At 67.7% G+C, this 56,051-nt stretch carries 53 protein-coding genes, 1 tRNA gene and 1 pseudogene (1 of these 55 running past the window's edge); 14 read left to right on the top strand and 41 right to left on the bottom strand.

Annotated features, from left to right (window positions below; all coding sequences use genetic code 11):
* The 12 genes from ACFX59_RS03555 to ACFX59_RS03500 form a co-directional block, all read right to left on the bottom strand.
* On the bottom strand, positions 1-1,100 hold the 5' portion of the coding sequence (locus ACFX59_RS03555) for an FtsW/RodA/SpoVE family cell cycle protein (RefSeq protein ID WP_307104767.1). Its footprint begins 82 nt before the window's first position; only the first 1,100 of its 1,182 coding nucleotides appear in the window; its start codon is at positions 1,098-1,100; its stop codon lies beyond the left edge, outside the window.
* Positions 1,101-1,147: 47 nt separating this feature from the next.
* On the bottom strand, positions 1,148-2,434 hold the full coding sequence (gene murD, locus ACFX59_RS03550; RefSeq protein WP_387429733.1) for a UDP-N-acetylmuramoyl-L-alanine--D-glutamate ligase: 1,287 nt from the start codon (positions 2,432-2,434) through the stop codon (positions 1,148-1,150).
* The gene (gene mraY / locus ACFX59_RS03545) at positions 2,431-3,501 is read right to left on the bottom strand and encodes a phospho-N-acetylmuramoyl-pentapeptide-transferase (protein WP_307103386.1); all 1,071 of its coding nucleotides are present in this window, start codon (positions 3,499-3,501) and stop codon (positions 2,431-2,433) included. The genes murD and mraY overlap by 4 nt, the downstream gene beginning before the upstream one ends.
* Positions 3,501-4,880 carry a UDP-N-acetylmuramoyl-tripeptide--D-alanyl-D-alanine ligase gene (gene murF / locus ACFX59_RS03540; RefSeq protein WP_387429730.1) on the bottom strand — a complete coding sequence of 460 codons (1,380 nt, stop codon included), beginning with the start codon at positions 4,878-4,880 and terminating at the stop codon, positions 3,501-3,503. Before murF ends, mraY begins: the two co-directional genes overlap by 1 nt.
* Complete coding sequence (locus ACFX59_RS03535; RefSeq protein ID WP_309698828.1) at positions 4,877-5,008, bottom strand: hypothetical protein; 132 nt, start codon at positions 5,006-5,008, stop codon at positions 4,877-4,879. Before ACFX59_RS03535 ends, murF begins: the two co-directional genes overlap by 4 nt.
* Positions 5,005-6,435 (bottom strand): UDP-N-acetylmuramoyl-L-alanyl-D-glutamate--2,6-diaminopimelate ligase, encoded by a 1,431-nt coding sequence (locus ACFX59_RS03530; protein ID WP_387430264.1) that lies wholly within the window; start codon positions 6,433-6,435, stop codon positions 5,005-5,007. Before ACFX59_RS03530 ends, ACFX59_RS03535 begins: the two co-directional genes overlap by 4 nt.
* Positions 6,436-6,445: 10 nt before the next feature.
* Positions 6,446-8,164: a peptidoglycan D,D-transpeptidase FtsI family protein gene (locus ACFX59_RS03525; protein WP_387429726.1), complete on the bottom strand. Its 1,719-nt coding sequence runs from the start codon at positions 8,162-8,164 to the stop codon at positions 6,446-6,448.
* Positions 8,161-8,823 carry a hypothetical protein gene (locus ACFX59_RS03520; RefSeq protein WP_387429723.1) on the bottom strand — a complete coding sequence of 221 codons (663 nt, stop codon included), beginning with the start codon at positions 8,821-8,823 and terminating at the stop codon, positions 8,161-8,163. The genes ACFX59_RS03525 and ACFX59_RS03520 overlap by 4 nt, the downstream gene beginning before the upstream one ends.
* Positions 8,820-9,809 (bottom strand): 16S rRNA (cytosine(1402)-N(4))-methyltransferase RsmH, encoded by a 990-nt coding sequence (gene rsmH / locus ACFX59_RS03515; protein ID WP_387429721.1) that lies wholly within the window; start codon positions 9,807-9,809, stop codon positions 8,820-8,822. Before rsmH ends, ACFX59_RS03520 begins: the two co-directional genes overlap by 4 nt.
* Positions 9,806-10,321, bottom strand: a complete 516-nt coding sequence (locus ACFX59_RS03510) for a division/cell wall cluster transcriptional repressor MraZ (RefSeq protein WP_387430262.1) — start codon at positions 10,319-10,321, stop codon at positions 9,806-9,808. The genes rsmH and ACFX59_RS03510 overlap by 4 nt, the downstream gene beginning before the upstream one ends.
* Before the next feature lie 457 nt (positions 10,322-10,778).
* Complete coding sequence (locus ACFX59_RS03505) at positions 10,779-11,006, bottom strand: hypothetical protein (protein WP_387429718.1); 228 nt, start codon at positions 11,004-11,006, stop codon at positions 10,779-10,781.
* 121 nt (positions 11,007-11,127) lie between these two features.
* On the bottom strand, positions 11,128-12,093 hold the full coding sequence (locus ACFX59_RS03500) for a cysteine synthase A (protein ID WP_354295566.1): 966 nt from the start codon (positions 12,091-12,093) through the stop codon (positions 11,128-11,130).
* 185 nt (positions 12,094-12,278) lie between these two features.
* On the opposite strand from ACFX59_RS03500, the gene ACFX59_RS03495 reads away from it, so the two are divergent.
* From ACFX59_RS03495 to aat, 3 genes are all read left to right on the top strand, one after another.
* Positions 12,279-12,665 carry a hypothetical protein gene (locus tag ACFX59_RS03495; protein WP_307103371.1) on the top strand — a complete coding sequence of 129 codons (387 nt, stop codon included), beginning with the start codon at positions 12,279-12,281 and terminating at the stop codon, positions 12,663-12,665.
* Positions 12,666-12,782: 117 nt separating this feature from the next.
* The gene (locus ACFX59_RS03490; protein WP_307103369.1) at positions 12,783-13,496 is read left to right on the top strand and encodes a ParA family protein; all 714 of its coding nucleotides are present in this window, start codon (positions 12,783-12,785) and stop codon (positions 13,494-13,496) included.
* Positions 13,493-14,251 (top strand): leucyl/phenylalanyl-tRNA--protein transferase, encoded by a 759-nt coding sequence (gene aat / locus ACFX59_RS03485; protein ID WP_387429714.1) that lies wholly within the window; start codon positions 13,493-13,495, stop codon positions 14,249-14,251. The genes ACFX59_RS03490 and aat overlap by 4 nt, the downstream gene beginning before the upstream one ends.
* 35 nt (positions 14,252-14,286) lie before the next feature.
* On the opposite strand, the pseudogene ACFX59_RS03480 reads toward aat, so the two are convergent.
* From ACFX59_RS03480 to ACFX59_RS03460, 5 genes and pseudogenes are all read right to left on the bottom strand, one after another.
* Positions 14,287-14,520, bottom strand: a pseudogene (locus ACFX59_RS03480) (DUF2155 domain-containing protein); the annotation flags it as partial.
* A gap of 206 nt (positions 14,521-14,726) precedes the next feature.
* Positions 14,727-15,119, bottom strand: a complete 393-nt coding sequence (locus ACFX59_RS03475) for an NADH:ubiquinone oxidoreductase subunit NDUFA12 (RefSeq protein ID WP_307104758.1) — start codon at positions 15,117-15,119, stop codon at positions 14,727-14,729.
* A 129-nt stretch (positions 15,120-15,248) separates the two neighbouring features.
* A complete protein-coding gene (locus ACFX59_RS03470) occupies positions 15,249-15,719 on the bottom strand; it encodes a DUF192 domain-containing protein (RefSeq protein WP_387430260.1) in 471 nt (156 codons plus the stop codon).
* Positions 15,720-15,755: 36 nt separating this feature from the next.
* Positions 15,756-16,319, bottom strand: coding sequence for a cold-shock protein (locus ACFX59_RS03465; RefSeq protein WP_387430258.1), 564 nt, complete (start codon positions 16,317-16,319; stop codon positions 15,756-15,758).
* Positions 16,320-16,451: 132 nt separating this feature from the next.
* Positions 16,452-16,982, bottom strand: coding sequence for a regulatory protein RecX (locus ACFX59_RS03460; protein ID WP_387429712.1), 531 nt, complete (start codon positions 16,980-16,982; stop codon positions 16,452-16,454).
* 132 nt (positions 16,983-17,114) lie between these two features.
* Between ACFX59_RS03460 and ACFX59_RS03455 the strand changes: the two genes are divergently transcribed.
* Positions 17,115-18,869, top strand: a complete 1,755-nt coding sequence (locus tag ACFX59_RS03455) for a fatty acyl-AMP ligase (RefSeq protein WP_387429709.1) — start codon at positions 17,115-17,117, stop codon at positions 18,867-18,869.
* A gap of 305 nt (positions 18,870-19,174) precedes the next feature.
* Here the strand turns inward: ACFX59_RS03455 and ACFX59_RS03450 are convergent, their stop codons facing one another.
* On the bottom strand, positions 19,175-19,513 hold the full coding sequence (locus tag ACFX59_RS03450) for a DUF3140 domain-containing protein (RefSeq protein WP_387429707.1): 339 nt from the start codon (positions 19,511-19,513) through the stop codon (positions 19,175-19,177).
* Between the two features lie 46 nt (positions 19,514-19,559).
* Entirely contained in the window at positions 19,560-20,942 is a 1,383-nt protein-coding gene (locus ACFX59_RS03445; protein WP_387429704.1) for a hypothetical protein, read from the bottom strand.
* 165 nt (positions 20,943-21,107) lie between these two features.
* On the opposite strand from ACFX59_RS03445, the gene ACFX59_RS03440 reads away from it, so the two are divergent.
* Positions 21,108-21,653 carry an isochorismatase family protein gene (locus tag ACFX59_RS03440; protein ID WP_354295555.1) on the top strand — a complete coding sequence of 182 codons (546 nt, stop codon included), beginning with the start codon at positions 21,108-21,110 and terminating at the stop codon, positions 21,651-21,653.
* Positions 21,654-21,821: 168 nt separating this feature from the next.
* On the opposite strand, the gene lpdA is transcribed toward ACFX59_RS03440, so the two are convergent.
* The 4 genes from lpdA to ACFX59_RS03420 form a co-directional block, all read right to left on the bottom strand.
* On the bottom strand, positions 21,822-23,234 hold the full coding sequence (lpdA, locus tag ACFX59_RS03435) for a dihydrolipoyl dehydrogenase (RefSeq protein WP_387429701.1): 1,413 nt from the start codon (positions 23,232-23,234) through the stop codon (positions 21,822-21,824).
* 64 nt (positions 23,235-23,298) lie between these two features.
* Positions 23,299-23,694 carry an acyl-CoA thioesterase gene (locus tag ACFX59_RS03430; RefSeq protein WP_307103353.1) on the bottom strand — a complete coding sequence of 132 codons (396 nt, stop codon included), beginning with the start codon at positions 23,692-23,694 and terminating at the stop codon, positions 23,299-23,301.
* Positions 23,691-23,903, bottom strand: coding sequence for a hypothetical protein (locus tag ACFX59_RS03425; protein ID WP_307103351.1), 213 nt, complete (start codon positions 23,901-23,903; stop codon positions 23,691-23,693). Before ACFX59_RS03425 ends, ACFX59_RS03430 begins: the two co-directional genes overlap by 4 nt.
* A 19-nt stretch (positions 23,904-23,922) precedes the next feature.
* On the bottom strand, positions 23,923-25,263 hold the full coding sequence (locus ACFX59_RS03420) for a pyruvate dehydrogenase complex dihydrolipoamide acetyltransferase (protein WP_387429698.1): 1,341 nt from the start codon (positions 25,261-25,263) through the stop codon (positions 23,923-23,925).
* A 130-nt stretch (positions 25,264-25,393) separates the two neighbouring features.
* Between ACFX59_RS03420 and ACFX59_RS03415 the strand changes: the two genes are divergently transcribed.
* On the top strand, positions 25,394-25,849 hold the full coding sequence (locus ACFX59_RS03415; RefSeq protein WP_307103347.1) for a universal stress protein: 456 nt from the start codon (positions 25,394-25,396) through the stop codon (positions 25,847-25,849).
* Positions 25,850-25,982: 133 nt separating this feature from the next.
* Here the strand turns inward: ACFX59_RS03415 and trxB are convergent, their stop codons facing one another.
* Positions 25,983-26,951 carry a thioredoxin-disulfide reductase gene (gene trxB / locus ACFX59_RS03410; protein WP_307103346.1) on the bottom strand — a complete coding sequence of 323 codons (969 nt, stop codon included), beginning with the start codon at positions 26,949-26,951 and terminating at the stop codon, positions 25,983-25,985.
* Between the two features lie 121 nt (positions 26,952-27,072).
* On the opposite strand from trxB, the gene ACFX59_RS03405 reads away from it, so the two are divergent.
* The 3 genes from ACFX59_RS03405 to fdhD are packed head-to-tail and all read left to right on the top strand — an operon-like array spanning position 27,073 to position 30,681.
* Positions 27,073-29,361, top strand: a complete 2,289-nt coding sequence (locus ACFX59_RS03405; protein ID WP_387429694.1) for an FdhF/YdeP family oxidoreductase — start codon at positions 27,073-27,075, stop codon at positions 29,359-29,361.
* A 10-nt stretch (positions 29,362-29,371) separates the two neighbouring features.
* Positions 29,372-29,878: a molybdenum cofactor guanylyltransferase gene (locus ACFX59_RS03400; protein WP_387429692.1), complete on the top strand. Its 507-nt coding sequence runs from the start codon at positions 29,372-29,374 to the stop codon at positions 29,876-29,878.
* A complete protein-coding gene (gene fdhD / locus ACFX59_RS03395) occupies positions 29,875-30,681 on the top strand; it encodes a formate dehydrogenase accessory sulfurtransferase FdhD (protein WP_387429689.1) in 807 nt (268 codons plus the stop codon). Before ACFX59_RS03400 ends, fdhD begins: the two co-directional genes overlap by 4 nt.
* Positions 30,682-30,687: 6 nt before the next feature.
* Here the strand turns inward: fdhD and ACFX59_RS03390 are convergent, their stop codons facing one another.
* From ACFX59_RS03390 to ACFX59_RS03370, 5 genes are all read right to left on the bottom strand, one after another.
* The gene (locus tag ACFX59_RS03390) at positions 30,688-31,920 is read right to left on the bottom strand and encodes a diguanylate cyclase domain-containing protein (protein WP_387429687.1); all 1,233 of its coding nucleotides are present in this window, start codon (positions 31,918-31,920) and stop codon (positions 30,688-30,690) included.
* A gap of 395 nt (positions 31,921-32,315) precedes the next feature.
* The gene (locus tag ACFX59_RS03385; protein ID WP_387429685.1) at positions 32,316-32,711 is read right to left on the bottom strand and encodes a hypothetical protein; all 396 of its coding nucleotides are present in this window, start codon (positions 32,709-32,711) and stop codon (positions 32,316-32,318) included.
* Between the two features lie 514 nt (positions 32,712-33,225).
* Positions 33,226-33,302, bottom strand: a tRNA-Met gene (locus ACFX59_RS03380).
* A gap of 55 nt (positions 33,303-33,357) precedes the next feature.
* Positions 33,358-33,870, bottom strand: a complete 513-nt coding sequence (locus ACFX59_RS03375; protein ID WP_354295542.1) for a 2'-5' RNA ligase family protein — start codon at positions 33,868-33,870, stop codon at positions 33,358-33,360.
* Entirely contained in the window at positions 33,867-35,786 is a 1,920-nt protein-coding gene (locus ACFX59_RS03370) for a potassium transporter Kup (protein ID WP_387429682.1), read from the bottom strand. The genes ACFX59_RS03375 and ACFX59_RS03370 overlap by 4 nt, the downstream gene beginning before the upstream one ends.
* Positions 35,787-36,266: 480 nt before the next feature.
* Here ACFX59_RS03370 and ACFX59_RS03365 point away from each other — a divergent pair, with 480 nt between their 5' ends.
* Together ACFX59_RS03365 and ACFX59_RS03360 are read left to right on the top strand one after the other, a co-directional pair.
* Complete coding sequence (locus ACFX59_RS03365) at positions 36,267-37,544, top strand: threonine ammonia-lyase (RefSeq protein ID WP_387429680.1); 1,278 nt, start codon at positions 36,267-36,269, stop codon at positions 37,542-37,544.
* Between the two features lie 128 nt (positions 37,545-37,672).
* A complete protein-coding gene (locus tag ACFX59_RS03360) occupies positions 37,673-38,470 on the top strand; it encodes an arginyltransferase (RefSeq protein ID WP_387429677.1) in 798 nt (265 codons plus the stop codon).
* A gap of 52 nt (positions 38,471-38,522) precedes the next feature.
* Here ACFX59_RS03360 and ACFX59_RS03355 read toward each other — a convergent pair whose 3' ends face one another.
* The 4 genes from ACFX59_RS03355 to ACFX59_RS03340 form a co-directional block, all read right to left on the bottom strand.
* Positions 38,523-39,296 carry a transglutaminase domain-containing protein gene (locus tag ACFX59_RS03355; RefSeq protein WP_387429675.1) on the bottom strand — a complete coding sequence of 258 codons (774 nt, stop codon included), beginning with the start codon at positions 39,294-39,296 and terminating at the stop codon, positions 38,523-38,525.
* Positions 39,296-40,231 (bottom strand): alpha-E domain-containing protein, encoded by a 936-nt coding sequence (locus ACFX59_RS03350; protein ID WP_307103322.1) that lies wholly within the window; start codon positions 40,229-40,231, stop codon positions 39,296-39,298. The genes ACFX59_RS03355 and ACFX59_RS03350 overlap by 1 nt, the downstream gene beginning before the upstream one ends.
* Positions 40,231-41,724 carry a circularly permuted type 2 ATP-grasp protein gene (locus tag ACFX59_RS03345; protein ID WP_354295609.1) on the bottom strand — a complete coding sequence of 498 codons (1,494 nt, stop codon included), beginning with the start codon at positions 41,722-41,724 and terminating at the stop codon, positions 40,231-40,233. Before ACFX59_RS03345 ends, ACFX59_RS03350 begins: the two co-directional genes overlap by 1 nt.
* A 207-nt stretch (positions 41,725-41,931) precedes the next feature.
* Positions 41,932-43,959: a protein-disulfide reductase DsbD family protein gene (locus ACFX59_RS03340; RefSeq protein ID WP_387429673.1), complete on the bottom strand. Its 2,028-nt coding sequence runs from the start codon at positions 43,957-43,959 to the stop codon at positions 41,932-41,934.
* A gap of 67 nt (positions 43,960-44,026) precedes the next feature.
* Between ACFX59_RS03340 and ACFX59_RS03335 the strand changes: the two genes are divergently transcribed.
* Positions 44,027-45,718, top strand: a complete 1,692-nt coding sequence (locus ACFX59_RS03335) for an alkaline phosphatase family protein (protein ID WP_387429671.1) — start codon at positions 44,027-44,029, stop codon at positions 45,716-45,718.
* A gap of 126 nt (positions 45,719-45,844) precedes the next feature.
* Here ACFX59_RS03335 and ACFX59_RS03330 read toward each other — a convergent pair whose 3' ends face one another.
* The 6 genes from ACFX59_RS03330 to ACFX59_RS03305 form a co-directional block, all read right to left on the bottom strand.
* Complete coding sequence (locus ACFX59_RS03330) at positions 45,845-46,441, bottom strand: DUF1989 domain-containing protein (RefSeq protein ID WP_387429669.1); 597 nt, start codon at positions 46,439-46,441, stop codon at positions 45,845-45,847.
* On the bottom strand, positions 46,438-47,157 hold the full coding sequence (gene gntA, locus ACFX59_RS03325; RefSeq protein ID WP_307103313.1) for a guanitoxin biosynthesis heme-dependent pre-guanitoxin N-hydroxylase GntA: 720 nt from the start codon (positions 47,155-47,157) through the stop codon (positions 46,438-46,440). Before gntA ends, ACFX59_RS03330 begins: the two co-directional genes overlap by 4 nt.
* Before the next feature lie 130 nt (positions 47,158-47,287).
* Positions 47,288-49,885 carry a methionine synthase gene (metH, locus tag ACFX59_RS03320; protein WP_387429666.1) on the bottom strand — a complete coding sequence of 866 codons (2,598 nt, stop codon included), beginning with the start codon at positions 49,883-49,885 and terminating at the stop codon, positions 47,288-47,290.
* 133 nt (positions 49,886-50,018) lie between these two features.
* Entirely contained in the window at positions 50,019-51,065 is a 1,047-nt protein-coding gene (locus ACFX59_RS03315) for a homocysteine S-methyltransferase family protein (protein ID WP_387429664.1), read from the bottom strand.
* 257 nt (positions 51,066-51,322) lie between these two features.
* Positions 51,323-52,264: a methylenetetrahydrofolate reductase gene (metF, locus tag ACFX59_RS03310; RefSeq protein ID WP_387429661.1), complete on the bottom strand. Its 942-nt coding sequence runs from the start codon at positions 52,262-52,264 to the stop codon at positions 51,323-51,325.
* On the bottom strand, positions 52,261-53,223 hold the full coding sequence (locus ACFX59_RS03305; RefSeq protein ID WP_387429658.1) for an ArsR/SmtB family transcription factor: 963 nt from the start codon (positions 53,221-53,223) through the stop codon (positions 52,261-52,263). The genes metF and ACFX59_RS03305 overlap by 4 nt, the downstream gene beginning before the upstream one ends.
* A gap of 125 nt (positions 53,224-53,348) precedes the next feature.
* Between ACFX59_RS03305 and ACFX59_RS03300 the strand changes: the two genes are divergently transcribed.
* A complete protein-coding gene (locus tag ACFX59_RS03300; RefSeq protein ID WP_309693246.1) occupies positions 53,349-53,726 on the top strand; it encodes a hypothetical protein in 378 nt (125 codons plus the stop codon).
* A gap of 176 nt (positions 53,727-53,902) precedes the next feature.
* Here ACFX59_RS03300 and arfB read toward each other — a convergent pair whose 3' ends face one another.
* Positions 53,903-54,328 carry an alternative ribosome rescue aminoacyl-tRNA hydrolase ArfB gene (gene arfB, locus ACFX59_RS03295; protein WP_219020560.1) on the bottom strand — a complete coding sequence of 142 codons (426 nt, stop codon included), beginning with the start codon at positions 54,326-54,328 and terminating at the stop codon, positions 53,903-53,905.
* A gap of 12 nt (positions 54,329-54,340) precedes the next feature.
* Positions 54,341-54,985, bottom strand: a complete 645-nt coding sequence (locus ACFX59_RS03290) for an RluA family pseudouridine synthase (RefSeq protein ID WP_387429654.1) — start codon at positions 54,983-54,985, stop codon at positions 54,341-54,343.
* A 49-nt stretch (positions 54,986-55,034) separates the two neighbouring features.
* Between ACFX59_RS03290 and ACFX59_RS03285 the strand changes: the two genes are divergently transcribed.
* Positions 55,035-55,808, top strand: coding sequence for a M15 family metallopeptidase (locus tag ACFX59_RS03285; protein WP_387429651.1), 774 nt, complete (start codon positions 55,035-55,037; stop codon positions 55,806-55,808).
* Positions 55,809-56,051 lie beyond the last annotated feature (243 nt).

Raw genomic sequence — 56,051 nt, 5'->3', positions numbered from 1 at the left:
CCGATCGACAGCGCGATCATCGACGAGCCGCCATAGCTGATGAACGGCAGGGTCATCCCCTTGGACGGGGCCAGCCCCGTATTCACCGCCATCGAGATCAGCGCCTGCGCGCCGAACTGCACGGCAAGACCCGATGCGGCGTAGAGCTTGAACTCGTCCTGTTCGTCAAGCAGCTTCACGAACACCCGCACCACGATCGCCAGGAAGACCAGCGCGATGATCGAACAGGCGATCAACCCGAACTCTTCGCCGATCACCGAGAAGATATAGTCGGTATGCGCCTCCGGCAGCCCGAACTTGGCCGTGCCGCCGCCGGGGCCGGTGCCGGTCCAGCCGCCCGCAGTCAGCGTATTGTGCGCGGCATTGACCTGGAAATGGTCCGCCGCGCCCTCGCCGTCGACATCGGGGAACAGGAAGGCGTTGATGCGGTTCCGCGCCACGCTGTAGAACATATAGGCGGTGACCAGCCCGACCGGCGCCATCGCCCCGATCGCCAGCATCACCTTGAGCGGCGTGCCCGAAATCATCAGCAGCGCGACCCAGACCAGGCAGAAGACGATGGTCTGCCCGAAATCGGGTTGCAGCATCAGCAAGCCCGCGACCAGTCCCGTCATCCCCATGGTGATGAGCGTGGCGGGCAGGTCGCGCTCCTTGGCCTTCAGCGACAACAGCCAGGCGGTCGTCACGATGAACATCGGCTTCAGGAATTCGGACGGCTGGAACTGCGCGATGCCGAAGCCGATCCAGCGCCGCGCGCCGTTGATCTCCACCCCGATAAAGGGCGTCACCGCCAGGATCGCGATCAGGATCCCCGTCCCCAGCACCGCCATGCGCCGCGCGGTGACGACCGGCAGCATCGAGACGCCGAACAGCACGGGCAGCGAGACGCCGACCCACATCACCTGTCGCCAGAAATAATAGAGCGGGGCGAATTTGCGGTGCTCGCCCGAATAGCGCATCGCGGTCGCCGGGCTGGCGGCCGCGACCGCGACCAGACCGATGGCGATCAGGAACAGGGTGAGCAGCAGCAGCACCCGGTCGATATCCCAGAACCAGGTGCCCAGCGGCGAACGGTCGCCGCGCCCGCCCCGGCCCTTCATCGATCCGATCAGGCCGGGACGCGGGCCTGGCTTGGGAGCGCGGTCGGTCACGCCAGAGCCTCCACCGCCGCGCGGAAGGCGTCGCCCCGCGCTTCATAATCGCGAAACTGGTCGAAACTGGCGCAGGCGGGCGACAGCAGCACCGTGTCACCGGGCCGCGCCGCCGCCGCCGCATGGGCGACCGCCGCCTCCAGCGTGCCCGACTGCTCGACCACGGGCACCTTGTCCTTCAGCAGATCGAAGAACAGCGGCGCGGCCTCGCCGATGGTATAGGCGGCGACGACATGATCCAGATGCTGGGCGCAGGCGTCGAGATCGTCGCCCTTGCGCTTGCCGCCGACGATCCAGTGCACGCGCGGGAAAGCCCCGAGTGCGGGCGCGGTGGATTCGGGATTGGTCGCCTTGGAGTCGTTGACGAAGGCCACGCCGTTGCGAATCGCGACCTGCTGCATCCGGTGCGGCAGGCTGGCATAGCTCGCCAGCCCTGCCTCGATCGCATCCTCGGCGATACCCAGGGCGCGCGCGACCGCGATGGCGGCGAGGGCGTTCTGGGCATTGTGCGGCCCCTGCAAGGCGGGCCAGCGACTCTGGTCGATCGGGTCCGACGCGATGGTGACGAGATCGTCGGTCCGCCCGGCAAGGCCCTGCGCGATATTGGCCGACGCCTCGTCGCCCGTGCCGACCACCGCGACATGCCCCGCCGATTGCATCGCGAACAGCCGGGCCTTCGACGCGGCATAGCCCGCGAAGCCGTCATAGCGGTCGAGATGATCGGGCGTGATGTTGAGCAGCACGGCCACGTCGCAATCGAGTCCGGTCGTCAGGTCGATCTGATAGCTGGACAGCTCCAGCACATAGACCCCGCCCTCGGGCAGCGGTTCCTGCCCCAGGATCGGCAGGCCGATATTGCCGCCCATCAGGGTCGGCACGCCCGCCGTCTTCAGGATGTGATGGACGAGCGCGGTGGTGGTCGACTTGCCGTTGGTGCCGGTGATGCCGACGACCCTGTGCGACGGCAGGTCGCGGCGCGTCTGGGCGAAGAGTTCGATGTCGCCGATGATCGGCACGCCCGCTGCGCGCGCGGCGGCGGCCAGCGGATGTGTGTTGAGCGGCACCCCCGGCGATACGACCAGCGCATCGAAACCCGAAAGGTCATCAAGCGGCGCGATGCTCAACTGGTCGTCCAATGCAAAGGTCGCGCGCTTGGCCGGATCGCTGTCCCACGCCACGACCCTCGCCCCGCCCGCCAGCAGCGCCGAAACGGTCGCGGCGCCGGAGCGTGCAAGCCCCAGCACCGCGTAACGTTTTCCCGCCCAGTCCCGCGAAACGATCATCGCAGCTTCAACGTCGACAGGCCCGCCAGCGCCAGCACGAAGGCGATGATCCAGAAGCGGATCACGACCGTCGGCTCCGACCAGCCGAGCTGTTCGAAATGATGGTGGATCGGCGCCATGCGGAACACCCGCTTGCCGGTCCGCTTGTAGAAGAAGACCTGGATGATGACCGACATCGCCTCGACCACGAACAGGCCGCCGATGATGCCCAGCACGATCTCGTGATGCGCGACGACCGCGATGGTGCCCAGCGCCCCGCCCAGCGCCAAGCTGCCGGTGTCGCCCATGAACACCGCCGCCGGGGGCGCATTGAACCACAGAAAGGCCAGCCCCGCGCCGACCACCGCGCCGCAGAAGATCGCCAGCTCGCCCGCGCCTGGCACATGCGGAATGCCCAGATAGTCGGCGAACTTCGCGTTGCCCGCCAGATATACGATGACCATGAACGCGACGCTGGCGATGATGACCGGCATGGTGGCGAGGCCGTCGAGCCCGTCGGTCAGGTTCACCGCATTGCCGAACGCCACGATCGTGAAGGCGGCGAACAACGGATAGAAATAGCCGAGGTCGATATACATGCGCGAGGTGAAGGGCAGATAGAGGTGCGGCCCGTTCTGCCCCATGATGATCCACGCCGCGATGCCCGCGATCGCGAATTCCAGCAGCAGCCGGGTCCGCCCCGACACGCCCGCCGTCGAGGCCTTGCGCACCTTGTCATAGTCGTCGAGGAACCCGATCGCCCCGAAGCCCAGCGTGACGAACAGGCATGCCCAGACATAGGGGTTGAAGACGTTCATCCAGATGATGATCGCCAGCGCCATGCTGGTCAGGATCATCAGCCCGCCCATGGTCGGCGTGCCTCGCTTGGCGAGATGGGTCTGCGGCCCGTCGGCGCGGATCGGCTGTCCCTTGCCCTGGCGGACGCGCAGCCAGCCGATGAAGCGCGGGCCGATGATCAGGCCGATGAACAGCGCGGTCGCCACCGTCGCGCCGGTGCGAAAGGACTGATAGCGGATAAGGTTGAAAAGCCCCGGAAAACCCAGATGCTCCGCGATCCAGTACAACATTAACCCTGCGCCCCGCCCAGTCGAGATTCGCGTCCCAGAGCGGCGACGACCCGCGACAGCCCGACCCCGTTGGAACCCTTGATCAGCACCACGTCGTCGGGCGCGATGATCGAGGCCAGCGCGGCTTGCGCGGCCTTAGCATCGGCCACATGGACGAAATCGACCCGCCCCTCAAGCGCGGCGGCCAGCGGCGCCATCGATTCACCGACCAGCAGCGCCCGTTCGACGCGCGCGGCCAGGATCGGCTCGGCCAAGCCCGCATGATAGGCGTCCGAATCCTCGCCCAGCTCGCGCATCTCGCCCAGCACCGCGACGTGGCGTCCAGGCTCCTCGGCCAGCACCGCCAGCGTGGCGCGCATCGAGGCGGGGTTGGCGTTGTAGCTTTCGTCGATCACCAGCGCGCCGTTCGCCATGCGGAACCGCGCGCCGCGCCCGGCCAGCCCGCCCATCTCGGCCAGCGCAAGCCCCGCCAGCCCCAGATCGCCGCCCGCCGCATCGACCGCCGCCAGCACCGCCAGCGCGTTGGACACCCAATGCTGGCCCGGCTGCGACAGGGTGAAGTTCAGTTCCTTGTCGCCCAGCCGGGCGGTCACGAAGCTGCCGCCATTGGGCCCGCGCATCGCCTCGACCGCGCGGACATCGGCGGCGGGATCGAAACCGAAGGTCACGATCCGGTCGGCATGGGGCTTGGCCGCCGCAATCAGGCGGTCGCGGTGCGGGCTGTCATAGGGCACGATCGCGGTGCCGCCGGGCTGGAGCCCCTGGAAAATCTCGCCCTTGGCATCCGCGATGGCGGATTCGTCGGGGAAGAATTCGGTATGCGCGGGCGCGATGGCGGTGACGATGGCGATGTGCGGGCGGACCATCGCGGTCAGCGCGGACAATTCGCCCGCATGGTTCATCCCCATCTCGAACACGCCCGCGCGGACGCCCCGCGGCATGCGGGCCAGGCTCAGCGGAACGCCAGTATGGTTGTTGTAGCTCTTGACCGAACGGTGCACCGCCCCGCGCCAGCCCCGGTCCAGCGCGGCATAGAGCGCCTCCTTGGCGCTGGTCTTGCCGACGGATCCGGTGACGCCGATGATCGTCGCCTGGGTCCGGGCCCGGCTGGCGCGTGCGAGGTCCTCCAGCGCGTGGAAGCTGTCGGCGACGTGGACATGCGGATGATCGGTCGGCTGGCTGACCAGCGCGCCCGCCGCGCCCTGCGCAAAGGCCTGGTCCAGGAAGCGATGGCCATCGGTTGCCTCGCCCGCCATCGCGACGAACAGGTCGCCCGGCCCGACCTCGCGACTGTCGAAGGCGACGCCCGACACGGCGAAATCGCCCGATGCCTGCCCGCCGGTCGCCGCCGCGATCTCCTGCGCGGTCCACAGGGTCATTTGCGCTCCTCGGGCGTCTTGGCACCATAATGCAGCGACAGCTTGGGGCGCACGCGTGCGGGCGCGTCCGGCTGCGCGGAATCGGCCTTGTCGACCGGCGGCGTCTTGGTGGGGGCCTGGGACGTCATGCCGCGCACTCCCGCGCCACCGACACATCGTCGAAGGGCAGGACGAGGTCGCCAACGATCTGGCCCTGTTCATGCCCCTTGCCGGCGATCAGCACGATGTCCTGCTCGCCTGCCTCCGCGATGGCGGCGGCGATGGCCTCGCGCCGGTCGCCGATCTCGATCGCGCCGGTCGCACCGCGCATCACCTGCGCGCGGATCGCGGCGGGGTCCTCGGTCCGGGGATTGTCGTCGGTCACGATCACCCGGTCGGCATGCAGCGAGGCGACCTGTCCCATCACCTCGCGCTTGCCCGGATCGCGGTCGCCGCCTGCGCCGAACACCACGATCAGGCGCCCGCCCGCATGCGGCTTGAGCGCGGCGATCGCCGCCTCCAGCGCATCGGGGGTATGGGCATAGTCGACATAGACCGGCGCGCCGCTGCGCGCGATGGCGGCGCGTTCCAGCCGCCCGCGCACCGGCTGCAACCGGGCCAGATCGGCGACCGTCCGCGCGACGTCGCCGCCAGTCGCGATGACGAGGCCAGCCGAAACCAGCGCATTGGCCGCCTGATAGGCCCCGATCAGCGGCAACTGCACCTTGTGCACCGCGCCCTGTTCGTCCTCGATCACCAGCCCCTGGCCCAGCAGGGTCGGATGCCGCTCGACCAGCTTCAGCGTCGATCCGCGCGTGCCGACCGTCACCAGCCTGTTGCCGCGTGCACGCGCCAGGTCGATCACCCGGCCGCTTTCCACGTCGTCGGCCCACACGACCGCCGTGCCCTCGGGCGACAGCACCTCGGAGAACAGCCGCATCTTGGCCGCCAGATAGGCCCCCATGTCGCCATGATAGTCGAGATGGTCGCGCGACAAATTGGTGAAGGCCGCCGCCGACACCTCCAGCCCCTCGGTCCGATACTGGGTCAGGCCATGGCTCGACGCCTCGAACGCCAGATGGGTTACGCCCTCGCGCGCCAGCCCCGCGACATTGGACAGGAAGGTCACGACGTCAGGCGTGGTGAGGCCGGTATAGGTCCGCTCGTCGGCGGTGGTCACGCCCAGCGTGCCGATCGAGGCGGCATGATGCCCCGCCATCCGCCAGAGCTGGCGCGTCATCTCGACGGTCGAGGTCTTGCCGTTGGTGCCGGTCACCGCCACCGCGGTCGCCGGGAAGGGTGCGAAGAACGCCGCCGCCAGCCGGGCAAAGGCCGCGCGCGGTTCGTCGGAGGCGATGTGCACCGCCCCCTCCACCCGCACGCCCGGCCGGGCGACGACCGCCACCGCGCCGCTGCGCACCGCATCGGCGATGAAATCCTCGCCATTCACCCGCGCTCCCTGGAACGCGCCGAAGATCGTGCCCGGCGCGACCTTGCGATGGTCGATCGCGAAACCGGAGACGAGGGCGTCGCCGCCCTCGCCCGTGATGTCATGGTCCAGTTGGTTCAGCTTCATGCCGCGCGCCTCATCGTCCATCCACGGGCGGCGCCTTGGGGTCCTGCCACAGGGTCGGCAGAATGTCCGACACGTCCACATCCTTGTTGGCGTCCGGCACGACGCCCAGCATCGCACCGACCCGCGTGATCGTCCGCCCGACCACCGGCGCGGCGTTCCAGGCTGCGGTCTTCCACCCGAACGTCTCCTTCGTCCCCTTTGGCGAGTCGAGCATCGCCAGCACGACATAGCGCGGCGCATCCATCGGAAAGGCCGCCGCAAACGTCGCCACGTTGCGCGATCGGTCATAGCCGCCCGCCACCGCCGCCTCGGCCGTACCAGTCTTGCCCCCGACGCGATAGCCCGGCGCATCGCCCTTGCGCCCCGTGCCGCGCATCACGACCAGCCGCAGCATCTGGCGCATCCGCGCGCTCGTCGCCTCGCTCAGCACGCGGCGTCCCTCGGGCGCATGGCCGGGCGCCACCTTCAACAGCGTCGCGGGCCGCCAGATGCCGCCATTGACCAGCGCGGCATAGGCCGAGGCGAGGTGCAGCGGCGTCACCGCGATGCCATGGCCATAGGCGGTCGTCATCGTCGTCGTGCGCGCCCAATAGGTGGGCAGCAGCGGACGGCCCTTTTCGCGCAGTTCGATATCGGGCTTGGTATCGAAGCCCAGCTTCTTGAACATCGCCTGCATCCGCTGCGGCCCGATCTCGTCGGCGACGCGCGCGGTGGCGATGTTGGACGAATAGATCAGCGTCTCGGCCATGTTCAGCCAGCGCTTCGGATCGCCCGCCTCGTCATGGATGGTATAGCCGCCGACCTTGAGCGGATGGGTCGCGTCGAAGCGCCGCGCCATTGAGGTGACGACGCCATTCTCCATCGCGGTCGCCATGGTGATCGGCTTGAAGGTCGAACCCAGCTCGAACACGCTCTGCGTCGTGATGTTGCGCAGCTGTTCGGCCCCCGCCATGCCGACCCGATTGGGGTTGAAGGTAGGCAGCGAGACCATCGCGATCACCTCGCCGGTCGCCACGTCGAGCACGATGCCGCCGCCGCCGCGCGCCGAGAAGGTCGTCATGGCGCGGCCGAGTTCACTCTCCATCGCCGCCTGGACGCGCGTGTCGATCGACAGCGCGACCGGCTTGCCCGCCTGGGCCGGGTCGAGCAGCCGCTGGTCGAGGACGCGTTCCATGCCGCTCATGCCGTGCCCGTCGGTCGACAGGAAGCCCAGCGCGTGCGCCGCCAGGTTGGATTGCGGATAGAGGCGCTGCGTCTCGCGGTCGAAGACCAGCCCCGGCTCGCCGATCGCGTTCACCTGCTCGACCAGCGCGGGGCTGGCGCGGCGTTGCAGATAGACGAAATTGGCCTTGCGGGTCAGCTGGTTGTAGAACCAGGCCTGATCGCCGCGATCGGGCATCAGCGCGGCGAGGCGCGCGGCGATCTCCATCGGGTCGCCAATCAGCTTCTTGGGATGGACCGCGATCGTCCAGCTGTCGATCGTGCGCGCGAGCGGCGCGCCGTTGCGGTCGACGATGTCACCGCGCCCGGCCAGCGTCGCGGTGCGCGCCGCCGCGTCGGCCGGACCGGCGAAGATCGCCAGCATCATCAGCCGCCCGATCACGACGAGCACCGCCGCGCCGAACAGCATCATCAGCATCATCAGCCGCATATGCGTCGTCGCGACCAGCGCATGGCGCTGGCCGGCGGTACGCTGCGTGCCGGTGGGACGTGCGACGAGTACGCTCAACGCGGCCGCCGCGATTCGGACTTGGCCCCCTTCAGAATGTCGCCCAGCGTCGTGTCGGACAGCAGCTGGCGGTCGAGCATCGCCACCGCCTGCGGCCGGACCTTGGCGACGGCGGCGGCGGTGCGCACGGTCGCAATCGGCGCGGGCTTGGCACCCTTGGTCGCGACGACACGCTCGGACACGGCCTTGACGATCTGGGCCTTGGGCAGCTCGACCTTGGCGAGCCGGACGACGGGAGCGGGCGCGATGGGCTTGGCGGCGGCGGGGACGGCGACCGGCGCGTCCGGCTGGGCGACCGGGGCGGGCTGGGGCTGTGAGGGGACGAGGAGCGCGGCGGTCTGGATCGCACCGGCGGCGGGCCCCTGCGTCACGTCGAGCGAGGCGAGCTGCGACTCGTCACCCACGAACTGCCCGGCGACCGGCGCGGTCAGCGCCAGCGTGTCACCATTCCACTTTTCCAGCTGGACCAGGTTGGCACGGGTGTCGAACTCGGTCTCCAGCGCGCGGATGTCGCGCTGCGCGGCGGCGATGCGGGCGTTGACGTCGTCCAGCTTCTTGCGCTCCGACGCGACCTGGAGCGAGACCAGGTAGAAGCCCAGGACCACCGCGACGCAGCTCCCGAACCACCCGATCCCCTTCAACCGATACGCCGCCGTCATACGCCCAACTCCTGACTCAACTCGCCCCCCGGCAATCCATTCGATCCCGCCGACCAGGCGGGGGACTCGGTCCGCGTCGCAAAGCGCAGCGTCGCCGAACGCGCGCGCGGATTGCGGGCCAGCTCCGCCTCGCCCGCGCGCACCGCCTTGCCGACCTGGGCAAAGCTGGGCGCGGCGGCGGCGGCCTGTTGCGGCAGGTGACGCGACCCGCCCGGCATCTGCCCGGCGCGCTCGCGGAAGAAGCGCTTGACCATGCGGTCTTCCAGGCTGTGGAAGGTGACGACCACCAGCCGCCCGCCCGGCTTCAGCGCGCGCTCCGCCGCCGCCAGCCCCTCGGCCAGTTCGTCCAGTTCGCGGTTCACATGGATGCGGATCGCCTGGAAGGTCCGGGTCGCCGGGTCCTTCTTGTCATGCGGGCGATGGCCGAGCGCGCGGCGAACCACGGCGGCCAGTTCGCCGGTGCGGGTCAGCGGGCGGGCGGCGACGATCGCCTGCGCGACGCGGCGCGAACGCGGTTCCTCGCCATAATGATAGAGGACGTCGGCGATCGCGGCCTCGTCGGCGGTGTTGAGGAAATCGCCAGCCGACTCCCCCTCCTGCGCCATCCGCATGTCGAGCGGCCCGTCCCCCTGGAACGAAAAGCCGCGGTCCGCCTGGTCGAGTTGCATCGAGGACACCCCGATATCGAGCACCACGCCATCAACGCGGGTATCGAGTTCCTGATCCAGGCTAGAAAATTCCCGGTGGATCAGGGTCAGCCCCGGCGCGGCCGCGACCAGCGCCTGGCCATTGGCGATCGCGTCGGGATCGCGGTCGAAGGCGACGACCTTCGCCCCCCGGCCCAGCATCGCACGCGTATAGCCGCCCGCGCCGAACGTGCCGTCGACATGCGTCTCGCCCGGCTGGATGGCGAGCGCGTCCAGCACCTCGTCGAGCAGGACGGGGATGTGCGGGGCGTCGGCGGGTAGGGTCACGGGATCGCTCACAGCGCGATCCCCTTTTCCTGACAGTGATAGCGCGCGGCCGAGATCATCTTGGACGGCAGGCCCGGCGTCTCGACCAGCGTCCTGGGGTCCCAGATTTCGATATAGTCGAACGTGCCCCAGAAAAAGGCATGGCCGGTGATCCCGGCATGGAAACGGGGAAAGCCCGGCATGATAAAACGGCCCGACCCGTCAAAGGGCACGGCCTCGCCATTCGCCAGATCGCGCTTGATGTTATAGTCGATGCGGCCGTCGGGCCCGCGCGACATCTCGGTGCGCGCGTCCAGTTCCTTCTTCAGCACCGCGACATAACCCGGGTCATAGGCGATCAGACAACGTTCGGTTTCGTGTACGGCGATGATGATGGTCCCGCCGTCCTTTCCATCGGGGCGCGGCGCGTTCTGAGCCAGGGTGGAACGAAGGGCGTTGGGGATGGCCACGCGGCCCTTGTCGTCGACAAGGCCAATGCCACTTCCCTGATACAAACCCCTTTCGGACACGCCAACCTCGCACATGGCGCGCACGGCCTCACATCTTCGAAACCCGGCCGATGCCGCGCTCCGACCCATTGCTGGACAATGATGAGCCTGCCCCTCTGTTGGGAATGGGTTTACCTATAGCGTCAACGGGTGGCAACGGGATTTTTGGGGATGATCGGGGAAACCGCTCCTAAATCGCTGTATATGCGACGAACGGCTGGGCGCGGCGCGGGAGGGAGCGCATCGGCGAACTGGCGGAAAAGTGCCGAAAAACGGGTGCGCGAAGCACCGATCCCCGGATTTCCCCGAGGGATTCCCATCATCGCCGGACGGCGTCGGGATGTGGCAAGAAAGGCGGCGGAGCGCGGCGGCCGAGCCGGGTTACCGGCCGAAGCACGCCCGAATCGGTCTTGATTCGAATCAATCGACGCGATCAGGCGTCGGACCGCACCGCCCCGCTATGACGGGACCGGATTCAGGCAGGTGTGGTGGATCAGCGGGCGGGTTCGGCGGGCGACTGGGCGTTGACGGGGGCGGGCGCGACGCCGAGTTCGGCCAGCGGTTCGCTGCTGGGGGCGGTCGCGTTCGCCACGGCCATGTCGGCCACCATGTTGCTCTGCGCCGCGCCGGCCGTCTCGACCGGCGGATTGTCGCGATTCAGCGATCCCAGGATGGTGCTGGCGACAGCGATCAACAGGATGACCGCAGCCAGGCCGATCATACCGACCTTCACACGTTGCATGATATGATGGTGGTCGGGTGACTTCATGAAGTGGGTGTAACTATCCTGCGCCTGCACCGATGTCGACCTCTACCACCGGAACGGCCCCACCGTCCCGGATTTAAAGACCCTTTTCCGCCCGCCACGCCGGATTATGGAGCGTGGAGAGGTAGCGAAACCCCGTATCGCACAAAATGGTTGCGATACGCTTGCCCGGCCCCAATGCCTTGGCCAGCGCCACCGCGCCGCCGACATTGATGCCCGACGACAGGCCCAGGCACAGCCCTTCCTCGCTCAGGAGTCGCTGCACCCAGTACCAGCCTTCCGCGTCGGAAATGCGAAATTGCGTGTCGATCGGCGCGCCGTCAAGATTGGCGGTGATCCGCCCCTGCCCGATCCCCTCGGCGACCGACGAGCCTTCGGACTTCAGCTCGCCATGCGCATAATAGTCGTAGAGCGCCGCGCCGTGCGGGTCGCTGAGCGCGATGACGACCGACTCGTCATGCGCCTTCAACCCCATGCCGACGCCCGCCAGCGTACCACCCGTGCCCGCCGCGCAGGTGAAGCCGTCGATCCGCCCGTCCAGCTGGGTCCAGATCTCCTCGGCGGTGCCGATGATATGCGCGCGGCGATTGGCGATATTGTCGAACTGGTTGGCCCAGATGGCATTGTCCGTCTCCTCGGCGATCCGGCGCGAGGTGTGGACGAAGTGACAGGGGCTGGAATAGGGCGCGGCGGGCACCAGGACCAGTTCGGCCCCCAGCGCGCGCAGCGTGTCCATCTTCTCGCGGCTCTGCGTCTCGGGCATCACGATGATCGTGCGATAGCCCTTGGCATTGGCGACCAGCGCCAGGCCGATGCCGGTATTGCCCGCCGTCCCCTCGACGATCGTGCCGCCGGGGCGCAGCGCCCCGCGCGCCTCGGCATCCTCGACGATGAACAGCGCGGCGCGGTCCTTCACGCTGGCGCCCGGATTGGCGAATTCGCATTTGCCGTAAATGTCGCAGCCGGTGGCCTCGCTCGGCCCCTTCAGACGGACGAGCGGGGTGTTGCCGATCAGGGCCAGCGTGTCGGGTGTCGCATCCATGCCCGCTAGATGGCCCCTGCCCCGCCGCTCGGCAAGCAAAGCCTTGCTTGGGAAGCCCCAAGCGCGAGGCCGGGTCGCGGGGCGCGGAGGACGCGGCGGCGCGTGCGGAGGCCCGACATTTCGACCCCGACGGCCATCTGCGCGCTTGACGGGGCATTGCTGCATTTGCGAAGCAACGCCTCGCTATGAAGAGCCTTCTCCCCCTCATCGTCGCCGCACCGCTGCTCGCCCTGGCAGCGTGCAATTCCAAGCCCAGCCAGCCCGAGGTGGTCGACACCAACCCCGATCCCATGGCCAATGTCCTGGCCAACCGCGCGCCGGTCGAACTGCCGCCCGCGATCAAGGCCGAAAAGACCTTCCGTTGCAAGGACCAGAGCCTGGCCTACGTCACCTTCTTCCAGGGTGACAAGCAGGCCAATGTCCGCCTGAAGGAAGGCGAGACGCCGGTCGTGCTGAAGGCTCCGGCCGCCGGAGAGCCGCTGACCGCCGAGGGTGGCTGGCGCCTGACGGGTGACGAGAAGACCATCACCCTGACCACCCCGAAAAAGGCCGCGCAGAGCTGCCACGTCTAAGACGTCTTTTTCCATCGTTCGGCAATCGGACGATAGGGACTTGATCGAAATCGGGCCGGCGGGGATACCTCGTCGGCCTTTTTCTTGGGGCAGGCTCGGGAGGTCGGGGGACGAATCGTGGCGGCGATCGCGATCTACAGCATGAAGGGCGGCGTGGGTAAGACCAGCATGGCGGTCAACCTGGCGTGGTGCGCGGCGACCCAGTGCGCGCGCCGCACCCTGTTATGGGATCTCGATCCGCAGGCCGCGTCGACCTGGCTGCTGGGCGGCCCGGCCCCCGGCGACCAGGCGCAGGCGATCTTTTCACGCGACGTCGCGGTCGAACGGCTGGTGCGCCGGACCGACACGCCCAACCTGTCGCTGATCGGCGCCGACACCTCGCTGCGCGGGCTCGACCTGCTGTTCCACCAGCTCGACAAGAAGAAGCGGCTGGGCAAGCTGATCGACGGGCTGGACGGCTATGACCGGGTGCTGCTCGACTGCCCGCCGGGGCTGACCGAAACGACCGACCAGGTGCTGCGCGCGGTCGACCTTATCGTGGTGCCGGTGGTCCCCTCCGCGCTGTCGACCCGCGCGCTGGAGGTGGTGGACAGCCATGTCCGGGGCCGCGTACCGATCCTGCCGGTCCATGTCATGGTCGACCGCCGCCGCCGCCTTCATGCAGAGGCCGTCACCGCCCAGCCCGACTGGCCCGCCATCCCCATGGCCAGCCTGGTCGAGGCGATGGGCGAGCACCGCGCCCCCATCGGCGCCTTCGCCCCGCGCAGTGCGGCGGCGCAGGCCTATGCGACGCTGTGGCGGGCGGTCGAACGGCGGCTGTCGGGGAAATGAGCCGGCGGGATCAGCCGGGCCCGGTCGAGCGGCTGACTCCCCATCTCGTGCTGGGCGCCTATGCCGTGGGGGTCTTTCCCATGGCCGACACGCGCGAAGCCGACCATGTCTATTGGGTCGAGCCCCGCAAGCGCGCGATCCTGCCGCTCGACGGCTTTCATTTGTCGCGCTCGCTGCGCAAGACGGTCGCCGCCGACCGGTTTCGCGTGACCGCCGACACCGCGTTCGAATCGATCATCCGGATGTGCGCCGAAAGCGTGCCCGACCGGCCCGAGACCTGGATCAATTACGCGATCGAGCGGGTCTTCATCGACCTGTTCGACATGGGCTTTGCTCATTCGATCGAATGCTGGGACGGCGAAGAGCTGGTTGGCGGGCTGTACGGCCTGGGGCTGGGGCGCGCCTTTTTCGGTGAATCGATGGTCAGCCGCCGGACCGACGCGTCCAAGGTCGCGATGGTCTGGCTGGTCGCGCGGCTGCGCGCCGGGGGGTACAGCCTGCTCGACTGCCAGTTCCAGACCCCGCATCTGTCGACCATGGGCGCGGTCGAGATCGGGCGCGACGATTATGTCGCGCTGCTGTCCGATGCGTTGGCCGGGGTGGTCGCGCCGGGGGCTTCGTCTGCGGGCGTGTCGGCGGCGGGCGACTTCGCCGCGCTCGACCGCTTGGGCGCCGCGCCGGGCGAGGCGGCGGGCACCGTCTCCGGGCCGGTTTCGGGCCAGGACATCGTGCAGCTCTTGGCCCAGACGTCATAGACCGGGTGCTGGACGACGTTCAGCGCCGGGCGTTCCTTGTACAGCCATCCCGAAAAGACGCGCTGCCACCGCTGATTGGCTCCGCGCACGTCCAGCTGGACGAAGGCGCCGGTCAGCTGTTCGGGTTCCCAGGATGCGGTCTTTTCGCAGGCGCGCAGGCGCACGACCGCGTCGCCGACGCGAATCGCCTGGCCCGGCTTCAGCGTCAGCTCGCGCGAAACGCCGTTGCGCTTGTTGAGCAGGCCGACCACCGCGACGCGCTCGGCCATCGGCGTGCCGCCGCTGGGCAGGTTCGCTTGGCCCGCATCGACCGATTCGATCCCCGACCCGCCGCCGGGGCGGTCGGGCAGGATCTGGCTGACCGCCGCATCCTCGGCGGTCGCCCCGTCCTTATGGGTCAGGGCGTGATAGCCGAACCAGCCCCCCACGCCCAGCGCGGCCGCCAGCGCAGCGCCGGCCAGCCAGCGAGCCGTCTTCACCCCTCGGGCGTCCAGGCTTCGTAATCGCCCGTCGCGGCGGCGCGCTGGCCGCCCTTTTCGAGCGCACCGGCCGGGCGATAGGCCATGGCGGTGCCGGTCTGGTTGGGCAGGGTCGGCTTCTGCCACGCGCGACGCAGCGGCAGCGAGCGGTCGGGCACATCCTCGATCTGATGATGCAGCCAGCTGAACCATTCCGCCGGAACCCGGCTGGCATCGTTCGAGCCCTTGTAGATCACCCAGCGGCGCGGGCGTCCGGCGGTGTCGCTGCCGCCTTCATAATAGACATTGCCGTGGGCATCCTCGCCCACCTGCGCCTTGCCGCGCAGACCGAACCAGGTGCCGATGGTGGCGCCGTTCCACCAGGTGAAGGGATTGAGGTTGATGCCCATGACGCGCCGTGTAGCCCGGCTGTCGCCGCCCTTCAACCGCGTTCCGCATGCATGGGGCACATGAAGCCCCTCCTCCCGGCAGCGGGGAGGGGTTTGGCGTGGTTCAGAGGTTACCCGCCCCGAACGGCCTCATTTCGCCCAGGACACCGAATCGCCCTCCGACAGGCCCAGTTCGGCCGCGCGGCCGCCGACCAGTTCCAGCACCGCCGCGACCGGCTCGCCCGAAGGGATGGGGGTTTCCGAGAAGGGCGTGGTATCCTCGGCGATGCGCGCGATGGTGCCGTCGGCGCGAATGAAGATGATGTCGAGCGAGGTCGGCGTGTTCTTCATCCAGAAACTCGCCTCGCGCGGGCCGCCTCCTTCGGGCGGATAGGGCGCGAACAACATGCCGTCATCGCGCTTCAGGTCGGTGCGGTACATCAGCCCCTGCTGCTGCTCGGCGGCAGTGCGCGCCTGTTCGACGTGCAGTTGCTGCTTGCCTGACGCGGCGACGATGGTCACCGGCACTTTCGGCGCCTGCTGGGCGTCCGCCGTCTTGGCCTGCTCTGCGCCCGAACAGCCGGTCAGCTGGATCGCGGCCAGCCCCAACGCGAGCGCCATGCCGCGCCCCGCCCCCATAGCCCGCTGTCGCACGCCTTACATCCTTTCCGTCACCACCACCGCCAACGGCCCCTTGGGCCCATCGACGATCCGCGCGGCCAGCGGCTGCCCCGGCTCGACCGTGATCAGGCCGCCGCGCCGCAGCGTCTCCATATGCACGAAGATATCCGCCCCGTCGCGGTCGCGCAGCAGAAAGCCATAGCCTTTCAGCCGGTTGAACCATTTGACCGCGACCAGTTCGGGATCGCCCGCGGCATCGACCAGCGTCTCGGGATCGATCCTGTCGGGCGAGCGGGGCCGCTTGGGCATTTCGGGCACGGCATGTGTCAGGTCGATGCTCAGCACCTCGCGCGCCTGATAGCCGCGCCCCCGCTCCACCGCGAGCATCTCCACCCGTGCGCCTTCGGGCAGGCTGCGCCGGGCATGCGCCTGAAGCACGGTGAAGTGCAGCAGCACATCCCCGTACGCCCGATCGTCCGCGACCGCGAAGCCGAAGCCGCGCGTCACATCGAACCACTTGACGACCCCCGTCAGCCTTACGGCCGCATCCGCCGCTTCGCCGTCGATGCCGCCCCCTGTATTTGGCGTTTCATCCAGCATCATCGCACCCTTGGATGCATTGCTAGCATCTTTGTTCGCACCCGCAATGCGAGGCGGATCACTTTTTGCTGGTCCGGAGTGGGACGAAACGGCCAAGATTCTTTGCTTGAAGGAAAATTTGCCGCATTTGGATCAATATTCCCGGTCGTCGATCATCTCGCCGGGCGCCGCCGACACGATCTGCCGGGCCAGCGCCATGTCATGACCGGCGCGCAGCATCGCCGCGAACTGCTTCTCGCGAAGCGCGCGATCCGCCTCGCCGTCGCCGAAAGGCCCGATTCGCCGCCGCCGGGCAAAGGCCAGCGCGGCGTCGCGCGCCGCCTCCGCCACCTGCCCTGCAATCGCCTCGTGATCCTCGGGCCCGACCCGCGCCGCCTGCAACGCCTGTCGCACCCGCCGCGCGCCCAGCCCCCGGCGAGCGAGCGACGCCGCCTTCATCTCGGCATAGGCGCGGTCGTCGATATAGCGCAGCTCGACCATCCTGACCGCCAGTCCTCGCGGATCGGGCGCATCCTCCCCCGCCCAGCCGCGTTCGCGCAGCTTGCGAGCCAGATACTCGACCAGCTTGCCCTCGGTCGTCGCGAAACGCTCGACATAGCGCAGCGCGATCTGCTCCAGCAATTTGGGATCAAGGGGCTTTGGCGGGCGACGATCGGCAGACACGCCTTGTTTGTGCCACACTGACACTGGAATTAGAACGCGGGAAGCCGCCGTCCATCCGGCGAAAGAATCATACTCGTCTCCGCGGCCCCGCGGCCCGGACGACGCAAGAGCATAAGGAACGAAGGCAAGGCCATGACGATCGAGCACCATCAGGACGACGCGCGCGCCATCATCGCGACGCCGACCGAAGATGCGCTGCCGCGCCGCTTCGCCGACTTCAATACGCTGGGCGAGGCGCTGGACTATGCCGCCTCGGGCTCGCGCGGTCTGAACTTCCACGATGCGCGCGGGGTCCTGACCCGTCCCTATCCCTTCTCCGAGCTGCGCGACGACGCGCTGGCCTGCGCCCGCCGCCTGATCGCCAGCGGCGTGCGCCCCGAGGAGCGGATCGCACTGGTCGCCGAGACGGGCCCGGAATTCGCCGCCCTCTTCTTCGGCGTGATCTATGCGGGCGCTTGGCCGGTGCCGCTGCCGCTGCCGACCTCGTTCGGCGGGCGCGACAGCTATATCGAGCAACTGCGCGTCCAGCTTGCCAGCTGCGACCCCAAGATGCTGATCTTCCCGCCCGAACTGGCGCAGATGGCGGGTGCGGCGGCCGAGGCCGCGGGCGTCGAGGGGATCGACTGGGACAGCTTCGCCACTCGCGAGGCGCCCGAGGCGCCGCTGCCCGAGGCTAAGTCGGACGCGATCGCCTATCTGCAATATTCCAGCGGCTCGACCCGCTTTCCGCATGGCGTGGCGATCACCCACCATGCGCTGCTCAACAATCTGGCCGCGCACAGCCATGGCATGAAGATCCAGGAGAGCGACCGCTGCGTCTCGTGGCTGCCCTGGTATCACGATATGGGCCTGGTCGGCTGCTTCCTGTCGCCGGTCGCCAACCAGGTGTCGACCGATTACCTGAAGACCGAGGATTTTGCGCGTCGCCCGCTCGCTTGGCTCGACATGATCAGCCGCAATCCGGGTACTTCGGTCAGCTATTCGCCGACCTTCGGCTATGACATCTGCGCGCGCCGCATCTCGTCGCAGACCAAGGCGTCGGACCGTTTCGACCTGTCGCGCTGGCGGATCGCGGGCAATGGCGCGGACATGATCCGTCCCGACGTCATGCAGTCCTTCGTCGACGCCTTTGCCGATGCGGGCTTCCAGGCGACCGCCTTCCTGCCCTCCTATGGCCTGGCCGAGGCGACGCTGGCGGTGTCGATCATGCCGCCGGGCGAAGGCATCCGCGTCGAGCTGGTCGAGGAAACCCAGCTGTCGGGCGGCGCACGCGGCACCGACCGTCCGCAGCGTTTCCGCGCCATCGTCAATTGCGGCAAGCCCGCGCGCGACATGGTGATCGAGATTCGCGAGGAGGACGGTACGCCGCTTCCCGACGGGGCGATCGGCAAGGTGTGGTGCAAGGGCCCGTCGGTCATGGTCGGATATTTCCGCGACCAGGCCGCGACCGAAGCCTGCATGGTCGATGGCTGGCTCGACACCGGCGACATGGGCTATATGTCCAAGGGCTATATCTACATCGTCGGCCGCGCCAAGGACATGATCATCGTCAACGGCCGCAACCACTGGCCGCAGGATATCGAATGGGCGGTCGAGCAGCTGCCGGGCTTCAAGGCGGGCGACATCGCCGCCTTCGCCATCACCACGCCGGGCGGCGAGGAAACCCCCGCCGTGCTGGTCCAGTGCCGCAGCTCGGACGACGAGGAGCGCGCCCGCCTGCGCGACGAGATCCGCGAGCGCGTGCGCGCGGTGACCGGCATGAACTGCGTCATCGAACTGATCCCGCCGCGCACCCTGCCCCGCACCAGCTCGGGCAAGCTGAGCCGTGCCAAGGCCCGCAACCTGTATCTGGCGGGCGAGATCAAGCCGTACGACGTTGCTGCCTGATTTTCCCATCGGGGGCAAAGAGGGGCTCGGTCGAAAGACCGGGCCCTTTTTCCATCTCCATCACCTTGGAGCCGGTATCCCCATCCCCCGTTCAGCCTGAGCGAAGTCGAAGGCCAAGGGAATCCGGTCGCCCCGACCCCAACCACCACCCCGGCGAAGGCCGAGGTCCAGTGGCCACCCAGTCCGTGACGTGCTCGATAGACCACCCCGACTGGACCCCGGCCTTCGCGGGGGCGGCGGCGGCATGGGGTGAGGACTAGGCGTGGCCTTCGACTTCGCTCAAACTGAACGGCGTTCCGGGCATCTCAGTCCTTCAGCGGGTCATGCCCCCAGTTCATCAGCGAATAGCGCCAGGGCGAATGCTCGACATCCTTGTCGGGGCCGCCCTGCTTCAGATGCCGGTGCACATAGCCGACGACCTTCTTCATATGCGCATAGTCGTCGTCGGTCAGATCGGCTTTCTTCTTGCGCTTGATCGCGACAATCTTGCCGCCCGATTCATGCCCCACGCTTTCGTCGGCGCCGTCCTTCTTCTGCCCGACCTCCTTCGACTCGTCGCTGCCGAGGAATTTCTCGAGTTCGGCGGGGGCCATGTTCACGGCCTCCTTGAAGTCGGCATAGATCTGGTCGTGGTCGTCGGCCATTTGCGGCTCCTTTCGGCGGGGTAACGCCGCCGACCGGATTTCGGGTTCAGACCAGCATGCCCTGATAGCTTTGCGGCGGCACGGCCATGGTCGCCCGTGCGATCCCGCCGAGCAGCAGCACCGCGACCAACCCCGCCAGCGTCGTGCGGACGATGCGCCGGTCGCCCTGCCACGGCTTGGCCAGGATCAGCCCTAGCGCGCAGGCCATGACTGGCCACAGGTGATAGCGGAAATCCGAAGCGACGCTGACGACCAGGAAGCTGGCCTCCAGTCCCAGCGCCGATCCGAACAACGCCCCCGCCAGCCCGCTCCCCCGCGTCACCGCCAGACCGCCCGCCGCCAGGATGATCCAGACGATCGGCCACATGACCGGCGCATCGACCCAGGGGCTCGCCATGCGCTGCCACGTCAGCGCGACGGGCCCCGGATGGCCCAGGCCATAGTCGTTCGGCTCGCTGCCCTGCGGCGGCGCGGCGTTGGGCCAGCGCGGCGGCACCCACAGACGCCAGGTCGAATTGACATGCGCCAGCCGCTGCGCCGCATAGGCCAGCGGATGATGCAGCATGGCGGGGGCCAGCCGGGCATAGAGACGCGAAGGCGGGATCGTCTCGAACCGCTGCAACCGGGTGCCGCACCGCGCGGGCTCGCCCAGCGGGTCCCAGAAGAACGGCTTCACGCACCCCTTGGCGCGGATTTCGGCGACCTCCTGCGGGGTGAAGCCCAGCCGCGCGTCATAGGGCACCCGCACGGCGATTCCGGCCAGATCGTACAGCGCCTGCGATCGCGCGACGCCGCTGGGCTTTGCTCCGAGAAGCTTGTGATTGACGAGCGGCGCGACCGCCAGCGTCGCCAGCGTCAGCGCGACGGTGATCGCGATCCGGCGGCCCCAGCGATCGGCGACGAGCAAGGCGACCAGCGGCGCGATGGCGAAGATCGCATTGGCCCGGACCAGCGCCGCATAGGCGAGCAGCATGCCCGCCGCCGCCCAGCCCCATCCGGGAACACGCTGCCCGCGCAATCGCCACCAGCCGAGGATGCCGACCGCCGCCAGCGCCGCGCCGGTCATCTGCGCGTCCTTCAGGATCGCCACCTGCCAGCCCAGCCAGGGCGGCACCAGCCCGACCGCCAGCACGCCCAGCGCCGCGCGCGGCCGCCGGTCGACGATCGCCGCCGCGATACACCCCAGCCCCAGCCACCATGTCGCCAGTTGCAGGACCAGCATCGGCCGCGCCCCCTGCCCCGGAAACAGCGACCAGAGCCGGGCCATGATCGGCGGGTGCCAGTCGTCATATGTCCCGGTCAGCGCCTGCGCATATTGGCCCACGCTGTCATATTCGACATAGCCCGGCGCGAAGATCAGCAGGCTCAGCCCGAACAGGATCAGCGCCGCGATGGCGATGCGCAGGCGGTGGGAAAGGGCTCGGGTCATGGCTCGCCGGTCGAACTGTTGCGGATGCGACCGATGCGGCCAAAACCATCCGTTTCGCAAGCGAAATGCGGCAGGATGGCCCGGATAGACCGATCGGCCATGGCCTTTGCGCGGCCCCCCGCGTGGATTAGGGGCATTGCAGCGAAGATGGGGGAGCGAGTGGGCATGACCAGCGCCTTGGTGATCATCGACATGCAACAGGCGATGCAGGACCGGATCGACGCCGGGCGTCCGCACGTCAACGGGGATGCCCCCGCCAGGATCGAGGCGCTGGCCGAGGCGTTTCGCGGGGCCGGGCGGCCGGTCATCCATATCCGCCATGCCGAGGCCGACCCGACCTCGCCGCTACATCCCGACGCGCCCGGCTATCCGCCAATGGCCTGCGCGGTGGAGCGGCCCGGTGAGGCGATCTTCGTGAAGCGCAGTTCCTCCGCCTTCGCCACGACGCCGCTGGCGGCGCATCTGCACGAACAGGGGCTGTCGCATCTCCACATCGTGGGGGCGGTGGCGGGGTTCTGCGTCAACTCGACGGTCCGCGCGGCCTCCGATCTGGGCTTTGCGGTGACGGTGGTGCCGGATGCGGTGCTGGGCTTCGACCTGCCCTCCGCCGGGCTGGAGGCGCAAGCGATCTTCGATGTCACCATGGGATTGCTGGCGGCGGATTTTGCCGAATTGCGCGACAGCGAGGCGGTCCTGGCCGAATTGGGGTGAGGGTTGGGCGTGGCCTTCGACTTCGCTCAGGCTGAACGGGGATTGGGGAGCGGCATCATTCCCTCGCTCCGTTCAGCCTGAGCGAAGTCGAAGGCCAAGGGCATGCCCCAACGAAAAAGGGGCCCGCCGCAGCGAGCCCCTTCCCGATTCTGAAACCGGAAAACCGGATCAGATGTGCAGCGCGCGCCCATAGGCGGCCAGCACCGACTCGTGCATCGATTCCGAGATGGTCGGATGCGCGAACACCGTTTCCATCAGCTCGGCCTCGGTCGTCTCCAGCTGGCGGGCGACGACATAGCCCTGGATCATCTCGGTCACTTCCGCGCCGACCATGTGCGCGCCCAGCAGCTCGCCGGTCTTGGCGTCGAACACGGTCTTCACGAAACCCTCGGCCTCGCCCAGCGCGATCGCCTTGCCGTTGCCGATGAAGGGGAACTTGCCGACCTTCACTTCGTAACCGGCTTCCTTGGCCTTCGCTTCGGTCAGGCCGACGCTGGCGACCTGCGGACGCGAATAGGTGCAGCCCGGGATGTTGCCCTTGTCCATCGCATGCGGGTGGACGTCCTTGTTGCCCAGTGCCTGCGCGATGGCCTCGGCGGCGATCACGCCCTCATGGCTGGCCTTGTGCGCCAGCCAGGGAGCACCCGTCACGTCGCCGATCGCCCAGATGCCGTCGACATTGGTGCGGCCATAGCCGTCGGTCTTGATGTGACCGCGATCGGTCTCGACGCCCAGCTTTTCCAGGCCGATATTCTCGGTGTTGGGGACGATGCCGATGGCGACGATCGCATGGCTGAACTCGGCGGTCTCGACCTTACCGTCCGGGCCCTTGATCGTCGCCTTGACGCCCGATGCGGTCGCCTCCAGCTTTTCGAGGCCGGTCTTGGTCTTGATGGTCATGCCGAACTTGGTCAGCTGCTTGGTCATGAAGTCGCTGACTTCGGCGTCCTCGACTGGCATGATCCGGTCGAGCATCTCGACGATGGTCACTTCCGCGCCCATGTCGTTGTAGAAACTGGCGAACTCGACGCCGATCGCACCCGATCCGATGACCAGCAGCTTGGTCGGCATGGCGGGCGGCACCATCGCATGGCGATAGGTCCAGATGCGCTCGCCATCCGCCTTGGCGAAGGGCAGGTCGCGGGCGCGCGCGCCGGTGGCGACGATGATGTGCTTGGCGGTCAGCTCGGTGGTCTTGTCGCCCTGGACGACCGACAGCTTGCCCTTTCCGGTGATCGTGCCGACGCCCTCATGGACGGCGACCTTGTTCTTCTTCATCAGGCCCTTGACGCCGGCATTCAGCTGGCCCGCGACCTTGCGGCTGCGATCGACCACCTTGTCCAGGCTGAACGAGGGCTTTTCGACCGACAGGCCGTATTGCGCGGCATGGGTCATATAGTGATACACCTCGGCCGAGCGCAGCAGTGCCTTGGTCGGGATACAGCCCCAGTTGAGGCAGATGCCGCCCAGCCGCTCGCGCTCGACGATCGCGACCTTCAGGCCAAGCTGGCTCGCGCGGATCGCCGCGACATAGCCGCCGGGGCCGGAGCCGAGGACGATAAGGTCGTAAGTGTCAGCCACGTTGCTCTTCCTTCTGAACGCGCGCCTTGGCGGTGCGTGGGGTGTGACCCCGAGAAAATTTCAATCAGTCTTGCGCGGGAGTCAGCGGCGGAACGCTGCGCGGCTTGCGGTCCTTGTCGGTCGCGACGAACACGAAGCGGGCCTGCGTCACCTTGGTCGCATCCTCGACGTGGCGGGCGCGGCGCCAGGCCTCGACTTCGATCGTCATCGACGTGTTGCCGACCCGGACCAGCGTCGCATAGACCGACACCTCGTCGCCGACGAGCACGGGGGCGTGGAACTTCATCCCCTCCGCCGCGATCGTGACCGCGCGGCCGCCCGAATGGCGCGACGCCACCGAACCCGCCGCCAGGTCCATCTGGCCCATCAGCCAGCCGCCGAAGATATCGCCATAAGGATTGGCGTCGGACGGCATGGCGGTGACGCGGATGGTGGGGTTCTGATCGGGCAGCGTGCTCATTGTTCGGCGTGTCTCCGTGCCATGCGGTCGGCAATGCGCGCCCGGTGGAGCGGGCCGATGCCCATCGCCATCGTCGCGACCATCGCCGCCACGCCGCACCACCAGATTTCGGTGCGGCCCAGCGGATAGGCCCAGGCCGCGGCCCAGGTCATGACGAGCGCCGCGATCAGCCCCAGGCCGATATAGAACAGCTCGATCCGAACCCGCATGGCGCCCGCCCCCGGTCTATCAGGCCAGCATCGCCAGCGGACGCTCGACCAGCTCCTTGAACACCTTCATCAACTCGGCGCCATCGGCCCCGTCGATCGCGCGGTGGTCGAAGCTGCCGGTCGCCGACATGACGGTCGCCACGCCCAGCTGGTCGTCGACGATATAGGGGCGCTTCTCGCCCGCGCCGATCGCCAGGATCATGCCCTGCGGCGGGTTGATGACCGCCTCGAACTGCTTGATGCCGAACATGCCCATGTTCGAGATCGAGGCGGTGCCGCCCTGGAATTCATGCGGCTGCAGCTTGTTGTCGCGGGCGCGGGTGGCCAGGTCCTTCATCGTGGTCGAGATGGACGACAGCGAGCGCGTATCGGCCTCCGACACGATCGGGGTGATGAGGCCCGCCGGGGTCGACACCGCGACCGAGATGTCGGCGCGCTTGAAGCTGATCAGCTGGTCGGGCGTGAACATGACGTTGCACTTCGGCACCGCCATCAGCGCGACGCCCAGCGCCTTGATGAGCATGTCGTTGACCGACAGCTTCACACCGCGCGATTCGAGACCGGCGTTCAGCTCGCCACGCAGCTTGAGCAGCGCGTCGAGACGCACGTCCACCGTCAGATAGATGTGCGGAACCTGCTGCTTCGACTCGGTCAGGCGACGCGCGATCGTCTTGCGCATGTTGGACAGCTTCGACGCCTCGTGCGGGATGTCCGGCACCTGCGCGGGCTTGGGCGCGGCGACGGGGGCCGAGGCGGTTTCCGCCGGAGCCGAGGTCGACGCGGCCGGAGCCGCAGCCTTGGCCTGGCCCGGCTGCGCATTCTCGACGTCCGCCTTCACGATGCGGCCGTTGGGGCCCGATCCGGTCAGCGCCGACAGGTCGAGACCCTTTTGCGAGGCGATGCGGCGGGCCAGCGGGCTGGCGATCGCGCGGCCGCCCTGGCCGGCCTGCTTGCCCGAATCGGCGGGCTTGCCATGATCCTCGGCCTGTTCGACCGTGCGCTCGACGGGCTTGGCTTCGCTGCCGGTCTTGTTGGGATCGGTGGGGTCGGTCGGCATCGGCTTGGCCGGAGCCGGGGTTCCCGACTTGGACGGCGCCTGAACCGACGCGGCGTCCTCGCCCTCTTCGGCCAGGATCGCGATGACGGTGCCGACCTTCACATTGTCCGAACCCTCGGCGACGAGGATCTTGGCGATCACGCCTTCATCCACCGCCTCGAATTCCATCGTGGCCTTGTCGGTTTCGATCTCGGCCATGATATCGCCGGACTTCACCGTATCCCCTTCCTTCACCAGCCATTTGGCCAGCGTGCCTTCCTCCATGGTCGGCGACAGCGCGGGCATCTTGATCTCGATCGACATGGAGGTCCTCTCGGGGCAAACCAATTCCGTAGCGGCCCGTCTCTTGCGCCCGAATTGCGCCCGGTCAAGTCATGGCCTTGCACGAAATGTTATGTAACGGCATCCATTCGACACAAATTGGGGGGCCGCCATGCGTATCTATCTGGTCGTGATCGACGACAGTCCGGAATCGGTGATCGCCCTGCGCTTTGCTGCGCGACGCGCGGTGAAGACGGGCGGCGGCGTCGAGATCCTGACCGTCCTGCCGCCGCAGGAATTCATCGCGTTCGGCGGCGTCCAGGCGACGATCGAGGACGAGGCGCGCCAGCAGGCCGAGGCGCTGGTCGCGAGCGCGGCGGGCACGCTGCTCGACGAATCGGGGCTGCGTCCCTCGATCACGGTGCGCGAGGGCGATGCACCCAAGGTGATCCGCGAGATGATCGCGGCCAATCCCGACATCGCCGCGCTGGTGCTGGGCGCCGCCGCCAGCGGCGCGCCGGGCAAGCTGGTCAGCCATTTCTCGGGCACCGACGCGGGCGCGCTACCCGTGCCGGTGATGATCATTCCGGGGTCGCTGACGCTGGAGGCGATCGATCGGTTGAGCTGAATCCTCCCCAGCATGGGGAGGTGGCAGCCCGAAGGGCTGACGGAGGGGGGCCTCCATATAGGTCGCTCTTTGCGGCACGCCCCCTCCACCACCGCTTCGCGGCGGTCCCCCTCCCCGTATCGGGGAGGATTTTTTACTCCGCCGCCTTGGCCAGATCTTCGAACTCCGCCGCCGCCAGGAACCGCTCGGCATCCAGCGCGGCCATGCAGCCGGTGCCAGCCGCCGTCACCGCCTGGCGATAGACCTTGTCCGCCACGTCGCCGCACGCGAACACGCCGGGCACGCTGGTACGGGTCGATCCCGTCTCGACCGCGATATAGCCGTCCGAATCCAGCTCCAGATGCCCCCGGAACAGCTCGGTCGCCGGGTGATGGCCGATCGCGACGAAACCGCCCTCCACGTCCAGGCGGCTATGCTCGCCCGTGACCGTGTCGAGCAGATCGAGCGCGACGAGGCCCGCATTGCCGCCGCCATCGACGAACTCGCGGACTTCCTTGTTCCACAGCACCTTGACGTTGGGATGTGCGAACAGCCGCTCCTGCAGGATGCGCTCGGCGCGCAGCGAATCGCGGCGGTGGATCAGCGTCACGTCGTCGCTATGGTTGGTCAGGTACAGCGCTTCCTCGACCGCGGTGTTGCCGCCGCCGATCACCGCGACCTTCTTGCCGCGATAGAAGAAGCCGTCGCAGGTCGCGCAGGCCGACACGCCCTTGCCCTTCATCGCGTCTTCGCTGTCGAGGCCCAGCCACTTGGCCTGCGCGCCCGTCGCGATGACCAGCACCTCGCCCTCATAGACGTCGCCACCGTCGCCGATCAGGCGGAACGGGCGGTTGGTCAGATCGACCTGGGTGATGGTATCCCACATCATCCGCGCGCCGACATGTTCCGCCTGCTTCTGCATCTGCTCCATCAGCCAGGGGCCCTGGATGACGTCGGCAAAGCCCGGATAATTCTCGACATCCGTGGTGGTGGTCAGCTGGCCGCCCGGCTGGATGCCCTGCACCACGATCGGCTGCATCCCCGCGCGCGCGCCGTAGATGGCGGCGGACAGCCCGGCGGGCCCCGAGCCGAGAATGAGCATGCGGGTGGCGTGGGTGGTCATGTCATAGTCCTGTGAAGCATGTTTGCGCCCTAGATAGTCGCGCGAGCGACAAAAATGAACCGCTTCTCATGCGGCCATTCGGCGCTAACTTCGTTTGACGCTGCAAGTGGAGATGGGCCTGATGCGCGACGACGACGATGTGAAGATCACCAAATATACCGCCCCCGCCGGCGGCTGGGGATCAATGAAGGGCATGGCCAAGATCCTCCCCAAGGAGGGGCTGGGGCCCGAGACGCTCGACACGTTGCGCCGCCAGAACAAGCCCGGCGGGGTGATGTGCGTCAGCTGCGCCTGGGGCAAACCCGCCAAGCCGCACATCGCCGAGTTCTGCGAAAACGGGGCCAAGGCGACCGCGTGGGAGCTCAGCTCGCTTCGCGTCACGCCCGATTTCTTCGCCAGGCATACGGTCAAGGAGTTGGAGGCATGGCCCGACCATGATCTGGAGCAGGCGGGCCGCCTGACCCATCCGATGCGCTATGACCGCGCGAGCGACAAATATGTCGCGGTCAGCTGGGACGAGGCGTTCGCGGCGATCGGCGCCAAGCTGAAGACCTGCGACCCGACCAAGGTCGTGCTCTACGCCTCGGGCCGCGCCTCGCTCGAAACCTCGTTCATGTATTCGCTGTTCGCGCGGATGTGGGGGCAGCAGAACCTGCCCGACAGCTCCAACATGTGCCACGAGACGACCTCGGTCGGGCTCAAATCCGCCATCGGCTCGCCCGTCGCGACGATCCAGATGGAGGATTACGACAAGTGCGACGCGATCTTCTCCTTCGGGCAGAATGTCGCGACCAACGCGCCGCGCATGCTCCACAATCTCCAGGCCTGCGCCAAGCGCGGGGTGGAGATCGTGACGTTCAACCCGCTGCGCGAACGCGGCTGGGAACGCTTCGCCTCGCCGCAGAACCCGATACAGATGCTGACCGGCAGCTCGACCGACATCTCGACCCAATATCACCAGGTGAAGGCGGGCGGCGACATCGCCGCGCTGACCGGCATTTGCAAGCTGGTGATCGAGGAGGATGACCGCGCGCTCGCCAAGGGCACCAAGCGCATCCTCGACCATCACTTCATCGAGCAGCACACGACCCGGTTCGAGGATTTCGCGAGTTACTGCCGCCAGGCGGCGTGGAGCGAGATCATCCGCGATTCCGGCCTGACCCGCGACGCCATCGAACAGGCCGCGCGCGTCTATATGAAGTCGGAGCGGGTGATCGCGGTGTACGGCATGGGCATCACCCAGCACCGTTACGGGATCGACGCGCTGCACATGATCGTCAACCTCCTGTTGCTTCGCGGCAATATCGGGCGCGAGGGTGCGGGACCGGGGCCGGTTCGCGGGCACAGCAATGTGCAGGGCCAGCGCACCGTCGGCATCACGGAGAAGACCGAACTCGCCCCCGTCGAGCGGCTGAAGGAGTTGTTCGAGTTCGAGCCCCCGACCGAAAAGGGCTGGGACACGGTCGAAGCCTGCCGCCAGATCATCGCCGGGACCGCGCAAGGATTCGTCCAGCTCGGCGGCAACTTCCTGCGCGCCACGCCCGAACATGCCAGGATGAAGGCGGCCTGGGCGAAGCTGCCTATCACCGTTCATATCGCGACCAAGCTCAACAAGAGCCATCTGGTGCCGGGCGAGGAAAGCTACATCCTCCCCTGCCTGGGCCGGTTGGAAACCGATATGCAGAAGGGCGGTCGCCAGGCCGTGTCGATGGAGGATTCGTTCAGCCACATCTATGGCTCGGTCGGCAAGGCGACGCCCGCCGCCGACACGCTGCTGTCCGAACCCGCCATCGTCGCCGGGATCGCCAAGGCGGTTCTGCCGCCCAATCCGAACGTGCCATGGGACGAATGGGTCGGCGATTACGGACTGGTCCGCACCGCGATCGAGAATGTCTATCCCGACAAGTTCGCCAACTTCAACGAACGGCTGTTCGAGCCCGGCGGCTTCTGGAAGGGCAATCCCGCCTCGCACCGCAAATGGGAAACCGAGAGCGGCAAGGCCGAGTTCAACGTGCCGCGCGCGATGGATGCGTCGGGTATCCCCCTCGCCGAGGGGCGGATGCGCCTCATCACGTTGCGGTCGAACGACCAGTTCAACACGACCATCTATGGCTATGACGATCGCTTCCGGGGGATCAGCGGGACGCGCATGGTGGCGATGATGAACAAGGCCGACATTGCCAGGCTGGGCCTGTCGGACGGACAGACCATCGCGCTGGAAAGCGATGCCGATGACGGGCAGGACCGGGTGGTCGAGGGTCTGCGCGTCGTCGAGTATAACATCCCTGAAGGGTGTATCGGCGGCTATTACCCCGAACTCAACTATCTGATCCCGCTGGAACATCATGCGCTGGAAAGCCATGTGCCCGCGGGCAAGTCGGTGCCGGTGAAGGTGCGCGTCCCCGCATGAGCATGACGTCATGAGCATATTGGGAGCTGTGCTGACCGGGGGGCGTTCGTCGCGCTTCGGATCGAACAAGGCGGTCGCCATGCTGGGCGACCGTACCTTGGTGGCGCATGCGCGCGCCACCATCGCCCCCCATTGCGCGCGCGTGGTGCAGGTGGGCGGCGCGCAAGGCGTGCCCGACATGCCCGAGCCCGATCTGGGGCCGCTCGGCGGGATCGCGGGTGCGCTGGACTATGCCGCTGCCCATGGCTTTCGCTGTGTCCTGACCATCGGGTGCGACATGCCGCGCCTGCCCAACGGGCTGATCGACGCGATCCTGCGGCGCGAGCCCAGCTATTGCCAGGATGCGCCGGTGCTGGGGCTCTGGCCTTCCGCCCTGGGGGCGCATCTGATGGCGCATCTGTCGCTCAACCGCGATCGCTCGGTGCGCGGCTGGGTCCAGGCGATCGGGGCGATCCCCATCGCATCGCCCCAGCCGATCGCCAATGTGAACACCCCCGCCGACCTCGCCGCCCTGTGACGGCGGTCACTGGCGATCCCGTCCGGCCGCTGACGCTCGTCCGCCTGTCGCCCGATACGGTCGAGCCGATCACCCGCGCCGTCGCGGTCGAATGCCCGGTTGCGATCGAGGTCGACGGCTTTGGCTATGCGGTGATGATGATGACGCCCGAGCGGCTGGCGGACTTCGCCACCGGCTTCCTGCTGACCGAACGGCTGATCGACGCGCCGGGCGATATCGTCGAGATCGATCCCTTTGCGGCGGAGGCGGGCTGGATCGTCCGCGTGACGCTGGCCGAACATTGCCGGGGGCGGATCCACGACCGGGTCCGCCACCGTACGAGCGACACCAGCTGCGGCCTGTGCGGGCTGTCCGGGCTGGAGCAGATCGCCCGCCCCGTCGCCAACCGCCCCCCTGCCCCCCAGGCCCGCACCGCGACGCTGTTCGCCGCGCTGGAGGGCATTCGCGCGTCCCAGCCGCTCAACGCGCTGACCGGCGCGGTCCATGCCGCCATCGCCTGCAATGCGGCGGGCGTGACGCTCGCGGCGGCGGAGGATGTCGGGCGGCACAATGCGCTCGACAAGCTGGTCGGCACGCTGGCGCGATCGGGTCGGGCGGCGGACTTCATCCTCGTCACCTCGCGGATCAGCTATGAGATGGTCGACAAGGCCCTGGTCGCGGGCGTCGGGATGCTGGTCGGAATCTCGGCCCCGACCAGTCTCGCGATCGACCATGCCCGTACGCAGGGCCTGACGCTGATCGCGCTGGCGCGTGCCGATGCCATGCTGGTCGCGAACGACCCGCACGGGCTGTTCCGCGACTGACCGGGCCTAGCCCGTGGCGACGCGCCGCCCCGGTTCGGACTCGTCGTGCCAGTCATGGGACGGCTCGACCGCCACGGGCATCGGCTCGTGCAGGATATGGTCGCGCCCGGCCCGCTTGGCGCGATAGGCCAGCTGGTCGGCGCGGGCGATCAGATCGTCGAGCGTCTCGCCCGGTGCATGGCGCACGATGCCGCCGCTGACCGTCAGGGGTGGCAGGCCCTGCCGGTCGAACCGACGAAGCAGGGCGCGGATGTCGCCGGCCAGGTGGCTGGCCCGGTTGTCGGATCGCTCCGCCGGACCAAAGGCATCGGGCACCAGCAGCGCGAATTCCTCACCCCCCAGGCGCACCGCCAGCACGTCGCGCGCCGCCACGGTCCGCAGCAGGTCGGCGAAGGCCACCAGCACCCGGTCCCCCATCGCATGCCCAAACATGTCGTTGACCCGCTTGAAGTGATCGAGGTCCAGGACCATCGCATAAAGGCCGTGCCCGTCACGCTTGGCCTCGGCGAGCAGCGCGGGGCCCGCCCGGGCCAGTCCACGCCGATTGGCCAGCCCGGTCAACGGGTCGCTCTCCGCATCCCGTATCGTGTCGTCCAGCGCCTTCTGGATGACCAGCAGCATCAGGAACAGCCCGGCCGCGACCAGCAACACCCCGGTCGAGACCTGCGACACGACCGCATAATAGCTGGTCGCATAATATTGCGCCGAATGCCCCGCCCCCAGCGACGCCGCCATGAACGGCTTGGCCAGGAAATGCGCGCCGATGATCCCGAACACCACCATCAGCAGGGTTCGGATCGGCCCCTTCTGCGCGATCCGCCGGATGGAGAGCAGGACCAGGATCGATCCGAGCGCGAACGGCAGCTGGAACAGCATCTCATAGGGCAGGCTGTTGCGGGTGCCGCCCAGCAGGCTCATCCGCAGGGTCATTCCGCCCGCCCATAGCAAGGCGGCGGGACGGCGGCATAGCCGATGACCCGCAAAGGCCTGGATCCCCACCGACATCACCGTGATGGCGCCGAGGAACGCGGCATATCCCAGCACCGCGAACAGCAGCCGATAATCGGTGAAGCGGAACAGCAATTCGCAGATCGGGGTCAGGAAACCCAGCAGATAGCTGACCATGAACCAGACCGCCGCGCGCTGCCGCGAATAGGTGATCGCGACGACGCCGTACGTCACGACGAACAGCGCCGCCATGCAGCTATTGGCTATCAGGGCATAGACGGCGGCATTCACGGCGTGGAACCCAAAGCCTCCCATTGGGGTCGTGATGAGGGGACCTATCGCCCGATTGACCAAATATCCGTTAAGATCAGGTCATGAATCGCGGCACGAAAATACGTCCGCCGCCCCTCTATCGCAACAATGGCCAAGATGTCATCCTTCCGCATAGGTCAGGTCGGAGGACAATGGGCATGCGGCGGATTTTGCACGGTTTCTGGATGCCCACGCGGACCGCTGACCCGCCGGGCGAGTCCTGAGGCGAAAGCGGCGAGATGCGGCCGCCGGTCGATTCCGACAGGACAGCCCGAACACCCATGGCTGCGGCAAGGCTATTCGACGCCGCGTCCCAAAAGGTGCGGATCAACCTGTGTATTGTCCGATGAAGCCGAGGCGATGCCTCGCCTTCTTCAGCCTGCGTTCCGCTGGTGATAGACCGACAGGTCGAGATTTTCGAAAGTGATTGGAATATCGCGTCGAAACATGAAGCTCGCGAGCGGCAATTCGTTGATCAGGCGGAACGTGTCCTGATCCATCGCGGGCCAATGAAAGCGCACGATACGAAGACGATGATAGCATCTCTGCTCTTCGTCCGGAAAAGGCGAACCCCAGACACAATCGCCATCCTCGATCCAGTTGCGCAACTGGACATTGATTTCGGAACCATCATCCGTCCGATAATCGAAAACCATGGGCGGAACCAAATCCGGGGAAGGCCTTTGCTTGGGCCATTCGAGCAAATCCATGACCACCCTCGCGGCCGCCCTGGCCACCCGCCCCAATCCGGCATAGCGCGCCCCTTCCATATCACATCGCGCCAGACAAATATGGAGGCATTCCGATTATACCACTGAATAAATAAGACATTTTCTGGGCGTGTTTCCCAGGCCCCAACTATATCGCCAGTTGTTTTATTAGTAAATATTTTGACGACAGACTTATTGATCGAGAACTATATGAGCCAATCTAAGTTCATCATGATATTGGACAATTTAGAATGGATGATCGAGATTGGGGCGTGGCGACTTCCATCTTATTACGAATACCAGTTTTGAGACGATGCACGCTCCGATCGCTGGCGGTCGCATGGGCATCCAACACGCTCTCGCTTGCCCAATAATCATGCGCTGGAATGGGCATCATCGCACATGGCGGGACCCGGTTTCCGGCGTCCGCAACGCCACGGGCCTTTGGGGCACGTTCGATACTGTCGGATAAAGGACGCTCGGCGTCAGCGTCGCGTGCCGATCCAGTAAGCCAGGACCGGAGACATCGGAGGCTTGGCCATCCGCGTCATTCTGAGGAAGGAAATACACCGGGTGGTAGCGAAGGAGGGACTTGAACCCCCGACACGCGGATTATGATTCCGCTGCTCTAACCAGCTGAGCTACTTCGCCATGCTAGGCGTTCCACCCGGTGGAGGCGCGCCTATAGACAGGCTATTTTCGGGCGTCAAGCGAACAAATGACGCGAAAGCATTTCCCAGGGGCCGCCGCGATACCACCAGGCCCCCAGCCCGATCACCTCCACCTCGCGCGGGCGGAAATCGCGCTCCATCTGCTGGAGGAGCAGCTTGGCGGTGGCGGGTGTCACCTTGTTCTGGATCGTCACATGCGCGCGCCAGCCGCCCGCGTCCTGCGGGGTCAGCATCCCGGCAAAGACATCGACCAGTTCGCGCCGGATCGCGACCAGTCCGGGCGATTCGATCCGAATCGCCACACCCCGGCCCAGCGACATCAGCCCGCCCGCCCGCGCCTGCGGCGCGCGTTGCCCGCGCGTCAAGCCGTTCAGCCGATGCTTCAGCTCCGCCTCGACCGAGGGCGGCAGATGGTGGAACAGCGTGCAATGCGCATCGAGCACGTTGCGCTCGGGCGGAAAATGCTGGCGGCGCAAGCCGTCGAACCAGCCCTGGTCGGCGCGCCCGAACAGCGCGGTGACGATGATCGGGGCTGGTTCGCCGCTCAAATCTCGACCTGACTGCCCAGCTCGACCACGCGGTTGGTGGGCAGGCGGAAGAATTCCATCGCGCTTTCGGCGTTGCGCAGCATCCAGGAGAACAGCTTCTCGCGCCACACCGACATGCCCGGCCGCTCGGCGGCGAGCAGCGTCTGGCGCGACAGGAAGAAGCTGGTGTCCATCATCTTGAACGCCCCGCCCGCCATCTCGACCCGCTTGAGCGCCGACGGGACGTCGGCTTCTTCCATGAAGCCGAAGCGCAGCACCAGCCGGTGGAAACCATGTCCCAGATCGTCCAGCTTGGCGCGCTCGCCCTCGGGCCAATAGGGCTGGCTCATGATCTTGACGGTCAGCAGGATGATCCGCTCGTGCAGCACCTTGTTGTGCTTGAGATTGTGGAGCAGCGCGTGCGGCACCCCCTCGGGCGAGGAGGTCATGAAGATCGCGGTGCCGGGCACCCGGCTGGCGGCGCCGGCGGCCGAATCGATGAAGATGTGGATCGGCATCGTCCCTTCGCGCAACCGCTGGATCATCAGCTTGCGCCCCGTCGACCAGGTGGTCAGGAAGGTGAAGATGATGAAGCCGACCAGCAGCGGGAACCAGCCCCCCGACGGCACCTTGGTCAGGTTGGCGAGGAAATAGGCGCCGTCGACCAGGAAGAACAGGCCGAGGAGCGGCAGCGCGGCATAGAGCGGCCATTTCCACAACCGGGTCAGCGCGACGCCGAGCAGGCAGGTGTCGATCAGCATCGCCCCCGTCACCGCGATCCCATAGGCCGAGGTCAGGTTGGACGAGGAGCGGAAGAACAGCACCAGCAGGATCACCATCACCATCAGCATCCAGTTGATGAGCGGGATGTAGATCTGACCGGCGGTCGCGGCCGATGTATGCTCGATGCGCAGACGCGGCATGAACCCCAGCTGGATCGCCTGCTGCGTGACCGAGAACGCGCCGGTGATGACCGCCTGGCTGGCGATCACGGCGGCGGCGGTGGCGAGGATGACGAGGGGAAGCTGCAACCCCTCGGGCGCCAGCATGTAGAAGGGGCTCTCCAGCGCCGCCGCGCCCTCGCGGACCAGCAGCGCCCCCTGCCCCATATAGTTCAGCATCAGCGCGGGCAGCACGAAGACCAGCCAGGACAGGCCGATCGGCCGCCGCCCGAAATGGCCCATATCGGCATAGAGCGCCTCCGCCCCCGTCACCGCCAGCACGACCGACCCCAGCGCCAGGAAGCCACGCACCGGCTCGATCAGGAAGAATTGCACCGCATAATGCGGGGACAGCGCGAACAGCACCTCGGGCGTCTGCACGAAGCTCATGATGCCCAGCACCGCGATGGCGGTGAAATAGACGAGCATGACGGGCCCGAAGAACAGCCCGACCCGCTCCGTCCCCGAACGCTGGATCTTGAACAGCACGATCAGGATCGTGATCGCGATCGGCAGGACGAAGCTGCCAAAGGCGGGGGCGGCGACCGCCAGGCCCTCGACCGCGCCCAGCACCGTGACGGCGGGGGTGATCATGCTGTCGCCATAGAAGAGCGCGGTGGCGAAGACGCCGAGCAGCACGATCCCGCGCGACCAGCGCCGCGTCTTGGTCTGCCCCGACACGAGCGCGAGCAGCGCCAGGCTGCCCCCCTCGCCCCGGTTGTCGGCGCGCATGATGATCGCGACATATTTGACCGACACGACGATCATCATCGACCAGAAGATCAGGCTGATGACGCCCAGGATATGCGCATTGTCGAGCGGCAGCGGGTGGTGCGGGTTCGCGAAGGTCTCGCGAAAGGCGTAAAGCGGGCTGGTGCCGATGTCGCCGAAGACGACCCCGATCGCCCCCAGCGCCAGGCGCCCCAGCCCCTGGGGATGGTGGGAATGGGATTCTTCGGTCGCGGTGGTGGCGATCCCGGTCGGTGCGATGCTCATGACTGGGCGATCGTGCCGGTGACGGAGCGGATCATCGGCGACATCCGTGGCAACCCTGTGATCATCGCGACGCCCTAGCATGGCCCCAAAAGGCCAGCAACGCAGGTGCCGGGCGCTTGTTGCATTCGGGCACGATTCGCGTGGGCGGCGATGCCGCAATGCAACAGTGGTAGGGCGTTCCTTCGAGGAATGGTCTCTGTGAGCGCGCCCCTGCAAAAAGGGGGACGCCTGCGGCGGCGCATGCCGTTTAGCCAGGCACGCCCCTCCCGCAGGCGGGAGGGGATGGGGGAGGGAACGCCGCGGGCGGACGGGCTCGGTGAGACATCTTGCCCTCCCCCGACCCCTCCCGCCTGCGGGAGGGGAGAGGCCCTCCCCGGCCCGCCCCGCCGCCCGCAGGAAGGGAGAAGAAGTTTCCCGCCCTCGACAACGCCGCCACCGAAACGGTTCACCTCCCGCCCCCGATCGGCTACGGCCTGATCCATGGTAACTCGCACCGCCCCAGAGGCCGCTTCGGAAATCCCGTCCTCCGTCCCTGTATCGGCCGCGCCTATCGTCACGATCGACGATGTTCGCGCCGCCCATGCGCGGATTTCGGACCGGATCATCCGTACGCCGACCCTGATCAGCCGGACCCTGTCCCAGCTGACCGGCGCGACCGTCTATCTGAAGTTCGAGAATCTCCAGTTCACCGCCGCCTATAAGGAACGCGGCGCGCTCAACACGCTGCTGCAACTGTCCGACGAAGCGCGCGCCAAGGGCGTGATCGCCGCCTCGGCGGGCAATCATGCGCAGGGCCTGGCCTATCACGCCAACCGGCTGGGCGTGCCCGCCACCATCGTGATGCCGCGCACCACCCCCATCGTGAAGGTCGTCCAAACCGAAGGGCACGGCGCGACCGTGGTGCTGGAGGGCGACACCTTCGACGCCGCCTATGCCCATGCCCGCGTGCTGGAGGCCGAGCGCGGCTATACCTTCGTCCATCCGTTCGACGATCCGCGTACCATCGCAGGGCAAGGCACCGTCGCGCTCGAGATGCTGGAGGATGCGCCCGACATCGATACGCTGATCGTGCCGATCGGCGGCGGCGGGCTGATCTCGGGCATGGCCACGGTCGCGGCGGCCGCCACCCCGCCGGTCGAGGTGGTGGGCGTGCAGGCCCAGCTGTTTCCCTCGATGTACAACCATCTGAACGGCACCACCCTGCCCTGCGCGGGTGATACGCTGGCCGAAGGGATCGCGGTCAAGCAGCCGGGCGGCCTGACCTCGCAAATGGTGGCGCAGCTGGTCCGCGAGATCCTGCTGGTCGACGAACGCCATCTGGAGGAATCGGTCAGCGCGCTGCTCCAGATCGAGAAGACGGTGGTCGAGGGTGCGGGCGCGGCGGGGCTGGCGGCGTTAATGTCGTATCCCGAACGCTTCCGGGGCAAGACAGTCGGCATCGTGTTGTGCGGCGGCAATATCGACACGCGTCTCCTGGCCAATGTCCTGCTGCGCGACCTGGCGCGCTCGGGGCGGCTGGCGCGGCTGCGCATCCGGTTGCAGGATCAGCCGGGCGCGCTTTTCAACGTCGCACGTATCTTCGACCACGAGCGGGTGAACATCATCGAGGTTTATCACCAGCGCGTCTTCACCACTTTGCCCGCCAAGGGGCTGATCACCGATATCGAATGCGAGACGCGCGACGCGCTCCACCTGCACCGGCTGATCGAGGCGTTGCGCGCGGCGGGGTACGAGACGACGCAGGTCGAACTCGCATGATCCCGATGGCGGCCGGGTCAGCGATGTCCCGGCCGACCGTCCCGTTTCCGTACGACGATACCCCCATCCCATCGGGCGGGAAGATCGCTAGACATGTGCTTCTCCCCTCCTGAAGGAACTGCCCGGCGGTGACTGCGCCCTTTCGTTTTCCGCGCTTCTTCGTCACCAGCCCGGCGCCCTGCCCCTATTTGCCAGGGCGCGAGGAGCGGAAGGTGTTCACCGAGCTCAACGGCGAACATGCCGACGAGCTGAACGAGGCGCTGAGCCGGATCGGCTTTCGCCGCAGCCAGGGGGTCGCCTATCGCCCCTCCTGCGCCGGATGCACCGCCTGCGTCTCGGTTCGGGTGCTCAGCACGGGGTTCCGCCCCAATGCCACCCAGCGCAAGCTGCTCCGCCGTCATGCCGATCTGGAGGTGACCGCCTGCCAGCCCTGGGCGACCGCCGAGCAGTTCGACCTGCTGCGCCGCTATCTGGGCGAGCGGCATCCGGGCGGCGGCATGACCACGATGGACGAAAGCGACTATGCCGACATGGTCGAGCTGTCGCCGGTCAAGTCGATGCTGATCGAATATCGCGAACCCGCCGGTCCGCAGGGGCAGCGCGGGCGGTTGCTGGGGGCCTGCCTGACCGATCGGCAGGGCGACGGGCTGTCGATGATCTACAGCTTCTTCGAGACGCAGGATGCGACGCGGCCCGGCCTGGGCAATTTCATCATCATGGACCATATCCTGCGCGCCCGCGCGGCCGACCTGCCCTATGTCTATCTGGGCTATTGGGTGAAGGGATCGGCGCGGATGATGTACAAGACCCGCTACCAGCCGCTGGAGGCGCTGGGCCCGCGCGGCTGGGCGCCGCTCCATCCCGACAATCCCGATGCCTCCGGCCCGCCCGCGGTCGAAACCGCGATCGAGGCGGGCGAGGCATAGCCGACGGCCCCTCCCCTTTCCTTCAGGGGAGGGTCGGGGTCGGGCTTATATCCTACTGGCTCGCGGCGGCCACCGGAACCCGGTCGCTCCACGCCTCGCCCGCCACCGGCGCGGCACCTGCCGCATCGAGCGCCACCGCGACCCGGACATGGCGGTCCTGCGGGCTGAGGCCGATGCTGGGATCGAACCCGATCCAGCCCAGCCCCTCGACATGCGCCTCGGCCCAGCAATGCGCGCTGGTCGCACCGTCGAGCAGCGCGAAGCCCGAGACGAAGCGGGCCGGGATCGCCAGCGACCGCGCCGCCACGCAAAAGATATGCGCCAAGTCGCACGCCCCGACCGCATCCGCAGCGAAGGCATGTCCCGCATCGGCCGCCCTCGGCCCGACCTTGTCCGCAAAGCGCCGATGCAAGGCCGCGTTCAGCGCATGGAGCGCGGCGAGCGGCCCGTCCGTGTCCTGCGTCACCTGGCGCGCGAAGGCGGCGATCGCCGCGTCCTGCGGGGTCGCGGGGGTCGCGCGCAGGAACAGCGCGGGCGGCAGCGTCTCGATGGTGCCATGGACCACGCCATGCGCGTCGCTGGTCAGCACGTCGCCGCTGGCGGTGATCGTCACCTGTTCGACCGGCCCCTCGATATAGAGCATCGTCACCGCATTGCCGAACCCGTCCTGGCCGGGGCGCAGCCGCGCGTCGCAGTCGACATCGATCCGCCAGTGCCCGACCGTCTGGTCGTCGCTGTTACCCGGTGTCAGGCGCAGCATCTGGGCGATCGCCCCGCCGCGCCCTTGCAGGCGGTGGGTGATCTGATGCTCGATGGCGATACGCATCAGGCGAACTTGAACTGACGGCCGATGGCGCCGTGCAACTGGGCATTCTCCTGGATAAAGGCTTCGAGATATTGGTGAAGCCCGCCCGCGATCACGTCGCCCGACCGCGTCTTGCCCATCCGGTTTGCGCGCACCCTCGCCATACGATCCGCTTCCCCATGCTGCCCCGTTCGCCGGGCCAATTGCCCCAGCACGTCCACCGTTTCCTCGACCGACGCCGCCAGGCTGCGCGGCAGTTCGGTGCGCGCGATCAGCAGGTCGATCACATTGGCGGGCTTCAGCCCGTCGGAATAGAGCCAGCGATAGGCGGTGACGGCGGAGACGGTCTGGAGGATCGTCGTCCACTGGTCGCGATCGACGACCCCGCCGATCCGCTCGCCCGCCGGCAGCAGGATGTGGTATTTGACGTCGAGCAGCCGCGCGGTGTTATCCGCGCGCTCGACCGCCTGGCCCAGCCGGATGAACCATGTCGTCTGGTTGCGCAGCATCCGGTGGACCGCACCCTCGAACCCGCGCGTCTCGTTCTTCACCGCCTCGACCAGGCCGAGGACGGCGGTGGGATCGTCGGCGGCGGGCTTGGCCTCGAAATGCAGCCAGGCGCGGTTGATCGCGCTCCATGCCTCGCGGGTCAGCGCGGTGCGGACCGCGCGCGCATTCGTCCGCGCCATGTCGACGCAGCGGACGATCGAGCCGGGATGGCAGCTCTCGACCGTCAGGAAACGCGCGACCTCGCGCCGACGCAGCTCGCGCCCGCCATCGGCAAAGGCGCTGGCGGTATCGGTGACGGCCAGCGCCGAGCCCCAGGCGGCCAGCCCCGCCGATCGCGGCGACAGCACATCGAGCCGGACGGTCGCCTCGACCAGCCGGGCGATGAAGTCCGCCCGTTCGAAATAACGCCCCAGCCAGTAGAGCGAGGATGCGGTCCGCGACAGCATCAGCGCGCCCCCTGCGTCTGGATCTGCGACTGCTGGCCCTGCACCTGGACCCAGCTATCCGGTTCGGGATGGAGCAGGACGAAACTGTCCTTGGTGCCGCCGCCCTGGCTGGAATTGACGACCAGCGAGCCTTCGCGAAGGGCGACACGGGTCAAGCCGCCCGGCGTCACCTCAACCCCGTTACGGCCGGTCAGGACGAAGGGGCGGAAATCGACATGGCGCGGCGCGACCCCGCTTTCCACCAGCGTCGGCACGGTCGACAGCGCCAGCGTCGGCTGCGCGATATAGCGGTGCGGCTCGGCGATCAGCGCGGCGCGGAAATGCTCGATCTGCGCCTTTGTCGCGGTCGGGCCGACCAGCATGCCATAGCCGCCCGACCCGTCGACCAGCTTGACGACCAGTTCGTCCAGATGGTCGAGCACATAGGCCAGCGCCTCGGGCTCGCGACAGCGCCAGGTCTCGACATTCTTCAGCTTGGGCTCGGCCCCCGAATAATAGCGGACGATGTCGGGCATATAGCTGTAGATCGCCTTGTCGTCGGCGATACCGTTGCCCGGCGCGTTGAGGATGGCGACATTGCCCGCCGCATAGGCCGCGATCAGGCCGGGCACGCCCAGCATCGAATCGGGGCGGAAGACCAAGGGATCGAGGAAATCGTCATCGACCCGGCGATAGATGACATCGACCTTCACCCGGCCCGCGATGGTGCGCATCCAGACGATGTCGTCGTCCACCACCAGATCGGCCGCCTCGACCAGCTCGATCCCCATCGAATCGGCCAGGAAGCTGTGCTCGTAATAGGCGGAGTTGTAATGGCCCGGCGTCAGCACGACGCAGGTCGGCTCGGCCACGCCGTGCGGCGCGACCGACTTCATCGTGGCGAGCAGCCGGTCGGGATAGCTGTCGACCGCCGCCACCCGGAACTGGCGGAACAGCTCGGGGCAGAGGCGCAACATCGCCTCGCGATTCTCCAGCATGTAGCTGACGCCCGAGGGGGTGCGGGCATTGTCCTCCAGCACGAAGAAATCGTCCGGGCCGGTCCGGACCAGATCGATGCCGCAGATATGCGCCCAGACGCCGTGCGGCGGGCGCATCCCCGCGATTTCGGGGCGGAACTGCGGATTGCCGAAGATCAGGTCGGGCGGCAGGATGCCGTCGCGCAGGATCTTCCGCTCGCCGTAAATGTCGTCGAGAAAGGCGTTGATCGCCTCGACCCGCTGGACCAGCCCTTCGGACAGGCGCGCCCATTCGTCGGGCAGGAAGACGCGCGGGACGATGTCGAACGGGATGATCCGCTCGGCCGCATCGCTCTCGCCATAGACGGCGAAGGTGATGCCCAATTGCCGGAAGGTCGCCTCGGCCGCCTGCTGGCGGCGGCGCAATTCGGTGTCGGGAGTGGTATCGAGCCAGCGGTGCAAAGCAGACAGTTCGGGGCGAGACGCAACCGCGCCCGAGCCCCCCATGATTTCGTCGAACGCGGCGATGGTCCCCATCCGGTTGTTACGCTCCCCCTTGCGGCCGGGTTCCATGCTGCACCGCATGATGGGGGCGTGCAAGGGGGGCATAGGATAATTCCTCCCCTGCAAGGGGAGGTGGCGCGCGCAGCGCGTCGGAGGGGTGTCACCCTATCGAGAGCGGGACACCCCTCCGTCAGGGCTTCGCCCTGCCACCTCCCCTTGCAGGGGAGGAATTATAGGAACTTACGCCCCCAGCTTCTCCAGCATCGACGGGGTCAGTACCTGCGGCAGGACCTGCGGTTCCTTCGCGCCGGGGGCATAATAGAGGTAGAGCGGCACCCCGGCCCGGTTGTGCCTCTCGATAAACCGTCCCAGCACGGGATCGCCATCGGTCCAGTCGCCGACCAGCACCGCCACCTTGTTGCGCTGGAACGCATCGCGCACCGAGCTGCGCTCGATCGCGGCGGCTTCGTTGACCTTGCAGCTCAGGCACCAGTCGGCGGTGAAATAGGCGAAGACCGGGCGGCCCTGCTTGCGCAGATCCTCCAGCCTGGCTTCGCTGAAGGCGGTGTCGGCGGTGGTCCTGGCCAACGCTGCGGCGGGCTTGACCGTCACCACGATCGCCACCGCCAGCACCAGCGCGGCGATGGCGGGCCAGCCCGCGCGGCCCTTGCCGCCATGCTGGCGAAGCCCCGTCCACCAGAAGCCCAGCGAGGCCAGCAACGCGGCCGCCAGCCCCAGCGTCATGCCGGTCACCCCCGCCTCCTGCCCCAATATCCACGCCAGCGCGAGCGCGGTCAGGAACATCGGCACCGACAGGATATGGCGCAGTCGCACCATCCACATGCCCGGCTTGGGCAGCCGCCGCCGCAACGCGGGCACGAAACCGATGGCGATGAAGGGAAGCGCGATGCCGATCCCCAGCCCGGCGAACACCGCCAGCGCGGCGGCGGCGGGCAGAACCAGCGCCGCGCCCAGCGCTCCGGCCATGAACGGCCCCGAACAGGGCGTCGCGACGAACGCCGCCAGCGCGCCGGTCGCAAACGACCCTATCGCGCCCGAACGGCCCGCAAAGGCCGGGGTCGGCAGCTCGAACAGCCCCGCCAGGTTGAACGCGATCCCCGCGACGAGCAGCAGGAGGACGCCGATCACGCGCGGGTCCTGCAACTGGAACGCCCAGCCCGCGCTCTGCCCCCCTGCGCGGAGCGCCAGCAGGATCACGCCCAGCCCCACGCACACCAGCACCACGCCCGCCGTATAGGCCAGCGCCTCGGCCCGCGCATGCCGCTCGTCGCCGCCGCCACGGGCGAGGCTCAGCGCCTTGAGGCTCAGGATCGGAAAGACGCAGGGCATGATGTTGAGCAGCAGCCCGCCCAGCACCGCCCCCAGAAAGGCCAGCGCCACCGCGCCAAGGCCATGATCGGCCTCGCCGCCCGCCCCGGCGATCGCGCCCGGTTTGGCGGCGAAGGCCAGCCCCTGCCCCTCGCCGATCGACAGCACACCCGACACCGGCCCCGGCGTCGGCACGGCGGCGGCCGGGATGGCCAGGATCAGCTGGTCGCCATTGCGGGTCAGCGTCTGCGGCGCGGCATGGTCGATCAGCCCGCTGCGGTCGGGGAAGAAATAGGCGTCCTTCACCGCGACCGAGGCGGGCAGCGGGACGGCGATCCGCACGCCCTTGCCCTTCGTCTCGATCACGCCGTCGCCGCCCAGCGGCCGGGGCAGCGCGGCACGCCAGCGGTCGAACTCGGCGCGCGTCGCAGGTGCGACCGCGCCGTCGCCCACGGTCAGCGTGGTCGACAGCGTCTGGCTTTCGGGGACGCAGATGGTGTCGGTGCAGACCAGATAGTCGAGCTTCACCGACACGGGCAGCGCGGTGCCCTTGGCAAGCCCGGCGGGCACGTTCAGATCGACGAGCAGCGCGAAGGGCCGCTCATAGACATAGTTCATCAGCCCAGCGATCTTCAGCCGCCCCGGCACCGGATACCGCAGTTCGCCCGCCGTCACGCCCCGGGGCAGCGTCCAGTGCGCCTCGGTCGGCAGGCCTGCATCGCCGCCATTCTTCCAATAGCCGTGCCAGCCCTTTTCGGGCGTGGCGGCGATGGCCAGCGTGACATGGCCGCCCGCCGCCGGGGTCGCGCTTTCGGGAACGAGGCGCATCGGCAGATGGATCGCGCCGGGCGCGGCCGGTGGGCCGCTTTCCGCCATGGCGGGGGCATAGCCCATCACCATGAAAAGCGCCGTCATCAGGATGTAAAACCAACCGCGCATCGACCTTGCCCTAACCCGCTTTCGCGTTCCATAGCGTCCCCGTCCACGCTTTGCACCAAGGTTGCCCATGAACTCCCTGACTGCCGCGCTTCTCGCCTCTGCCGCGCTGTTCGCCACCCCGGCGCTCGCCCAGACCGCCAGCCCCGTGCCGGGCACCGCGCCCGCCCCCGTCGTCACCCTGCCGGGCACGCCGCAGCCCCCCTTTCCCACGACGCCGCCCAAGCTGATCGTGGCGATCTCGGTCGACCAGTTCTCCGCCGACCTGTTCCAGCAATATCGCAACCATTTCACCGGCGGCATGGCGCGCCTGCTGACCGGCGCGGTTTTCCCCTCGGGCTATCAGAGCCATGCCGCGACCGAGACCTGTCCCGGCCACTCGACCATCCTGACCGGCTATCGCCCCGCGCATACCGGGATCATCGCCAACAACTGGATCGACCAGTCGGTCGGGCGCGCGGACAAGATCGTCTATTGCTCGGAGGACGAGCGCGTCGCGGGCAACGACCATAACAACTACACCGTGTCGGACATGCACCTGAAGGTGCCGACGCTGGGCGAGCGGATGAAGACCGCCGACCCGCGTGTCCGCACCGTCTCGGTCGCGGGCAAGGACCGCGCCGCCGTGATGATGGGCGGGCACAAGATGGACGAGATCTGGTGGTGGGACGGCAAGACCTATGTCTCCTATGCCGGACGCACCGTGCCGCCGGTCGTGGAGCGCACGCGCAAGGCGGTCGCCGATCTGGTCGCCCGGCCGCAGGCGCCGCTACCGCTGCCCGGCTTCTGCAAATCGCTCGACCGGCCGATCACGGTCGGCAGCCAGACCCTGGGCACCGGCCGGTTCCAGCGCGCGGCGGGCGACCTGAAGGCGTTCCGCGTCTCGCCCGCCGCCGATGCGGCGGTGCTGGCGATGGCGGCGGGCTTCGTCCAGGACATGAAGCTGGGCCAGGGGCCGCAGACCGACATCCTGTCGGTCGGCCTGTCGGCGACCGACTATATCGGCCATGCGCTGGGCACCCAGGGGGCCGAGATGTGCATCCAGATGGAGGAGCTCGACCGCTCGCTGGCGGGCTTCTTCGACGTGCTCGATGCGACCGGCGTCGACTATGAGGTGATGCTGACCGCCGACCACGGCGCGCATGACATGACCGAGCGGCAGCAGATCCGCGCCATGCCGATGGAAAGCCATATCGCGCCCGAGGCCAAGACCAAGGCGATGTCGGCCGCGATCGCGCGCGACATGGGCCTGTCCAACACCCCGCCGATCATGACGAGCGCGGAAGGCGACATCTATATCAACCGCGATCTGCCACCCGCCACGCGCGCGAAGGTGCTGGCCGAGGCGAAGCGCCGTTACGAGGCACTGCCGCAGGTCGCCGCCGCGCTGACCCGCGACGAGATCGCCGCGACGCCCTGGCCCACCACCCCGCCGGAGACCTGGACGCTGAAGGAGAAGGCGCGGTCCTCCTACGACCCGACGCGTTCGGGCGACCTGCTGATCCTGCTCAAGCCGCGCGTGACGACGATCGAGGAAGCCGCACCGGGCTATGTCGAGACGCATGGTTCGCCCTGGGACTATGACCGCCGCGTGCCGATCCTGTTCTGGCGCAAGGGCATGGCCGGGTTCGAGCAGCCGCTGTCGGTCGAGACGGTCGACATCGCGCCGACGCTGGCGGCGACGATCGGACTGCCGATCCCCGGCGTGGACGGGCGCTGCCTGGACCTCGATCCGGGTGCTGCGGATACGTGTAAGAAGTGATGCTTATTCCTCCCCTGCAAGGGGAGGGGGACCGCCGCGAAGCGGTGGTGGAGGGGTGTCCCCACTGGCCGCGACACCCCTCCGTCAGCCCTCCGGGCTGCCACCTCCCCTTACAGGGGAGGAATGTCAGGGGCGCTCGACCCTATATTCGATCGGCTTGAAGCTCCCGCCGTTCGACGCAGGTGCGGAACAGGCGGTCAGGCCGATCACCAGATCCATATGCGCCATGAAGCGGATATGGTCGCCGGGTCCGCTGAGCGGCGGCAGCACCTCCAGCTTGCCGGTCGTCCCGTCGACCGGCACGTTCATGAAGCAGTTGAACGCCACCGGAATCCGGTCGGGCACCACGCCGAAAGGCGCCAGGGCCGCCGCCAGATTGCCGAAACATCCGCGATGGCGCGGAAGGTCGGGATAGAAATGGTCGAACGTGTCGACCGAGCAGGGCGTCAGCAGGAAGTCGTGCATCCCCACCGTATCCGCGACGATCTCCAGCATCACCCGCGAGCGGTTGGAATAGAGCTTGTGCCCGGTGGTCAGGCGGATCGTCTCGGCATAATCGAGCGTCCGGCCCGACGAGATCACCTCGTCCAGATCCTCCGCGTTGAAGGCGAGCAGATCGGCGACCTGTCGCCCGCGCGGGTCGATGACGGTCAGGCTGTCGCCCCTGGCCATGCGAAAGGCGTCACCGCTGCGGGGCGGAATCTCGACCGTCGTCGCGCTCATCGACCGGCCCCGGCATCCGTGCCCGCATAGTGGAAGGGGCAACGCCAGCCCTCCTCCACCGCGCGACCGCTATATTGCCGGGCCTCGCTCATCTCGCCATGGCGCGCCAGCATCGGGTTGCGCGATCCCGCCAGCGCCTCGTCACGGACCATGATCTTCTCGCGCATCCCCTCATATTTGCCCTGGGCGCGCAATATCTCGAACTGGTCATGCAGGTTGAAGATCATCGCGGGACGCGGGAAACGCCGCGCGGGGCGGCTGGCGTTGGGATGCAGCCCGACGACGAAGAACGCCTCGCCGCCGAACGACAGCGAGAAATGCGGGTCTTCCGGGTCGGCGCTGACCCGTTCGTCCCAGTCCTGCCCCAGCCAGACATCCTTGTCCGACAGCGACTGTATCCGCGCCCAGATCGCGCGCTCGAACGCGGCTTCGTCCAGCTGCTCGGGTCCGGCGAACACCACCGCCAGGCTGCGGAACAGCTGCGGCTCGGCGCGATAGCGTTCGGCGAAACGCCGCAGCCGGTCATGGATGCGCAGATCGTCCCAGGCGCTGGCGATGTCGCGCGCGCCCAGAATATCCAGCGTCCCCCGCGCCATCGCCGCCTTGGCGCCGACGCAAGGGAAATCCGCTGCCGCGATATGCGCACGCAGCAGCTCGGCCGATTGCGGCTCGCTGGGATCGTGCGCGGGGAAAAGGCTGCTTCCGGTTTTCGACATGGGATGCCCCAACGCGACGCGATGGGCAGCGTTCCCAAAAAGCCTTTATATCCTATGTGATTAGCATCGACTGCTCGCTTGCCTTGATAATAATCAAGATCAAGCCGTCAGGAATCATTAAACGCCCCGATCAATCGAGATTGGGGCGCAACCACCGGGTCGCCTGCGCGACATCGACCCCGCGCCGGGTGGCATAGTCCGCCACCTGGTCCTCGCCGATCCGCGCGACGCCAAAATATTCGGCCTGGGCGTGCCCGAAGTAGAAGCCGCTGACCGCCGCCGTCGGCAGCATCGCGAAGCTGTCGGTCAACTCCAGCCCGACCGCGCTCTCCGCCCCCAGCAGGTCGAACAGCGTCCGCTTGATGCTGTGTTCGGGGCAGGCGGGGTAGCCCGGCGCGGGGCGGATGCCGCGATATTGCTCGCGGATCAGCGCCTCGTTGGTCAGCTGCTCGCCCGCCGCATAGCCCCACAGGTCGGTGCGGACATGCGCATGGAGCCGCTCGGCGAACGCCTCGGCCAGACGGTCGGCCAGAGCCTTGAGCAGGATGTCGTTATAATCGTCATGCCCCGCCCGGAAGCGTTCGATATGCGCGTCGATGCCGTGGATGCCGACCGCGAAGCCGCCCATCCAGTCGCCCGCCGGGTCGATGAAGTCGGCCAGGCACATATTGGCGCGGCCTTCGCGCTTGGCGATCTGCTGGCGCAGGAAGGGGATGCGGGTCTCCTCGCCCCCGGCGGTCAGGATCACATCATCGCCGTCGCGACGGCACGGCCAGAGCGCGGCGACACCGCGCGCGGTCAGCCACTTCTCGGCGATGATGGTGTCGAGCATGGCCTGCGCATCGGCGTAGAGCCCGCTGGCGCTCTCGCCGACCACTTCGTCGGTCAGGATGGCGGGGAAATTGCCCGCCAGTTCCCAGGCGCGGAAGAAGGGCGTCCAGTCGATATAGTCGCGCAGGTCGGACAGGTTCCAATCCTGATAGACATGCACGCCCGGCTGCTTGGGCTCACCCGCCTTCAGCGCCATGTCCGCGACGAAGCCGCGCGCACGGGCTTCCTCCAGCGGCAGCAGGGCATTGGCCCCCTTCCCCTCGCGCGCCTTGCGGACGGCTTCGTAATCGGCGGCGACCTGCGCGACATAGGGGTCACGCTGGGTGTCGGACACCAAGGTCGTCGCCACGCCGACCGCGCGGCTGGCGTCGAGGACGTGCACCACCGGCCCCGAATAGGCGGGCGCGATGCGCAGCGCGGTATGGACCTTCGACGTCGTGGCGCCACCGATCAGCAGCGGCATGGTCATCCCCGCCCGCTGCATCTCCTCGCCCACCGTCACCATCTCGTCCAGCGAGGGGGTGATCAGGCCCGACAGGCCGATCATGTCGGCGTCATTCTCGACCGCCGCCGCGATGATCTTCGACCAGGGGACCATGACGCCCAGATCGACCACCTCGAAGCCGTTGCACTGGAGCACGACGCCGACGATGTTCTTGCCGATGTCGTGCACGTCGCCCTTCACGGTCGCGAGCACGATCTTGCCCTTGCCCTTGGCGCCGGGTTCCTTCGCCGCCTCGATGAAGGGGAGGAGGTGTGCGACCGCCTTCTTCATGACGCGCGCGGACTTCACCACCTGCGGCAGGAACATCTTGCCCGATCCGAACAGGTCGCCGACGACGTTCATGCCGTCCATCAGCGGGCCTTCGATCACCTCGATCGGGCGGGCAAAGGCCTGGCGGCATTCCTCGGTATCGTCGACGACATGCGCGTCGATGCCCTTGACCAGCGCATATTCCAGCCGCTTGGTGACGGGCAGGCTGCGCCACTCCGCGGCCTGCTTCTCGGCCACCGCATCGGTGCCGCGATAGCGCTCGGCCAGCGCCACCAGACGCTCGCCCGCTTCCGGGTCGCGGTTGAGGATCACATCCTCGCAGGCGGTACGCAGTTCGGGATCGATCGTGTCGTACACGTCGAGCTGGCCCGCATTGACGATCGCCATGTCCATGCCCGCCGGGATGGCGTGGTAGAGGAACACCGAGTGCATCGCGCGGCGCACCGGCTCGTTGCCGCGGAAGCTGAACGACAGGTTCGACAGGCCGCCCGAGATATGGACGTGCGGGCAGCGCGCCTTGATCTCGCGACACGCCTCGATGAAGTCGACGCCGTAATTGTTATGCTCTTCGATGCCGGTCGCGACCGCGAAGACATTGGGGTCGAAGATGATGTCCTCGGGCGGAAAGCCGATCCCCATCAACAGGTCATAGGCGCGCGCGCAGATTTCGACCTTGCGCGCCTGGGTGTCGGCCTGCCCCACCTCGTCGAACGCCATGACGACCACCGCCGCGCCGTAAGCCATGCAGCGACGGGCATAGTGGAGGAACGCCTCCTCGCCTTCCTTCATGCTGATCGAGTTGACGATCGGCTTGCCTGACACGCACTTCAGGCCCGCCTCGATCACGCTCCATTTCGAGCTGTCGATCATGATCGGCACGCGCGCGATATCGGGTTCGGCGGCGATCAGCTTGAGGAAGGTGGTCATGGCATATTCGGCGTCGAGCAGCCCTTCGTCCATGTTGACGTCGACCACCTGCGCGCCATTCTCGACCTGGCTGCGCGCCACCTCCACCGCGCGGGTGTAATCGCCCGCCAGGATCATCTTCTTGAACGCCGCCGATCCGGTGACGTTGGTCCGCTCGCCGACATTGACGAAACTGGTGGAGGTGTTGGTGGTCATTGGTTCTTCTTCTTAGCCCTCTCCCCTCCGGGGAGAGGGTTGGGAGAGGGGCTGTGTCTCACTGAGAGGCCGGTCTCTACGAGACCCCTACCCCTCACCCAACCCTCTCCCCGGAGGGGAGAGGGCTAGAAGGTCAGGCGGCCATGGTGAACGGCTCCAGCCCTGCGAGGCGGGTGACGACCGGCGGGGTCGGGATGGTGCGGGGGGTCATGCCCTTCACCTTGTCGGCGATCGCCTTGATATGCGCAGGCGTCGAGCCGCAGCAGCCGCCCAGCACATTGACCTGCCCCTCGACCGCCCATTCGCCGACCAGACCGGCGGTGGTGACGGGTGCCTCGTCATAAGCGCCCAGCTCGTTGGGCAGCCCGGCATTGGGGTAGATCATGATGAGCGTGTCGCAGATTTCCGACAGCGTCTTGACGTGCGGACGAAGCTGCTCCGCCCCGAACGAGCAGTTCAGCCCTATGGTCAGCGGCCGGGCATGGCGAACCGCATGCCAGAAGGCCTCGACCGTATGGCCCGACAGGTTGCGGCCCGACAAGTCGGTCAGCGTCATCGACAACATGATCGGAATGTCGCGGCCCAGCGCCTCGCCCGCCTCGATCGTCGCCATGATCCCGGCCTTGGCGTTCAGCGTATCGAACACCGTCTCGATCAGGATGAAGTCCGCGCCGCCCTCGACCAATGCGTCGATCTGTTCGCGGTACACGTCCTTGAGATAGTCGAAGTCGATCTCGCGGTAACCCGGATCGTTGACGTCCGGCGACAGCGACAGCGTCTTGTTGGTCGGCCCGATCGCGCCCGCGACGAAGCGGGGGCGGCCGTCCTTCGCGGCGAATTCGTCGGCGATGCGGCGGGCGAGCTTGGCGCTCTCGACATTGATCTCCCGCACCAGATGTTCCGCGCCGTAATCGGCCTGGCTGATCCGGTTGGCGGAGAAGGTGTTGGTCTCGGCAATGTCCGCCCCCGCCTCGAAATAGGCGCGGTGGATGGCCTCGGGCACCTCGGGCTTGGTCAGCGCCAGTATGTCGTTATTGCCCTTCTGGTCATGGGACAGGCCCAGCGTTCCCGCATAGGCCGCCTCGTCCAGCTTCCAGTTCTGGATCTCGGTGCCGAACGCGCCGTCGGTGATCAGGATGCGCTTGGCGGCTTCGGCCAGGAAGGTTTCGCGGGTCGTCATCGTCTTGGCTCCTGCTCTGGCGAGCGGTTGTTCGTCTGGTTCGGGTGCGCCGCAAGCGTCACCGCCTGTGGCCCTGCCCTCCCCCATCCCCTCCCGCCTGCGGGAGGGGCGTGCTTGGGTCGTAGGTTATGCGCCGTCGCCACCCCGACCCTCGAATTCATCTCTCCCCTCCCGCAGGCGGGAGGGGCCGGGGGAGGGAAAGCCCCAGGCGACACGGCCTGCCATATCGCCCCCGCCCTACCCCCGAAGGGTTAAGATCACGCCGCGGCGACCGCCTCGCCCTTCTTCCCCCGCACGCCCAGCAAATGGCTGATCGCATAGGCCAACTCGGCGCGGTTGAGCGTGTAGAAGTGGAACCCCTTCACCCCGCCCGCATAGAGGCGGCGGCACATCTCGGCGGCGATGGTGGCGGCGACTAGCTGGCGCGCGCCGGGATGATCGTCCAGCCCCTCGAACAGACGGTCCATCCATTCGGGGATCGCCGCGCCACACATCGCGGCGAACTTGCGGGTCTGCGCGACGTTGGACACCGGCAGGATGCCCGGCACGATCTCGGCGGTGATCCCTGCGGCGGCGGCGGCATCGCGGAAACGGAAATAGGCCTCGGGCGAGAAGAAGAATTGCGTGATCGCGCGGTTGGCGCCCGCGTCGATCTTGCGCTTCAGATTGTCGATATCCGCCTTCTGGTCCGCCGAATCCGGGTGACATTCGGGATAGGCCGCGACCGAAATCTCGAACGGGTGCAGCTTCTTCAGGCCCGCGACCAGATCGGCGGCATTCTCATAGCCGCCGGGATGGCTGACGAAGCGCGCGCCCTCGGCGGGGGGATCGCCGCGCAGCGCCACGATATGGCGGACGCCCGCCGCCCAATATTCCTGCGCCACCTGGTCGATCTCTTCGCGGGTCGCCTCGACACAGGTCAGATGCGCGGCGGCATCCATCGTCGTTTCGCGCTGGATCCGCGCGACGGTCGCATGGGTCCGCTCGCGGGTCGAGCCGCCCGCGCCGTAGGTCACCGACACGAAGCGCGGGTCCAGCGGCTCCAGCGTGCGGATCGCGTCCCACAGCTGGGCGTCCATCTTCTCCGTCTTGGGCGGGAAGAATTCGAAGCTGACCGCGATATCGCCGCCCACATCGGCGAACAGCGGTTCCTCATGCGCCAGCGCGGCTTCGGCCCGCGTCAGGATCGTGTTCGTCATGCCGCCTTCACCCTATTCGTCTCGACGGGCCGAAGCCCCTTCTTCACACCCAGCCAGAGCTTGACGGTCAGTTCGCCGCCCTCCAGCGTCTCGGTTCGCGCCAGCGTCAGCCCCGCCGGGCCGAACCATCCGGCCATCTGTTCGTCGGCGAAACCCAGGCGGCTATGCGCCGCCTTCTGCCGCAATTCCTCGCGGTCGTGCGGCGCGAAGTCGGCGATCAGCAGCCGCCCGCCCGGCCCCAGCACCCGCGCCGCCTCGGCGATCGCCGCGCCCGGCTGCTGCGCGAAGTGCAGCACATGGTGCAGGATCGCGATGTCCGCCGCGCCATCGCCCATGGGCAGCGCATAGAGGTCCGCCTGCCGCAACTCGGTATTGGCGCGGCCGTGCAGCTTGGCGCGGGCCAGCCGCAGCATCTCCGACGAGCGGTCGATGCCCAGCGCCGAGTCCGCCCGGTCGCCGAACAGCTCCAGCATCCGCCCGGTGCCCGTGCCGATATCGATCAGCGCGCCCAGATCGCCCTCGCCGATCAGGCCCGCCATCGCCTCCTCGATCTCGCTGTCCGCGACATGGAGCGATCGGATCGCATCCCACTCGCCCGCATGATCCTCGAACCAGGCCGCCGCGCTCGCCGCCCGGTCGGCGCGCACCGCCGCCAGCCGCGCGACATCGGCGACCATCCAGGGGTCGGGCGCATCCGCCGTCCAGCGATCGAGCGCCGCCATCATCGGCTCCACCGCCTCGCGGTCGCCCAGCGCGACGAAGACCCAGCTGCCTTCCTTGCGGCGCTCGGCCAGTTCGGCATCGACCAGGATCTTCACATGGCGGCTGACGCGCGGCTGGCTCTGCCCCAGCACCTGCGCCAGTTCGCCTACCGACAGCTCCATCGACCGCAGCAGCGCCAGGATGCGCAGCCGCGTCGGATCGCTGAGGGCGCGAAAGATTTCGAGCGCATTGGCCATGGATCACGATATAAAGATATCTTTATATGCGGTCAACGGAGCGAACAGATTTCGGCCGACACGGACCCGAAACGGATAATCTGCGTTGGCACGCCGATCATATGTTTGAAACGGGAGTGTTTGCCATGAAGAAGGCCCTGATCCTCGCCCTGACCGGTGCCGCCGCCTTGTCGCTGGCCGCGTGCAGCGAAAATGCCCAGCAGCAGACCGAGCAGGCCGCCGACGCCATCGGTTCGGACGTGAAGGCGACGACGCAGAACGCCTCGGACGATGTCGAGGCGGCGACCGCACGCGCGCTGAACTCGGCCGAGAATGCCATGGACAAGGCGGGCGACAAGCTGGACCGCGCCGGTGACCGGGCTGCGGCGCATGCCGACCGCGCAGGCGACAATATCGACCGTGGCCTGGACCGGGCGGGCGACAAGATCGAGCAGGGCGCAGACAATGCCCGCCAGGCGACCGGCAACGCGCTGGTCCGCGCGGGCGAGGATGTCCGCCGCTAAAGGGTTCGCCCTTCGGCAATGGGAAGCGGGTCGGCGATCAGTTCGCCGGCCCGTTTTTCTTGGGCGATTCGCATGGCCTTCGACTTCGCTCAGGCTGAACGGACGTTGGAATATGGGGCCACAAACCCCTCACGCCGTTCAGCCTGAGCGAAGTCGAAGGCCACGCCCCGGCGCTTTCAGTCGAACCGGACCTTCCCCCGCCCCGCCTTCACCTGCGCCCGCCCCTTCTTCGCATCGACCCGCCGGGTCTGGGACGCGCGGGTGGGTTTGGTCGGACGGCGCTTCTTGGGCACGATCGTCGCCTCGCGGATCAGGTCGATAAGCCGCTCGCGCACCTCGCGCCGGTTCATCTCCTGCGAGCGGCTGGCATCGGCGCGCAGGGTCAGCACGCCGTCCTTGCTCAGCCGCTGCCCCGCCAGCACGGCCAGCCGCATCTTCACCGCCTCCGGCAAGCTCGGCGAGCCGCCCACGTCGAAGCGCAGCAGCACCGCGCTGTCGGTCGTGTTGACATGCTGCCCGCCCGGCCCGGAGGCGCGAGTGAAGCTCTCGGCGATCTCGCGCTCGTCGATCGCGATGGCGCGGGTGACGGGGATCAGCGCCATCGCCGGTCCACCCTAGTCGCGAAACGCGCCGAAGCGTTCGGGCAACGGGGCCTCCGCCGTGATCGGGTCCTTGGTCTCGCCGCGCGGCAGCGTCAGGCTGGCGGCGTGGAGCAGCATCCCCCCCGCCTCGCCCGCGCCATACACGGGATCGCCCACCACCGGCGCGCCGAGGCCCGTCGCGGCATGGACGCGGATCTGATGCGTGCGGCCGGTTTCGGGACGGAACTCGACCAGCGTCCGCCCGCCCTCATGGCGCAGCGCGCGCCAGCCGGTACGGGCCGCCTTGCCCGCCGGATCGGCGACGATCCGCCAGCCCTCTTCGCGCGTCGAGACCTTGGCGAGCGCCAGGTCGATCATCCCTTCGCCCTCGACCACGCCGTTCAGCACCGCCAGATAGCGCTTCTCGACCAGCCCGGCCTCGAACGCCTGCTGGAAGCGGGCATGCGCCTTGGGATTGCGCGACAGCAACAGGCAGCCGCTGGTGTCGCGGTCCAGCCGGTGGACCGCGGTCGGCCAGCGCTTGAACCCGAATTTGAGCGATTCCAGATGGTTTTCGAGGCTGATCGACCCGTTACGGGGCCGATCGACAGGCAGGCCCGCCGGTTTGTCGATCACCAGCGCTTCGCCGTCGATGAATAGAACGCGATCTCCGTGCATGCCGCTCCCTTGCCACCGTGCGCGCCGACATGCCAGAGGCGCGCGCGTCATGCCGACCGCCCCCGCCTTTTTCCTGCGCTTCCTGGCGCTGCTGACGATCGCCGCGATGCCCGTGACGGCACAGGCGCAATCCTGCGACGGCGCGCTGCCGCCGCCCGGCCCCGACGGCCGGGTCGCGGGGCATTTCGCTTACGGCGACGCGCCGCCCGAGGACATCGTGCCCGCCCCGACAGGCTTCGGCCTCAAGCCCTATTGCCGCCTGCACCGGGCGATGATCCCCGATCTTCAGCGGCTGCTCGACGCGGCCCGCCGCGATCCGTCGGTGGGGGGCACGCTGCGCGGCCTGTCCTGCCACCGCGAGGTCGCGCGCCAGCGCAACGTCTTCTGCCGCGACCGCAGCGTGTCCGCCGCCGAGCGCGCCGTCTCGGTCGCGCCTGCGGGGCATAGCGAGCATGCGACCGGCTATGCGCTGGACTTCGCGGTCCGCCCGGCCAAGGGCTGCCCCGATGCCGAGGCCTGCATGGCGGCGACCCCGGCCGCACGCTGGCTGATCGCCAACGCGCCGCGCTTCGGATTCGAGATGAGCTTCCCGGCGGGCAACAGGCAGCGGGTGAAGTGGGAGCCGTGGCACTGGCGCTGGGTCGGCACCAGTCCGACCGAACCGGGCGCGGCACAGGCGCGGGCGGTCTTTGCGAGGGCACGCGCGCAGTTTCCCGCCGATCCGGGCGTGCGCGATCCGTTGAATGTGGTGGTCACGAGCCAGCCGCCGGTGCCGGTGACGGCTCCGCCGGTGCCGGTGAAGACGAAGGGCAAGCGGCGATAGGGTTTCCCGTGGCCTTCGACTTCGCTCAGGCAGAACGGGGTTTGGTATCCAGCCCAGTTCCCCAACCTCCGTTCAGCCTGAGCGAAGTCGAAGGCCAAGCCCGACACGAAGAACGGGGACACCCTTCGGCACCCCCGTCCCCAGGTCGGATCGATACTAATAATCGCTTCTTCCCTCTCCCCTGGACAGGGGAGAGGGTTAGCGAAGCTTGCCAGCCTGCTGGCTAGCGCAGCTTGGGTGAGG

This window comes from Sphingomonas sp. NCPPB 2930 (assembly GCF_042867205.1).
In the GTDB taxonomy this organism is placed as follows: Bacteria; Pseudomonadota; Alphaproteobacteria; order Sphingomonadales; family Sphingomonadaceae; genus Sphingomonas.
This window is presented reverse-complemented; position numbering and strand designations above follow the sequence as displayed.

What these genes read in the sequence shown, in the direction of transcription:
- metH (WP_387429666.1), bottom strand. Translation starts at nt 49,885, where the DNA reads ATGACCACCAACACCTCCACCAGTTTCGTCAATGTCGGCGAGCGGACC.
- ACFX59_RS03510 (WP_387430262.1), bottom strand. Translation starts at nt 10,321, where the DNA reads ATGTGCGAGGTTGGCGTGTCCGAAAGGGGTTTGTATCAGGGAAGTGGC.
- ACFX59_RS03415 (WP_307103347.1), top strand. Translation starts at nt 25,394, where the DNA reads ATGCGTATCTATCTGGTCGTGATCGACGACAGTCCGGAATCGGTGATC.
- ACFX59_RS03285 (WP_387429651.1), top strand. Translation starts at nt 55,035, where the DNA reads ATGCCGACCGCCCCCGCCTTTTTCCTGCGCTTCCTGGCGCTGCTGACG.
- ACFX59_RS03440 (WP_354295555.1), top strand. Translation starts at nt 21,108, where the DNA reads ATGACCAGCGCCTTGGTGATCATCGACATGCAACAGGCGATGCAGGAC.
- ACFX59_RS03405 (WP_387429694.1), top strand. Translation starts at nt 27,073, where the DNA reads ATGCGCGACGACGACGATGTGAAGATCACCAAATATACCGCCCCCGCC.
- ACFX59_RS03475 (WP_307104758.1), bottom strand. Translation starts at nt 15,119, where the DNA reads ATGGGCATCAACCTCAATCCCTTCACCTGGTGGAACGGCGCCACCATC.
- ACFX59_RS03495 (WP_307103371.1), top strand. Translation starts at nt 12,279, where the DNA reads ATGAAGAGCCTTCTCCCCCTCATCGTCGCCGCACCGCTGCTCGCCCTG.
- ACFX59_RS03300 (WP_309693246.1), top strand. Translation starts at nt 53,349, where the DNA reads ATGAAGAAGGCCCTGATCCTCGCCCTGACCGGTGCCGCCGCCTTGTCG.
- ACFX59_RS03385 (WP_387429685.1), bottom strand. Translation starts at nt 32,711, where the DNA reads ATGGAAGGGGCGCGCTATGCCGGATTGGGGCGGGTGGCCAGGGCGGCC.
- ACFX59_RS03445 (WP_387429704.1), bottom strand. Translation starts at nt 20,942, where the DNA reads ATGACCCGAGCCCTTTCCCACCGCCTGCGCATCGCCATCGCGGCGCTG.
- ACFX59_RS03335 (WP_387429671.1), top strand. Translation starts at nt 44,027, where the DNA reads ATGAACTCCCTGACTGCCGCGCTTCTCGCCTCTGCCGCGCTGTTCGCC.
- murD (WP_387429733.1), bottom strand. Translation starts at nt 2,434, where the DNA reads ATGATCGTTTCGCGGGACTGGGCGGGAAAACGTTACGCGGTGCTGGGG.
- ACFX59_RS03430 (WP_307103353.1), bottom strand. Translation starts at nt 23,694, where the DNA reads ATGAGCACGCTGCCCGATCAGAACCCCACCATCCGCGTCACCGCCATG.
- mraY (WP_307103386.1), bottom strand. Translation starts at nt 3,501, where the DNA reads ATGTTGTACTGGATCGCGGAGCATCTGGGTTTTCCGGGGCTTTTCAAC.
- murF (WP_387429730.1), bottom strand. Translation starts at nt 4,880, where the DNA reads ATGACCCTGTGGACCGCGCAGGAGATCGCGGCGGCGACCGGCGGGCAG.
- ACFX59_RS03420 (WP_387429698.1), bottom strand. Translation starts at nt 25,263, where the DNA reads ATGTCGATCGAGATCAAGATGCCCGCGCTGTCGCCGACCATGGAGGAA.
- ACFX59_RS03425 (WP_307103351.1), bottom strand. Translation starts at nt 23,903, where the DNA reads ATGCGGGTTCGGATCGAGCTGTTCTATATCGGCCTGGGGCTGATCGCG.
- ACFX59_RS03370 (WP_387429682.1), bottom strand. Translation starts at nt 35,786, where the DNA reads ATGAGCATCGCACCGACCGGGATCGCCACCACCGCGACCGAAGAATCC.
- ACFX59_RS03345 (WP_354295609.1), bottom strand. Translation starts at nt 41,724, where the DNA reads ATGGGGACCATCGCCGCGTTCGACGAAATCATGGGGGGCTCGGGCGCG.
- ACFX59_RS03290 (WP_387429654.1), bottom strand. Translation starts at nt 54,985, where the DNA reads ATGCACGGAGATCGCGTTCTATTCATCGACGGCGAAGCGCTGGTGATC.
- arfB (WP_219020560.1), bottom strand. Translation starts at nt 54,328, where the DNA reads ATGGCGCTGATCCCCGTCACCCGCGCCATCGCGATCGACGAGCGCGAG.
- ACFX59_RS03470 (WP_387430260.1), bottom strand. Translation starts at nt 15,719, where the DNA reads ATGGCGCTCGCGTTGGGGCTGGCCGCGATCCAGCTGACCGGCTGTTCG.
- ACFX59_RS03450 (WP_387429707.1), bottom strand. Translation starts at nt 19,513, where the DNA reads ATGGCCGACGACCACGACCAGATCTATGCCGACTTCAAGGAGGCCGTG.
- ACFX59_RS03535 (WP_309698828.1), bottom strand. Translation starts at nt 5,008, where the DNA reads ATGACGTCCCAGGCCCCCACCAAGACGCCGCCGGTCGACAAGGCCGAT.
- ACFX59_RS03400 (WP_387429692.1), top strand. Translation starts at nt 29,372, where the DNA reads ATGAGCATATTGGGAGCTGTGCTGACCGGGGGGCGTTCGTCGCGCTTC.
- ACFX59_RS03365 (WP_387429680.1), top strand. Translation starts at nt 36,267, where the DNA reads ATGGTAACTCGCACCGCCCCAGAGGCCGCTTCGGAAATCCCGTCCTCC.
- ACFX59_RS03350 (WP_307103322.1), bottom strand. Translation starts at nt 40,231, where the DNA reads ATGCTGTCGCGGACCGCATCCTCGCTCTACTGGCTGGGGCGTTATTTC.
- metF (WP_387429661.1), bottom strand. Translation starts at nt 52,264, where the DNA reads ATGACGAACACGATCCTGACGCGGGCCGAAGCCGCGCTGGCGCATGAG.
- ACFX59_RS03505 (WP_387429718.1), bottom strand. Translation starts at nt 11,006, where the DNA reads ATGATCGGCCTGGCTGCGGTCATCCTGTTGATCGCTGTCGCCAGCACC.
- ACFX59_RS03330 (WP_387429669.1), bottom strand. Translation starts at nt 46,441, where the DNA reads ATGAGCGCGACGACGGTCGAGATTCCGCCCCGCAGCGGTGACGCCTTT.
- ACFX59_RS03455 (WP_387429709.1), top strand. Translation starts at nt 17,115, where the DNA reads ATGACGATCGAGCACCATCAGGACGACGCGCGCGCCATCATCGCGACG.
- ACFX59_RS03500 (WP_354295566.1), bottom strand. Translation starts at nt 12,093, where the DNA reads ATGGATGCGACACCCGACACGCTGGCCCTGATCGGCAACACCCCGCTC.
- ACFX59_RS03530 (WP_387430264.1), bottom strand. Translation starts at nt 6,435, where the DNA reads ATGAAGCTGAACCAACTGGACCATGACATCACGGGCGAGGGCGGCGAC.
- ACFX59_RS03465 (WP_387430258.1), bottom strand. Translation starts at nt 16,319, where the DNA reads ATGCTGGATGAAACGCCAAATACAGGGGGCGGCATCGACGGCGAAGCG.
- ACFX59_RS03355 (WP_387429675.1), bottom strand. Translation starts at nt 39,296, where the DNA reads ATGCGTATCGCCATCGAGCATCAGATCACCCACCGCCTGCAAGGGCGC.
- ACFX59_RS03315 (WP_387429664.1), bottom strand. Translation starts at nt 51,065, where the DNA reads ATGACGACCCGCGAAACCTTCCTGGCCGAAGCCGCCAAGCGCATCCTG.
- ACFX59_RS03520 (WP_387429723.1), bottom strand. Translation starts at nt 8,823, where the DNA reads ATGACGGCGGCGTATCGGTTGAAGGGGATCGGGTGGTTCGGGAGCTGC.
- gntA (WP_307103313.1), bottom strand. Translation starts at nt 47,157, where the DNA reads ATGTCGAAAACCGGAAGCAGCCTTTTCCCCGCGCACGATCCCAGCGAG.
- ACFX59_RS03340 (WP_387429673.1), bottom strand. Translation starts at nt 43,959, where the DNA reads ATGCGCGGTTGGTTTTACATCCTGATGACGGCGCTTTTCATGGTGATG.
- ACFX59_RS03305 (WP_387429658.1), bottom strand. Translation starts at nt 53,223, where the DNA reads ATGGCCAATGCGCTCGAAATCTTTCGCGCCCTCAGCGATCCGACGCGG.
- aat (WP_387429714.1), top strand. Translation starts at nt 13,493, where the DNA reads ATGAGCCGGCGGGATCAGCCGGGCCCGGTCGAGCGGCTGACTCCCCAT.
- trxB (WP_307103346.1), bottom strand. Translation starts at nt 26,951, where the DNA reads ATGACCACCCACGCCACCCGCATGCTCATTCTCGGCTCGGGGCCCGCC.